The following is a 56213-nucleotide window of genomic DNA, read 5'->3' on the forward strand; positions in this document are numbered from 1 at the left end:
AATTAAATTAAAAATGGATTTTAGGTTCGATCCCCCCTGCCCCCCTTGATAAGGGGGGTGCCGATAGGCGGGGGGATCCCCCCTTAATCCCCCCTTAATAAGGGGGGCATCTGACAACTTTTAACGCCTACCTACTTAATTTCATCAATCTTTAGGTAATTAAGTAGTCGGACAACATTAAAGTTTTTTAGCCATCAGCTAGAAAAGCTAAAAGGCAAGAGTTAGGAGTGGGCGAGATGGAGAAGAAAAAAGCTTAATCCCGCAAAAAAGCGAGAGGATAACTCATATTCTCAGCAAAGCCCAAGATACCTCCATCTCGATGCTCATAGAGTAAATTTCCTTGACTATCAAACAAAAAAGTCCCTCCCCGTTGGGTGAGATAACTACTATCGGGGATATATGTTGACCAATTGCCCAAAACTTGAGTCATATTACGCAGTCTCAGGGTGGCTAATTCAAAAGGTCGCTGAAAACCCTGACCCCCGGCAAGATTGAATAGGGAACCCCGCAGAGGTGGTAAAGGCCGCGCTTGTATTGTTTCCTCCTCGGCAATTAATTGGGGGGCTTTGCGATCGCCAAGATAACCCCGCAGCACTTCGGCCAGAGTCCCCGGACTACCCACACCCGCACACATCAAAATTAGATTTAACCAGGCATTTTGTCCGGGAGAAAATCTGGGTAATTTTAATGATAAACCGCGATAAAGTCCTAATAAATTGTGTAATTCAGCTTTGGGGTCAACAAAAAGCCAATCTTGCCGAAATTTCGTATATTCAGCGAATTTTAAACCTGAATTGCGATCGCCGATACCGATGGCACGAATGGTAATCCCGGCATTTTGCCAAAGGGCCGCCTCTTTTTCTAACCACCAAGCGTATTCGAGACTATCAAAATCTCCCAATTGCGGCCAAACAAGAATTAAAAGACGTTTATAATCGGCACAATCGCTTAAAATTGGCACTATTTGCCCATCGCTGACCCTTTGGCGTTGAATTGTTGAAAATATTTCATATATGCTGCTCATAGATAAATTTCTCCTAATAAAACCGCCTCTTTTGCTCCCGTGACTTTCGGTAAATTACCGGGGAAATCGTGCCAGCGCCAATAGGCCAAAAGGGCAAAAGCGATCGCTTCTTTAAAATCGCTATTTAATCCTACCTCATCGGTGGTCAAAAGCTTGACATTTGACCCCAAATGTGTTAGGAGTCGTTGGCGCAGGTAGGCATTACGAGCGCCACCACCGCAGAGCAGCACCTCCGCGGGCATTTCTGGCAAAAAGGTTTGATAGCTATGGGCGATCGAAATGGCGGTTAAATCGGTTAAACTGGCCAACCAGTCGGCATCACTGAGGGAATAAGCTTGGGCATCCTCGCGCAATTGGGCTAGATAGGCGGGGCTAAATAACTCTCTGCCGGTGGATTTAGGGGGATATTGTTGAAAATAAGGCTCCTGTAGCCATTTATGAACTAATTCGGAGCAGGGTTGACCCTGGGCCGACCATTGACCGTTATGGTCGTAGGTTTGTTGGCCTTGGCTCAAAAATTGTACGGTTAAATCGATAAGAACATTGCCGGGGCCGGTATCCCAACCGAAAATTTTTTGCTGCCAATTTTCCCTTTGTCGAGGGGGTAGATAGGTTAAATTGGCAATACCGCCGATATTTTGGACGCAGCGGGCTTTGGTGGGGTGAGAAAGCAGATAAGCGTCAATTTTCGGCACTAGGGGCGCACCGTGACCAGCTTGGGCGATATCGGCAGCGCGAAAATTACTAATGGTGGGAATACGGGTAATTTTTGCGATCGCTGCTCCCCGTCCTAATTGTACCGTGTAACCGAGGCGATCGTTTTCGGGGGGTCGATGAAAAACGGTTTGACCGTGACTGCCGATTAATTGGGCTTTTGGGGCTTCTTTTTGGATATTTAAGGCGGCTTGGGCAAATTCTGCGGCGATGTTATCATCTAAGCTGGCTAAAGCTTCAATAGATAGCTTTTCTCCCCCACAGACTTGTAAAATTGTCTCGCGTAATCGGGGGGAATAGGGATAGGTTTCCCCTGCTAATAACTGCACCTGTGGAGATTCCACTGTACCGCTAATCTCCACTAAAGCGGTATCGATGCCATCCACCGATGTGCCACTCATTAAACCGATAACTAACAAGTTTTTTCCCTCAAGTGTCGATTGTTGATTATTTTATCCCCCCCCGACAATAGTAACAATTTCTAATTTATCCCCCTCCTTGATTTCCGTGTTTTCCCAATACTGACGATGGAGGATTTCCCCGTTATATTCCACTGCAACTAACCGAGGATTCATGCCCAAATTTTCTAGCATTTGCGGTAGTTTAGTTGCGGGTAAACAGGTTTGAGTTTTGCCGTTGATTTGCAAGGTTATTTCTGACATGGATTTGGATACGAACAAATGAATTAATCGGAGGAGTCAGGAGACAGGAGACAGGAGACAGGAGATTATTTTTATTTATTCTTTCCACACCCTACACCCCACACCCTACTTTAATTGGTCTAATAATTGTTGTGTCACCACATCGGGGTGCTGCGCTTCCATGATGGCCCGGACTACAGCTACCTGTTGCGCTCCTGCCTCTAAAACCTCTTTAATGTTATTACTATCAATACCACCGATCGCAAACCAGGGTAAAGGGCAATTTTCCCGCGCATAACGGACGTATTCCAATCCTGCCGGGGTTTTTCCCGCTTTGGTAGGGGTGGCATAAACTGGACCGACTCCCACATAATCGGCCTTTTCTTGGATTGCTTTGGCCATCTCTTGGGGATTAGTGGTGGACCGGCCGATAATTGCCGTCGGGCCGAGAAATTGCCGCGCTAGGGAAATCGGTAGATCCTGTTGGCCGAGATGAACACCATCGGCATGAATGGCCTTAGCAATATCAACACGATCGTTCATAATAAACAAAGCATCATAACGGTGGCATAACTCACACAGTTTAGCGGCCTCTTCTAAACGAATGGTATCAGCGGCGGTTTTATGGCGGTACTGCACCAATTTTAAACCTCCTTTTAGGGCTAATTCAACGATTTCTAACAGATTTTCGGCGGGAGAAGTGACTAGATAGAGGGGAGATCCTTTCAGTCTTTCCAGAGGTGGAGAGATTAATAGTTTACTCTCTAGCTGATAAACCCGATAGCGCAGCTGTTTACAGGCTATCCCTAGCTCCAGATCATAGAGTTTACCGTATTCTTCTAAAACCCTAAAAGCCTCCTGTACGCGAGCGAGATTTGCTTGCAGCAGTCCCTCGACAGTCTCCCGGATTTCTTCCCTGGGATGACTTAAATTTGTGCCGATATCGCCAGCTGTGTCCCGATGTCGTTTAAGATCGATCGAGTGCCAACTAGCTAATTGATGGCGCATTTCTTTACATTCTTGGGCTAAATCGGGATTATCTAAGCCAAAACGACACCATTCTTCGATAATTCGCAGTCCTTCTCTGGCGCGGTCAAGGTTAGCATCGAGAATCCGTTTAATCGCCGTGGTTTCTAGTTTCATCTGCCGTTAATGTAGAGTTATTATAGCCGTCAGCCGTCAGCTAAAATATTACTATTTTTGGCCGTTGTTCGGGGAACAGTAGAGGCGGCATCAGACAGCCAACAAAGAGGGAGGAGAAACCCACGCCAAGGACAATTTTAAGCCGGGGGGAGATTCTTAAGCGCCCCTAGGTGTTCTAGTAATTGCTGATGATCTGGATTATGTAGCGGGTAGAGACGATTGTAACAGATGGTGACAAGGGATTGGATATCCTCGACTAAATCCTCAGCTGCAATGGATTCCTGGGGTTGATTGAGGAGAATGACTTGGATTTTGAAGATACCGCACAAACCCAAAATAAAATCATGACAAAAGCGACTAACACTTTCCGCATAGGTTAAAACTAGAGATTTCACATCACCGTGACAAATCATTTTCACTAGACGCATAAAATTAGGGTGATTGTGGCTGACCCCGTCGCCGATATCGGTGATAATTTCAAAGGGTTGACCCTGCTGACTACAAAAGTCTTCTAACGCTTTTATCTGGGTGTCTAATTGTAGTTTTTGTTCAGGTCGATTAACACGAGCATAGCCCACAATAAATCCAGTTTCTTGTGCAGATTGTAAGATATCTCCCCGTCGAAATCGGCGATGACCGCCAACGGTACGAATTGAGGCAATTTTACCCTGTTGTTCCCAGCGCCGGAGGGTTTTAATGCTAACTCCAAGCAAATCGGAGGCTTCTCGAATAGTGATGAGGTTATTCATAGTATAGAACTCGGTTTTAATTAAAGAAATTTATCGAAGTAAGGTTGTCCAATTTTAGACAGTCGGTTGTCCACTTTTATATTGGTATCACCCTACAATGGTGAGTCTGCATGAGTTAGGAAAATTAATCATCCCCCTTTAGATAGAGATGATTAGGTAGGCGTTAAAAATTATCAGACACCCCCCTTATCAAGGCTATCGTGCGGGGTCCCTCGAAGGCTCTCCCCCTACTTAGGGTGATCAGCAAACCTGAGCGATAGTAACGGATTTTGTCCACAATGTAGGGGCGAACTGTGTTCGCCCAAAAGGTACATTATCAAAGTGCGGGTCTCTTAATTCTGATGCAACTCCAGTTTTAACGATCAAAACTGTTAAGTTTTATACATTGTCCCTCTCTTGATTAAGTTTTGTAACAATTTGAGATATTTTTTAAAACTAGAGCCTGTTTATTTGTCCAGCTTTCACCAAAAATCTTGGGTATATTTGTCAATTTTTGGGTAGTTATTTTCAAGAAAAACTCCTATAAATTGGACAAAAAATAGATAAATATTGCCAAACAAATCTCTAAAACACTTGTTTTTTTTGAAAAGTTTCGCTATAGTTCTGTCAGGTTAAATAAAAAAGTTATTAGCGAGCTTAACGCTTGCCTGACCTCTTTTGATGGCTATAGTACACACAATTAAGGCTGGATGATTCAGTTATGATGACAACCAACAAATTAACCAAAACTTTTGCTTCTGGCTCTCTAGCGATCGGGGTTCTCGCTGGCGCGGTGCTTACCGCTACCAGTGCGAGTGCCGCGGTGTTAACTTGGGCGGAGTGGACGAGCGGAATTCCTCTTGTTGAAGTGGACAAAAAAGTTACGTACGTCTCGGGTAGCATTGGGGCCCAGGCGGTGGATAAAGTTGCGCTGCTCAAGATGGGTGATGAGTATGATTTCGTATACGATGCTATGGACGGTGCCACTTCGTACAATCCGAATTCCGGGTCTTTCACATATACAATCGAGATCCTTCCCACTTATCCCAACTGGTATATTAACGGGGTTGACCTAGATTCAAACGTAACAGCCACCTACGGGACTGTAACCGAGACATTTCTTGAGGAACCTGGGCTCGAGTTAGTTTCAACTAACGGCTTACCGGTCCCTGATAGCGGTTTCATCGGTATCCCCCCTCGTAAACTGTTGACCGTCACAAATACCCTTGCCGCTAAGTCCGGTGAAAATCTATTGAGTTTCCAAAATTCTTTCCACCAAGTATATATACCTAACGTTCCCGAACCGGGTACTATCCTCGGACTTCTGGCAGTGGGTGGTTTAGGATTGGTTTCCCGCTTGAAGAGACAAAAATAACAGTTACCAATGTCTTGCACACATTGATAACTGTGACGTTGAACAAGAATAGCTAAAGGTTAGATGCCCTGGGGGGATTTCTAGCTTTTAGCTTTTCCCTTAAGTATTGATTGTAACGCAGGTCTTGACCTGATTTTTGTTTTTACTCAACTTCTGTAGGGGCGTATCGCGTACGCCCTCCCTTCGATAATTTTTGCCCTCCCTTCGATAATTTTTTCTGAACAAGCTCAAGCATTGTCCGGCGAAGGCAATTCGCCCCTAGGGTGGGAAAAATTAGAGTACCGTAAAGTGTAATTCTGTGCGGCCATTTAGGGGAATTCCTCAAGGCTATATAATTAAGCTTTGGGCAATTTGTCCCACCATATTTCTTGACCGCGAAAAACTGATGTCCTCTTTACTCTCCGCTATTCCCCTCGACGCGATCGCTTATAATCCCCAGGGTTTAGTACCGGCGATCGCTCAAGACTATCTTGATGCTACAGTGTTAATGATGGCCTGGATGAATCGGGAATCCCTCGAAAAAACCCTCACCACCGGGGAAGCGTGGTATTGGAGTCGTTCTCGTCAAGAATTGTGGCACAAAGGGGCCACCTCGGGCCATATCCAAAAGGTGCGTCAAATTCGCTACGATTGCGATAGTGATGCTATCCTACTGACTATTGAGCAAATCGGTGATATCGCCTGTCATACTGGCGAAAGAAGCTGTTTTCATCAAGTAAATTGGCAAAAATCACCGCCAGCGGCCGACACCCTCTCGGAATTGTTTAAGGTAATTTGCGATCGCAGAGACGAGCCTCATCCGGAATCCTACACCTGTAAACTTTTGGCCGGAGGAGATAACAAAATTCTCAAGAAAATCGGCGAAGAATCGGCAGAAGTGGTCATGGCCTGCAAAGATAATGATGGCGATGCTATTGCCTCAGAAGTGGCCGATCTTTTTTATCATACCCTCGTCGCCCTCGCCTATCATCAAGTCCCCCTGCGAGATGTCTATAAAAAACTGCAAGACCGGCGCCGGTAATCAGTTATCAGTTATCAGTTATCAGTTATCAGTTATCAGATTTGAGTTTTAAGTTTCCGATTCCTGAATACCGTCTCCTGACTCCTGAATACTGTCTCCTGATTCCTACTTTATATTTGTGGTTTACGACTTAGTAATTATCGGTGCCACTCCTGCGGGGATAGAAGCGGCTTTGTTGGCTGTTCACCTCAAAAAAAGGGTGGCTTTAGTGCAACAGCCTTCTAGGGACAATTTAGAGGCATCTGAGGACATTTTTAGCAAGGGGTACAGCCAAATTATCCATCTCTATAAACTGCTGAATCATTGGCAAGAAACGGCTATTTATCCCCAGTGGCAACGGTTGCGGCAATGGTTAGAGGAAGTAGATAAAACTATTAATAAAAATCATTCTTTGGCAAGATTAGCCACGGAAGGAATAGATGTGATCCCGGGTGGGGGGGAATTTGTCCGGCTGCCCCATTTAAGATTTGTGGTTAATGGTCGGCAATTGTTGGCTAAACACTATCTTATCGCCCCGGGTTTTTATCTGCAAGTCCCGAAAATTTTCGGCTTAGATGAGGTTAATTATTTTACCGCTCAAACCCTTTGGCAAGAGCCAAATTTAGACAATTTAGGACAACATTTAGCAATTATTGGTAACAGCAGCATGGCTGTGAGTTTGTCCCAAATTCTCCGACGTTTGGGGAAAGAAATTAGCTTAATTATCGAGGATAATTATCTACTACCGGATATTGATCGGGAAATTTCCCATTTAGTTACTGCCATTTTAGAAGCGGAAGGAATTAAGATTTTACCAGGCTATTGTCCTAGTCAAGTGAAAGCGATCAAGGGTAAAAAATGGTTACAATTAGGCAATCGTGTTATCGAAGTTGATGATCTCATTTTTGCCAGTAATTATCAAGTCGATGAACAGGGATTAAATTTGGCTGGGGTGGGAGTTAAACTACAGCAAGGATCAATTAGGGTTAATCAGCAATTACAAACCGATAATTCCCGCATTTATGCCCTAAATTTGCTCAGAAATAATTATCCCGATCCTACTTTAAATCATCGGGCCGCTTTTGGGTTAGTCAAGCATCTGCTCACGGGAGAAAAATTTAACTTTAATCCCGATCAAATTCCCTCATTTATTGCTTTTGATCCGGCTATTGCTTGGGTGGGTTTAACTGGAAAAGCGGCCCAGGAGAGCTATGGTAAGGAGGTAAAGATGATGAACTATCCCATCAAAAATATGGTCTCACAGCAAATCTGGGGAGAAGCCACGGGATTTTGTCAGTTAATCTACCGACAAGATGGTAAAATACTGGGAGCGCAAATAGTCGGTAATCAAGCGGCAGAAATGATCGGTATCATCAGTTTAGCTTTACAAGAAAATTTAACCATACAATCCCTCAATAAAAATATTTATATTTGGGGAAGTATGGGAGAGATTATCGGAGAAATGACGGAATTAATCCCCCCAAAAAAATCTTGGTTAACTTGGCTAAAACAATTATTTAGATAATTAGATTGAGAAGGAAGATTAAATTATGAAAGCGAAATTTATTGTCTTTGAAGGTATTGATGGATCGGGAACAAGTACCCAAGCAAAACTCTTACAAGAATATTTTTTAAAGCGAGGGGAAAAAGCAGTTTTAAGTCCGGAACCTTCCGAGGGAGTCATCGGTCGTTTGATTCGAGAAATAATGCAAACTAATCTTATTTCTATCAAAGATCAAAATCAATTTGACCGACAAATGGCTTATCTGTTTGCAGCTGATCGCCATTATCACTTATATAATGATCACGATGGTGTTTTTAAACTTATTCAGCAAGAACAAACCCACGTTATCACTACGCGTTATTATTTTTCTTCCCTGGCCTACAATGGCAATAATCCCGAAGAATTGGCTTTTATTCGGCAGTTAAATCAACATTTTCCCAATCCCAATTTAGTCATTTATATCGATGTTCTTCCCGATATTTCTCTGGCAAGAATTAAAAACCGAGCCATCACAGAAGTGTACGAAAAACAAGAAAAATTAATGAAAGTTCGTCAGATGTTTCTCCAGATATTTAAAGAATATAAAGATAATTGTTTACAACTGGATGGCAATGATACAATAGAACACCTTCACCAAAATATTATTAATTATCTTGAACGATTAATTTAAATCCATGCTCAGTATAGAAACCACCCCTAGTTCGACAACACTTCGACACGCTCAGTGTCAAAGCTCACTAACAAAATTCATCTACCAACCCCACTATAAACCTAATCAATTAATCTGTGGTCACGGCCAAACGGCAATTATCACGGGATGGACAGTAAAACAGTCCCTTGCTAAACATTTAAATCCCGAGCAATACGCAGTAATTGGTAATCTTTATAGTCCCACCAGAGGAATTAGTCCCCTGCTGAGAAACTTAATCGCAAATCCCCACGTTAGATATTTAGTTATTCTCAACGCTACCAAGGAAGATAAAAACTCTGGTAGCTGTCAGTGTTTGCTAGATTTTTTTAGTCAAGGATTTCAGTTAGGAAAAAGTGACACAGGTAGAGAATGTTGGTTAATTAATTCTCCTATCACGGGATATATTGACAAAGAAATTGACCGAGAAACCCTCGAAAAATTACGTCAATCGATTCAATATCAACTGGTTAAATCCATCCCAGAAGCGATTGAAATGGTCAAAAGTTATGCAGAACAATCTCCCTTACCAACTTGGGGAGAACCCTTAATCTTTCCCCTCTTAGAAAATCTTCCTTCTTTGCTACCTGGGACAAGATACGGTCATCGCATTGAAGGCAAAACTATTGCCGAAACTTGGGTAAAAATTCTCCAAAAGATTAAAACCACCGGCACAATTAGACCCACAGGATATGATGGTAAATGGCAAGAATTAATTGACCTAATGGCCGTTGTCACCGATGAACCCCCAGACTTTTACTTTCCCGAACCTAATTATTTGCCTATAGATAGACCTTTTCTCACCGAATATATTGGACAAATTCTCGATGATTCTCCCTGTACAGAAGGAGTTAAATACACCTATGGTCAAAGATTGCGCTCTTGGTTTGGACGGGATCAAATTGCACAGGTTATCAATAAATTAATCTCAGAAATTGACGCAGCCAGTGCAGTTATGTCCCTCTGGGATGTGAAAGACCACGAAAAGGGAGGTAGTCCCTGTTTAAATCATATTTGGGTGCGAGTGGTGGAAAATGAATTATCCCTCACCGCAATATTTAGAAGTAATGATATGTTTGCCGCTTGGCCGGCAAATGCCATGGGATTGCGTGCTTTACAGCAACATATTAGGGATGAGATTAGCAAGCACTCTGACTACAATTTATCAATGGGTCCATTGATTACTATTAGCCAATCGGCCCATATATACGATGATACTTGGGAGAATGTCGAACGATTAATCGCCACCCAGTACGATAAAATTGTCAATCAGCGCGATTTTTTTGACCCTAGCGGTAACTTTTTGATTTCCGTGGAAAAAGAACAAATTCTCGTCCAACAAACTACCCCCGGCAGTGGGGAAATTGTCGCCTGTTATCAAGGCAAAAATCCCCTGAAATTAATCCGCGAGCTTGCAGCTACTAATCCCGCAATCATTCCCGAACATATCGGTTATCTGGGAATCGAACTACAAAAAGCCTACAATTGTCTCAAGAATAATCAGCCGTATATACAAGACCAGTAGGAAGTGGGAAGTAGGAAGTGGGGGCATCTCAATAATATTATTGTAGGGGCGAATTGCATTCGCCCTCTTTTAATAACTTCTGCTGCTCACCAAAATCACAAATATAAGATGCACCCAATCAGTGAACTTAAAACTCAAATCTGATAACTGATAACTGATAACTGATAACTCACTTACTGGTCCTTGTTTGCCGAACCAGCACCGCGATATTTGAGAGATGAGGAGCGAATTGGGTTAGCCACCGTGGGATTATTGGTGATTTTAACCTCCGCACCGCGATATTTACCCCCCCGTTCCTTGACAGGAGCCTCAGCGACTGTTTGCTCCATATAGGCGGCCCCACGGTACTTTTTCTCGCCAGCGGTTTCTGGAGTGGGGACGGGGACATTCTTCTGCTCTTCTCGTCCTTGCCATAAAAAGGTGACGACAATCACAACTGTCAAGAGAATTAATAGCTGAATCTGCCAAGGAGCTAAAACCAGACTCAACACTAAACTGATTACCGTGGCGGCACTGGCGAGATAAGCGATCTCATCGCTGGACTTCTGCCAGAAATAGGCAGCCAAGGCAGCGGTGAACAGTGGTAACAAAAACAAATAGGACATTCTGGGTACACCTTGTCACGCTAGTGAACCAATCTCCCTATATATTACCTCCCTAGCTTCGATCAGCGAAAAATATTAACTTAGCTTATACATCCTATAAGTTTTATTTTGTCAATTCTTCTTTACAATTTGTAAAAATATTGTTACATTTATTTACATGAACTAAAAGTTAAAGCAAAACAGCCAAGACACCAAGCCAGTTCAGATTGTCTCGAAGAGTATAGGACAGAAGATGATTCCTTGAGTCCGAGATAACAGCAAAAAGCTTGGCCTACTAGCTTAAAAAAGTTTTCGGGGTTTGGGTTTACCCCATTGACAGATTTGCTTGAGTTCTCCTACATAACTTAGCGCTACCTCGGCTGGACACCGAGGTTTTTTATTTTTTTACAGCGTTTTCGACTAAGTAAAACGTAGGCTCTCTTATTCTTTGTGTGATAAGTTTAGATTATCTAGAAGCGATCAATCTTTCTGTCCTTTGGGTCTTTGTGGTTCGTTCCAGTTGGTCTCGCGTAGCGAGCGCGTTGCGACCGCCAGCAGGAATGTACCCTATAATACATTTTACCCACCAAACCCAAGAGAGCCAAACGTAGATAAATTAATTGAGATTACCTACTTAATTAAAAATTAACTTCATTTTGATGCACGGAATCCAAATAAAACTTGATTACATCTTCCGATGCACCCTGACATTGCAACTGGCCTTTATTCAGCCAAATTGCTTGATCACAAGACTCTTGAATTAAAGTCAAATCGTGGGAAACTACTAAAATAGTAGCGTTAGAATTCCAGAATTTTTTTAAACGTCGTTTACACTTATTTTTAAAACTTTCATCCCCTACGGAAAGGACTTCATCAAGAATAAGAATATCGGGGTGAACCTCTGTGGCGATCGCAAATCCTAAACGAGCCACCATCCCAGAAGAAAGAGATTTCACCGGCGCTCCCATATATTCTTCTAACTCAGCAAAGTCGAGAATATCTTTGGTTTTTTCCTTCATTTCCTGACGAGAAAATCCCAACATTACCCCATAGAGAATAATATTATCTTTTACTGGTAAATCTGGATCAAAACCCGCTCCTAATTCAATTAGAGAGGCAATTTGTCCCCTGACTCTCACCTGTCCCTTTGTTGGTTCTAGAATACCACAAATAACTTTTAAGAGAGTAGATTTTCCTGCGCCATTAGCTCCAATGATACCTAATTTCGCTCCAGAATTAATGACTAAATCTATATCATCTAGAACTAATTTTTTGGCTGGTTGACGATATTTACCTTCAAGAAGAGAGAAGATTGTCCTTTTTAGATCGTAGGAAAATTCTTCTTGAGTGCGTCTTTCGAGAGACACTTGATCGAGTCGAATTACTTCTGTCATTTATAATAAATCCATAAATAAATGTCGCCAGAGTCGGAAGCAAGTCCAACCAATTCCTAAGATAATGATCCCACCGAGTAGAGATTGAAAAATCAAACTAAAATCCGGTAATCCGGGGGAAAGGGACAATTGGCGAATACTTTCGATTACTGGTAATAATGGGTTTAATATCAGGAATGGTTGTACGGAGGGAGGAATAATTTCTGGAGGATAGAAAATCGGGCTGCTAATCCAAGCGACAAAACAAACAATTTCGTAAAAATAGGGTAAGTCTCTGAAGAAAACGTAGAGGGTACTAACAAAGAAACCCACTCCCGTGCAAACCAGAGAAAGACCGATCACGGGAAAAATCAGAGCAATTACATTAAGTAAACTTTGAGACTTCCAGAGAGTTACTATGGCCAAAAGGGGAAAGATACTAATAGCAAATTGAAAAATATTTGCCACTACCATCGAAACGGGAAAAATGCTAACCGGCAGACGAATTTTATTTAAAATACTGCCATTACCAACGATACTAGGTAAAGCTTGGTTAGTGGAAGCATTAAAGAAATTTATTACTACTAAACCAGTGAAAGCCGCTAGGACATAGTTAACTAGAGAATTATCAAAATAAGAGGCGAAAACCGTGCCGAAAATTGCCGTGTATAGTGCCGTCATAATCACGGGATTTAACAAGGACCAGTAAACCCCCAGAAAAGAACCCCGATAGCGTCCCTTGAGATTACGTTCCACTAAAACACTAAGCAATTCGTAATATCGCCGCGCTGTTGACCATCTAGTTTTTGCTTGGAGATCGGTCATAGGGATAATTGTCATCTCGTCAGTATTCAGTGCCTTATTCTAAACGATTACCGTCAATTTTGTCTATCGATCGAGGGAGTACTCTAGTTTTTATCCAGTCCCCGACGACTCTCCCTCTCCAGAAAAAGTTCCCTTCTTGGTCGATTTATCTGGCTCAAAAAGCTTAAAAATTGCTAAAAGCATCTTTTTTTAGGGTTGAATTCGGTTTTTAGGGACAGCCTCAGCTAATTGACCTAGACTCTAAGCTGTTAAGTATTTAAATTGCTTGTTGAGATGAGGCAAGAGGCAACAGTAAAGGGATTGGGGGAAATTCAGCTAATCTAAGGATAGGCAGTTAAAATGTGTCTTAGCTTATCAGGTTGCCCCATAAAATTGACACCAGATCAAAGCCAAGAAATGCCGATTTAAACAGAGCTAATCTCAGAAAAACTGGAGTCAAAAACCGATAACTGAACAACTTCCTAACGGCCAAACCAAGAATTTAATCTAATTGATGTCCCGTCAGTTCCACAAAGATATCTTCGAGGTTGGAAGGGCGACACATTACTCCAGTTTTATCGCTCAAAGTGTCGAGATAGGCATTAGCATCAGCCACGGTGGGGAAGAATTTATAATCGATTTTATCGCCAACTTGTTTGATAACTAAACCCTCACCATACTTAGCACGAAAATCCGTTAGAGTTCCTAATTCGATTAATTTGCCCGCATCCATAATGCCAATTCTGCCCGGTTTTCCTGCGGCGTTATCCTGACAGAGAAATTCCACTTCTTCCATGTAGTGAGTGGTTAACAAAATTGTCATTCCTTGCCGGTTTAAATCCCGAATTACTTCCCACAAACGACGACGATTTTGGGGATCTAAACCCACAGTCGGTTCATCGAGAAAGAGGATTTTTGGTTCGTGAAGAAGAGCGCGAGCAATCTGTAAACGTCGTTTCATTCCTCCGGAAAGAGTTTTGGCAAGGGCAGATTTTCGATCGCTTAAACTGACATAATCTAAATAGCGATCAATTAATTCCTGTCTCTGGGGATTGGGGATATGGTGCATCCGGCCGTGAAATTCCATATTTTCCCAGACGGTTAATTCCCCATCAACGCTAATCTGTTGCAAGACTACCCCTATATTTCTTTTCACCTGATCGCGGTATTTTTTCACATCATACCCCGCCACTGCGATTTCTCCTTGACTTGCTTCGGTTAGGGTGATAATCATGCGGATTGTCGTCGATTTTCCCGCACCGTTGGGACCGAGTAAACCAAAGATTTCCCCTTTTTCGATAGCAAAGGAAAGCTCGTTAACTACCGGGAGATTATTATAGATTTTAGAAACGCGATCGAGAGCAATAGCGGCGGTCATAGTTACAAAAGTTAATATTCTAGCTATGGATTAGTGTAACCGAATTAGCCTAACTCGACGGCGATTTTATCCTTCCCTCTCAAGGTCCTCCGATCGACTTTGGTTTGACATCTTCACAATCAGATTAGAATACGGATAAAAAATCTTGACTTTGCTGGTATCAGATGCGAGTTTTTCTGCCAATTCTCTGTTTATGTCTAGGAATAGGGGAATTTTTCCTCAATCCCCCCGTTAGTCTGGGCAATTCCCTTCCCGCAACCACGGTAACTCGAACGGAAACCCGTTTGCTGCTGAATTTAAAAAAAAGACGGGTTTTTGTTTACCAAGGACAGAAAATAATTGCTTCTTACCCAGTGGCGATCGGTCGTCGGGGTTGGGAAACCCCGACGGGACAATTTAGGGTGATTCAGATGGTGCGGGAACCAGTCTGGGAACATCCTTTCACTGGTCAACTGGTGCCATCGGGAAAAAACAACCCCTTAGGGGCCCGTTGGATTGGATTTTGGACCGATGGCGCGAATTTTATCGGTTTTCACGGTACACCGCAAGAAAATCTCATCGGCCAGGCCGTCTCCCACGGTTGCGTCAGGATGCGCGATCGAGATATAAAGGCTTTATTTGAAAAGGTACAAATCGGCACTTCGGTGATAGTAATCGCTCAATAGAAACAATGGGAAAAAATGTCACATTTACCAACACTTTACCCGATGATGTCCAGAGATCCGTCTTAACCAGCAATTTAGATAGTCAACAGTTTAAAATGAGAGAAACTGAGCCAAGAGGATAATCGGTGAATATTATTGAACTAATCGGGATCGTGGCGGGAATATTAACCACTGTCTCCTTTTTACCCCAAGTGATTAAAACTTGGCGTTATCGTTCGGCTAAGGACTTGTCCTTAACTATGTTTATTTGCTTTTGTCTGGGGGTTTTTCTTTGGCTCATCTACGGCCTTTATATGAACAGTAAACCGATTATTATTGCTAATTTTGTTACTTTTATCTTAGCGGGGACAATTCTCTATTTTAAGATTAAATATGATTAAAATAACTGACAATCCCTTGCGGCCTTATTGGCTCACGTCATGACAATTCTACAATTTATTGCGCCATCTAGGGGCGCGGATAGGATTTTTAGGTTAATTTATTGTTAAGATGATCATCTTTGACCATTGAGACCAAATTTGGGGTCAAGAAACATGAGCGATCGCATCGAGTGGATTAATGCCCTGTCAACCCGTCCCTCCCTAGAAGCGGCGGTGACGGAAGTAGTGGAAAAAGTGACAGATAAGTTAGTTGGATCGGCAGATCTAGCCATAATTTTTATTTCTTCTGCCTATGCCAGCGACTATCCCCGTTTAGTTCCCTTAATCTTGGATAAACTCCCTGTTCCTGTGCTGATCGGCTGCGGTGGGGCGGGGATTGTCGGCATGGGTGACAGGGAAAAAGCGCGAGAAATCGAAGCGAGTCCGGCTTTAAGTCTCACCGTCGCCCATTTGCCTAATGTGGAAGTGCAGCCCTTCTATATCGAAGCGGCGGAAATGCCCGATCTCGACAGTTCCCCCTCTAGTTGGACAGAATTATTAGGGGTAGAAGCGGCCAAAAATCCCCAATTTATCCTTTTAGCCGATCCTTTTTCCAGTCGCATCAATGATCTGTTAGAGGGTTTGGATTTTGCCTACCCCGGTTCGGCCAAAATCGGCGGTTTAGTCAGTGGTGGCATGATCGAACGTTCTGGGGGTCTATTCTACCACGATCAACAAAAACCGCGTAATAGCTATCTCTATCGTCAGGGAACCGTAGGAATCGCCCTTTCTGGCAATATTATCGTCGAAACTATCGTCGCCCAGGGTTGTCGTCCCATCGGACCGATTTATCAGGTGAGTGAGGGAGAACGAAATATTATCATCTCCATGACCGGTAAAGGGGCCGATGGGACTTCGCAACCACCTTTAAATCTACTGCGGGATTTAATTGCCTCCTTGAGCGAAAAAGACCGAGAATTAGCGCAACACTCCCTTTTTATCGGTATTGCTAGGGATGAGTTTAAAATGCAGTTGCGGGCCGGAGATTTCTTAATTCGCAATGTTTTGGGAGTAGATCCTCGCCAAGGTGCGATCGCAATTGGCGATCGAGTTCGTCCGGGGCAGCGGGTACAATTTCACCTGCGCGATGCCGACACTTCCGCTCTAGATTTAGAATTACTTCTGCAAGCTTTTCCCCGAGAAAAACCCGACAGTTCAGAGGTACTAGGTGCTTTAATCTTTTCCTGTCTCGGCCGCGGGGAAAATCTCTACGAAAAACCGGACTTTGATTCGGGTCTTTTTCAGCGTTATTTCGCCAATGTTCCCCTCGCCGGTTTCTTTTGCAACGGAGAAATCGGGCCGGTGGCCGGTCGTACTTTTTTACACGGTTATACCTCGGCTTTTGCCCTCTTTCGTCAGGGAATTTAATATTATACTAAATAGTTAGTACGCTAGGGAGTAGAACGATGGTAAAAGCCCAATCTTTCTCTGAGTCGGAGATTATCTATGCCGATAGTGATGGTAAACCGATGGCCGATAATACCAAACAATTTCGCTGGATTGTGACGATTAAGGAAAATCTCGAATGTTTATTCGCAGAGAATGACCATGTGTTTATCGCCGGCGATTTGTTGTGGTATCCGGTCGAGGGGGATAATAAAACCTGTCAAGCGCCGGATGCTATGGTGGTGTTTGGCAGACCCAAGGGCGATCGAGGTTCCTATAAGCAATGGTTAGAAAACCAGATTGCGCCGCAGGTGGTCTTTGAAATTCTCTCTCCGGGCAACACTAAAGCGGAAATGCGCCGAAAATGGCAATTTTATCAGCGTTTTGGCGTAGAAGAATATTATCTCTACGATCCCGATGCTAATTATCTACAGGGTTGGTGGCGCAGGGGTGATCAATTGGAGATGATTGCCGCGATCGATAATTGGCAGAGTCCGCTTCTACAGATTCGTTTTCAACTGGAGAGTCCCCAGTTAGCTATTTTTTATCCCGATGGCTCCCGGTTTTTGACCACCCTAGAAATCAAGCAAAAAGCTGAATTAGCCGAACAAAGGGCCATGACCGCCGAACAGCAAGCCCAACAGGAACGGCAACGGGCCCGGGAAGCTGAGGCAAAATTAGCCCGCTTAGAGGCGCAATTACAGGCCCTGGGGATTAATCTAGAGGAAAGCTAACGAGAGGCTGGAAGGACGGGATTTAACCACTGGAGAATCTCATCTTTGAGACGGGAATTATCCCGGGCAAGTCCCTGTTTTAACCATTGGCCGATCGCATCGAGGGGAGTAAATACTTCTCCGGTTTGCCAACTGACATCTTGACTCAAGGGAGTGAGATGATTACCCGGGAGAGTTCGCAGGGCAATTAAATCATTAAAACGTTTTTTTAGCAGGGGATTTAATACCAGCGATTGATCGATCGTGTCGTCTTGAAAACGGATTAAAAGATTGCGACGAATGGCATAATCTTGGAAAATTAACTCGTTTGTTTCTTCGGGGGAAGGGGTAAATTCGAGGTTAAAAGTGGTGTCAATTTGTAAAGGTTCGATAAAGGGAATAGCCCGACGAATGGGATAATTATTAAAGGAAATGAGGATATTTCCCGCCCGTTCCACTTCGTAGAGACTACCGATTAATAAATGCAGTTTACAACCCATACTATGACCCAATCCGTAGATGGGGAGATAACCTTGGGGCAGACTATGATTCCAGCGCAGACGTTCAATAATATTATCAAAACGGTTTAAAACTGTGCGGGCGATCGATTTGTGATCGAGGGTATTAACAAAGGGAGTAGCGACAATAGCATATCCTGAATTACCAAGACTTTCTAATAACCAACGATAGGTAATATTCGGGGCCGCCGCTACAAATGCCCCCCCTAAAAAGTGAATGATACCCCGGGGACGACGGGGGAGAAAAACCCAATTACCTGCTATTTCTTGCCAATTCATAATTAGTTATCAGTGAATTAATAACTTCTTAGTCACTCACTAAATAAATACCACTTCATATTATACTAAATCTTGTTGAAAAGGGATAGGAGATTAGCCAGAGATTAGCGACACCGGATAAGGATTACTGCTTGCCCAAGTCACCAAAGATCGGGATGAATAGTTCTAGTCCAGTTTTTTCTTAATAAAAGCCACTAATTGAGACATTTGTTTCTTGATAGTTTCCATTTCTGTTTGCATTTGGGCAATTTGGGCATGGAGATTCTGAATATCGGTGCTATAATCCCCAGTGAGTTCCTCTAGTTTCCGGCTAGAAACTTTTGGTTTGGGAGAATACTGTTTTGCCTTGGCTATCGCTTCTTTAATCGCTTGTATCAATTGTTTTTGGTCGAAAGGCTTCTCAATAAAGGCAAAATACTGGAAAGGTTCGGGTATTTTCTCTACTAGCTCCTCTTTCCGTCCCGACATCAACACTAGGGGAATACTTTTGAGATTATCTTCGCTTTGGATTTGCTGAAACACCTCCCAACCGCTCATTTTTGGGAGAAGGAAGTCCAAAATAATCAAATTCGGGTTTTCGGTACGAATGAGATTATAGCCCTCTAATCCGTCTTTAGCTTCGAGAAATTCAAAGTTACCCTCTGGTAACATATCGCGAACGCGCATCCTAATCACTTTACTGTCATCGATAACGAGAATTTTATGATTTGACACGATAGACACCTTAGACAAGAAATAGATAAGCTGGATGATTCGAGGGGATATTGGCGAAAACTTTCGGCATAGGCATTGAGGATTCCCAAAAAACCCTTAGAAACTAAGATACACCATAAAGAAAAAACCTCGGTTAATGTCCGAGGCTGCTGTTGTAGGAGAACTCAATGCAAAACAAAAGGAAGATACCAAAACCAAAGAGGTTTTTATCGGTAAATCACCTTTGTTGTCCCATTGTAACCCCTGTTTAAGCGTATCGGGAGGAAGTAGCACTTTTTAGGGCTAAATAACCTAAACCGAGACATAAAAGCGCATTTACGCCCAAAAATGCCTGAGCGATTCTACCGGAACCTAACCAGATCAGAGTAGGATCGATAACAGCACTGATACCTAAACTCACCGCCATGGCTAAACTAACCCCCACCGCCAACCATTTTGCACGGGGATGACCTAAAAGCAGGGCAATCAGGACAAAAGGCAGGATAACACTGGCAAAAAGCGGATTAAGGGCAGAACTTCCCTGAATAACGCCTCCTAGGTCGGAAAGAGAACTCCCCATGACTCGGAAAGGCCATTGGGGTAAATCGAAGATATAAAGACCTCTGAGGAAAAATAAGCCAGAACTGCCAAAAATTAGACCAGCATTCAAAAATCCGTTCCAGGAGAAGGGAAAATAACTTCTTAGCCACCAAGCAAGAAGATAAGAACCCAAAACCATGGCCATTTTGGGCAAAACCGCCACCGCGCCGCCATCAATCCAGAAACGGGGATTGAGATAACCGTTATCGCGCAACCAACGCCAAAAATCCCGGAAAGTAATCTGTCCTTTTAGGGCCAATTGTAGGGCATTGCCCGCGTCTAATTGTCCGGCCCCAAAATGATTAAAGGGATCATCATTGATCTTACGGGCTGACTGTTGCAAAACCTCTAAAACTGCACTGGGTTCTTTAATTCCCGCAGCTTTGATTAAAGCTACCACCCCAGCAACGTGAGGGGCTGCCATGCTGGTTCCCTGAAAACCGAGGAACGCCGGTTCCCCCCCCTTAGCGGGATCGATGGTTTCTTGGATAATTTTACCCGTATCGGAGCCGCCTGGGGCAGCAATATCGATTCCGGCTCCGAAATTAGAATAGGGGGCCTTATTTCCGGAGGCATCTACCGCAGAAACGCCGATAACGTGGGGAAAACGGGCAGGATAGGCGGCGGAATTATCATCGGCATTACCGGCAGCAGCGACGATTACCACACCTTTACTATAGGCATATTCGATCGCCTCTTTCATTACTTGGGTTTCACCTCCACCCCCTAAACTCATATTGATGACATCGGCTTTATTATCGACGGCAAAACGGATCGCTTCGGCAATATCTCCCACACTTCCCCCACCCGTCCCGGAAAGCACCTTGAGGGGCATAATTTTGGCTTTGTAGGCGATGCCGGCCACCCCGTAGTTATTATTGGTCGATTGGGCAATTGTTCCCGCTACATGGGTTCCGTGACCGTTATCGTCCTCGGCATTGCTGCGATCGTTGACGAAGTCGTAGCCTTCCACAAACTCGGTTTCTCGCAGATCGGGAACTTTTGATACTCCTGTATCAATAACGGCGACGGTGATCCCTTCACCATGATTTTCTTCCCAAGCGCGTTCGATGTTAATTCCTCGCAGGTTCCACTGTTTGCTATAGTCGGGGTCGTTAGGGGCGATAAAAGCATGATAAATATAATCGGGTTCGATCGATTCAGTGTATTTTTTTAGGTCGGAATTGCGGAGAGTTTTCAGAAGTTTGCTATCTCCTGCCACGGTGTAAAGATGTTCATCGATGGAAAAAATACTATTTAAACTGGTGGTTTTTCCCGCTTTTTTGTTGATAGCATTTAACTGCTCATCGAGGACGCTGACGGGTACATCGTCCTTAAAGTCGATCAAAATTGATTGATATTCGCCCCGATTTGCTAATCCAGTAAAGTTAAAGAGAGCAAATCCTAGACCGATAATGAATAGGGTTAACAATAAAAGTTTTTTCATAGATTTCCTAAGAATTGATCATTGCCAGCCAAGGTTTTTTGGGTTTTGATGAGAAAATCTGAGGGAAGTTCCCCTGACAAAAAAGTCACCTGTTGTTTATTTTAAGCTCGATCGCCGATCGCTGTTAATTGCCGACTGGCAAAAATAGCTTCGTAGTGGCGATAATGTTTAAATTCGAGGAGATTATAGAAAGGATCTTCCAGAAAAAAGGTTTTATGTTCGGTTATCTCCCCAGCAAATCGAGTTTTTGGTTCTAGATAAAATTTGAGTTGATTGACTCGTGCTTGTGCGAGAAGATTGTCCCAATCGCTGGCATCTGGCAGAATTAGACCAAAATGGCGAGGATAAATGCTATTTTGGTGAGTAAGAGGCATTTCCGTGACGTGAGCGACTACCTGATGACCATAGAAATTTAAGATAATCGCTTTCTCGGTTTCCCTTCCCGCTAAACAACCTAAACCATCACAGTAAAAGCTTTTAGCGGTGGACACATCGGTGATCGGAATAGCGAGATGAAAAATTGCAGGTTGATTCATGGCGATCGAGTTTATCCGCATTCTATTAGGTTCTATTGTAGCGATCGAGGGGCGACTGTTCCAGGAATTCTTTTTTAAATTGGCAATTACCTAAAGTTTGCAGAATAAATCTAAAAACCTTGTTGGATAATATATTTAGGCTTTTTTGACATCAAAAAGTGCCGACTCTTAGAGTAATCACAGGGAAATTTTAGGCACTTTTTCCCTGAAAATTAGGTAATTGACCCCCTCAAAATCGGTAAAACCCCACACCCCACACCCTACACCCGTTCGGCTGAGCTCACGGCCGAAGCCCACACCCCACACCCCACCTAAAGACTTTGCGCGATTCTAAAACCAGCGTGTTGATAAAAATTCCGGCGAAACCAATTGCGATAGTAGGGTAGGATTTCTGTGCCGTTAGTCACCCAAGCTCCTCCTAACATCATTTTATGTTGACTATTAAAGAAAGGAGTGGAATTGTCAGCATAGAGGTAATGGGGTTGAAAGTCAGTTAAGGGATTAAAATCATCTTCTAGCCATTCCCAGACGTTACCGCGTAAGTCATAAATTTCTGAGTTATTGCCCGTATTTTTTAACATTCCCACGGGAGTGGGAGAACAGAATTTTAAATTGAGGTTATAGTCATCAAAGTTATCGTTTTCTAGGATATAACATCGATTTTTTTGACTGCCATAGGTGACTAAATTCCACTCAGCTTCGGTCATTAAACGTATTCCTTGACCTTGAAAACGACAGTAGGCGATCGCTTCATAATAGTTCACTTCTACCGGCCAATCCAGAGGTAAATCGAGAACATCAAACATGGCTCGATATTGATAATTTCCTCCCTCATCTACCAGCCAAAATTTAGGATATTTGACTCGATAATGATTTTTCCATTGCCAAGCTTCCTCATCCCAATAACTGGGATTTTCGTAACCACCATTATCGACAAATTCTTTAAATTCTCCGTTGGTAATCATATATTTACTCACCAGAAAATTGTTAACTTGAACTTGACGATAACCATACTCATTATCCCAACCATAAATAGGAGAATCTTGGGGTTTACCAATTTCCACTATTCCCCCAGAAACCTTCACCATTTGATTAGGATAAGCTTGACCAAAAGAAGGGGCATAATGCCAACCTTGAGGACGTTGCAGACAATCTAAGGGCAGTTGTCTGAGTAACATTGAAGATGTTTCAAAGTGAACACGCTGATGCTCAATTCCCATCATTAATGCCCAGAGAGAATGCTGCGGATGAATAGGAAGATTAAGGGGGGTATTTTTAATTATTTCGACCACAATTTCATAGACTTGTTGCCGATATTCCCAAACTTTATCCACCCTAGGCCACTGAATCTGAGCGATAGCAGAGTTTAATTCTGCGGGAGTTGCCGGATCTACTCCCACTCCAAACAATAATTCATAGTCAGGATTAGGGCTTTTTTTTAATAGGTTAACCAGCTGCAATTTATTCAGATAAAAAGCGGCAGCATGACCTAAATAAAAAATTAGGGGATTTCTTAAATCGTCAGGGTTACAATAAAAAGCTTCTTCTTTGATGATGCTTTTTAACAGCATATCTTCTAATTGCCAAGCATTTTCAAAATAGTCCAGTATATTTTCTCGACTACAGTTACTTAGAGAGATAGGAGCCTGTGCTTGAATCTTTTCCATGTTTTTGTGCCTCTATTACTGATGATAATGTTTTCGTTAATTACAGGGATAACTGACAGAGAATTAACCCAAATAAATTTTCAGGATCGGTGAAAACCTTGAGCGGGTTTAATCCCTTTGATTCTAGGTCTTTTTGCATAGTTTCTAGGTTGAATTTACGGGAGATTTCTGTTAAAATACTTTCCGACGCTTCAAAATTAACTGTTAAATCGAGTTTTTTAAGGTGAACAGGGTGAGTTTTTTGACAAATTAAATACATTTCAATTTGAGATTGCTCTTGATTATAGATAGCTTGATGACTAAATAAATCAAGATTAAAATCAGCTTGAAAACGCCAATTTAAATGGGAAAGCATATTTAAATTAAAAGCGGCCGTCACCCCTTGAGAATCATTATAAGCTGCTTCTAAAATTGCCACCGGTTTTTGCAGATCAATCCCTAATAAAAAATAATCTCCAGCTTTTAGGACAGTGGCAATTTTTTCTAAGAATTTATCACATTCAGCCGCAGAAAAATTACCGATCGAACTTCCCAAGAAAAAAATCATTCTGGTATTATAGGAAGGGGTTTGACAATAGGCTAGGGCCTGTTCATAGGTTCCAATTAACCCCTGAATGGGTAAATTAGGATATTCTTTTTGTAATTCTATGGCACTAGCTTTGAGAATAGTTTCACTAACATCGATAGGTACATATTTAGAGGATTTTTGCTGTTGATAATAAGCGTCCAATAACAGACGAGTTTTAGTGGAACTACCACTACCTAATTCTATCAATTCGCAGGCTCCTGTATAAGCGACAATTTCTTGAGCATATTCTTGGAGAATAGCCGCTTCTGTCCTAGTGGGATAGTATTCTGGCAATTGACAGATTGCTTCAAAAAGTTGCGAACCTTGCCGATCATAAAAATATTTAGATGGTAAACTTTTGGGGGTTTTAGTTAATCCTTCAATCACATCTTTGCCATCATCTTTAACTATATTTTGTCCCGTAGCAGCGGTGGCTAAATACTCAATTTGTAACAGTTCTTGGTTAGATTGTTTAAGTTGCATAGATTCTCCAGATTATTCTCCAGTTTTTTGATTGTTCTCGATCGATACCGAGGATGAAATCCACTTTGACAGCTTGAATACTGGCAGAGATTATCATTCCCTGGTAATCTTACCACTAAAATGCCGCAAAATTTACCTCTTGTCTAGATAGACAAAGTTTCTGGATACTCAATAAAAGCTGTTAAATTGATCGCCAGTAAGCTGATGCTATTCAAGTAAAATTACTGGTTTAATTAATCAGTAAAGACTGCATTTCCTCTAAAGTAAGATTTTCTTGAATATAGCGAGGATTAAGAGGATGATAGGGACTAGCAAGACGATCTATCCTAATAATTGTCGCCATTTCAGGAATGAGCGGAATATCGGGATCGTAGGGGGTGCTGCGGGTAAGGGAACTAGAAAAACCCTTGAAAATAGAGATTTCTTCCTCCTCCCCATCCACAGCAATAGTCACTAATAAAACCTCTTGGGTATTTTTGAGGGTGTATTGTTCGAGTTGTTTACCAATATTCATAGAAAAATGGCTAATTATCGATAGCTAAAGACTTACTGTTGTAAAGCTGAACGTCCCTGTTTGCCAAGGCGAATAAGAAGAAAATGGGCAAAATAGAGAGTATAAAAAGAGAGACCAACCAAACCAAAAAAGCCTAAAACATTAGCGGTAGCTTCTGAATGAAAAATCTCGCGAAACTGCCAGGGTGCTTCCTGCCAAACCTGACAATAGGGAGAATTTAGCAATTCCCCTGACATAGCACAGGAGAGAAAAGGTAAGGTAGAAATCGCGCCCAGAGGAGAATAGATAGTTACTGCCCAGCGCCAAGCAGTGGTGACAAATTTAATCGGACTAGCGGGTAAATCTTTAATTTCATCGTTAATATCCACCCAAAACCAGAGAGAAATCGGGATTAAAATCTTAGCTAAAAAACTGGTGACAAAACCAATCGGCCAGGAAGCAATCATTAAATATACGGTAATTAACAAAAGACTAGCCACTCGCCAATAGATAATCAACAATTTCTGTAATGATTCGATTTTTGCAAATAAAGACCAAATTAACAAAATTGCCGGAATAATCACCGTAAATAGGACGGCTAAACGATAATCTATCCAAACGAGAGGACGAAACCAAAGTTGATTCATAAACTATTTAGACATAATTACACTGTCACCATTTTACTGTCTTCCGGTGCGGGAGCCAAAATCGGCCACAGCTTGACTAACAAACAAAAAAACGAGGGGCGATCTCTTTATAGCTGAGACCGCCCTAAAGCGAGGATTCTACTGTGAGGAGAGAAAAAACCGCTGCCCGACTCCATTAATCGTCATAAACGCGACACTCGGCGGCATCGGGATTAGCATCACAATACTGTTCGAAGTAGGTTTTTTGGGGGTGGTCTTGACGTTGGTGAGCGGCTTCTGCTTGTAATTCTTCCACCGCATCCCAAGCGGCGGCGCATTCGCCAGAGGTGGCACCTTCCGTACTACAGACGGTTCTGGCGTTTTCTAGCTCTTCTTGAATTTTATCTTGGATATTGCTCATGATTCCTCTGGAATTGATCTATTGACACTCTAACAATTATACAGTCACCTTCTCAAGCCACAGGATCGGTTATCCCACTCGATCGCCTTTCCTGTGCTATTGAGCCGATCCTAGCGCAATTTTTGGGGAATTTAAGATCAAGATTTCCTGACTAGGCCAATTTTTAGCCCAGATTTCGCACTGGAGAAACGCCACAGGGATTTCTCCCCGGGATAGACAGCGAGCAGAAGCATATACTGACTTATTTAGGCCGTCTTACCCCAAATCCGTTTTTAATAGTGTGATTAACTGCCAAGTTATCGATTGTTTTTCCCCGCTCTGGCACTCACCTACTCTCCCATCCCTTTTACACAGGATTTAGTATCATTCTAGGGACTAGGGGAAAAAGACTGTTTTGCTGGCAATAGTCAGCATTCCTGTCACCAAAATGCCGACAATGCTAAGGAATCCAATGGTGGTAATGTTGACTCGTGCGTTGAGATCGTCAACCCGTTTTTCTAGTCGCGTAACTTTGGCATCTAAGGCCTTAATATCCCCTTTAATTTCTCCTAAACTGTTTTCGATCGCCTTCTGTCCATTTTCTAGGTTTGTCAGTCGGGACTCGATCGCTGTCAGTCGGGATTCGATCGCTTTCTGTCCGCTAACGATTAAATCTTCTAACCTTTTCAGATCATTCTCGGTAACTGCTGTCATCACTGACAATCCTCTTATAGTTGAATTTTTCCTAGTCTCCTATCAATACTTTATCAATATTTTCTCGGTCGAGCATTTCTACTCTAGAATAAAAGATGTTGCAATCCCTGTTAGGGAATTTCTCAGAAACTTGAGGTATATTAAGTGTGACATAATCACAGTTTCGCATTTAACCTTCATAAGATGGAATATGAATATCATTGACGCTTTAAATCTCAAAAACCCCCAAGATTACCCCTCTAGAGAAGCTTATCAGCAAGACGTTCTCAAAGCGGTACAGGTCTTAATGCGTTTAGGTATTATGGATAGTCCCTCGGCCGATTTAACCGCTTCCCTAGACTCTATCCTTGAGAAATTACAAGAGGATGAACTGGCTATCTACGGTAGAAAACGCAGTAAACAAGAAATTATCGCCGATTTAAAGCAAGTTAATAGTGAAATTGCCGAACTCGATCGAGAAATAGCTGACTTAGAATGGCAAATTGCGCTCAAAAAAGCTGAAATATCTGTTAATGAAACATCTTAGGGTTTTTTATCTTGATTCTGTTTCGGTTTCTCCAAACTGAGCGCAATAATCATCAAGACGGTTTTCCAGAAGCATCCTTAAGAGTTTAATAATAATTAGGGCTACGATCGCTAAGGGGATATTGCTGCCAAAGGTAATTCCGATCACCCCTTCCACTATATCTGCTGTCGTTCTCGTCGCTCTTCGATGATAAAAATGACAAAATTTTGCCTTAAAAGTCGGTGATTCAGTAGCTGTCTCGGCAATTTCTGCCAGTCCTTTCAGTTTTTCTGGTGTATCGTAGGAAGTATATTCATTCTCCAGTTGTCTGCGCTGCTCTTCCAACTGACGACGACGCAGACGAGCAGACTCTAAACGGCGCTGAAAAGCTTCCAGTTCTTCTAATTCATTAAAAGTGTTCATGGGTGATAACATTTTTGGGTAAGAGCAGGGCTTTCGTTGTGTAGCAATTCATTCTTCATATTCTGATTTGACAACACCGGTTTCTAACATACCAAAGCATGGAGGGGAATATCGGGCCGGTTAGCAAGTTTCGGTTTAGCGATAAACCAAGCGCCATTAGCCCAAGCATCGATAACCTGTTTAGCATAGGGATTGGTGTCGGATAATTCCAAAACCTCGTTAAGGGTCAGCAATTCTCCCTTGAGTTCTTCGGGCGGATTTTTGAGTATTTCGCATAATTCCGCCGTTTGTTGGGCATTGAGGGGAAGGGGAGGGATACCTTCGCTCGCTCGGCAACGTGTCGGTGATAGGCTTCTAACATAGGTCTATTGTCTCCTAGTCTTCACTTGTGACGGTTTCTTCCTAGGTTACTGGATTTTTGCTAGTCTCTGAATTTCTCGGTTAACGAGACATGACTTTGCTGTGCGATTTCCATAAAAAGTGAGACATGACTTTGCTGTGCGATTTCCATAAAATGAGAAAATAGCGATCGATTGACTATATTAAGGCGTAGATAATGGCTATCACCGATTCTGATCTAGATTTAGCACAATATATCGACCATGGTTCCCAATAAGCTAACCGCACCCTGGGGGGAGATAACGATCGAACCTATAATTGGAGGGTTCTTCGTTACTTGGTATGGTTCGATAGGGTAGCATAAATCGACTAAATCCTTATCTGGCAAAAGATTTAATTGATTAGTTCGCTCTAGATCAAAAACAATTGACAAAAATCGCTAAATGCCTTTCTCTATAAGGGTTCCATCCCTTATAACCCTCGTCCATTGCATAACACAAACCGAAGAGCCTAATAAACTTCATCGTGAGTCCCAATTGACTCTAAAAGAATTGCCTGTTTCTGCTCATATTCAACGAATTTAAAGACAATTCTTAAATCATAGCCGACACTACAAGCATAAGAATCTTTAAGCTCCCCTTTTAATTTGTGTGTTCTTAATCGAGGTTGAAATGGATCTACGGATAATAAAGCTAAAGTTTCTCGGATATTTTGAGCTAAAAAAGGCTTTTTTTTGACAATTTTTCGAGCATTTCTAATAAATATATTGGAGCGTAATAAAACAAAATTCACGAAAGGATTTCCTCCATGATTTGTTCAGGTGTCAGGGGTTGACATTGACCTTGTGCAAATTCTTGTTGAGCTTCTTGAACATCTCTAACCAACTCTGTTCTTTTTTGATCTCGAAGACGATTCTGTAAAATATGAATGAGATTTTCTTGATCTTCAAGGGGAAGTTGCTCGGCTGCTTCTAAAATCTCTGCAAAGGTTGTTTGTATTGCCATTTTCTTAAGGGGCGATCGATTAAACTATCTAGAATTTACAATCAAGGCTAAAAATGATGTTGGGTTTCGTTCCGAGTACCCCACCTAAGAGATTGGTGATCGCACTAAGTTAAATTAGGTCGAGGTCTATTGGATTGATTGCTCAACTTCAACAATATCAAAATCTGGAGCCACATAATAATTTATGTATCCAGGCTTAACATCAAACCAAACAGATAAAGTTAAAATTTGTTTCCCATTGGGAGAAATAAAGGTAGCACTACATAATCTGTTTCCACAAATAATTTCAGGCCAACCTGGTACATAATCTGGAACAATACTTGGTTTTGGCTTCCAACCTAAATTGAGAATTTCTTGACGATATTCACCATAGGGAGATAAACCCTTAGTGGGGACTAGCTGTGCCTTAACCGCCTCTCCCCACAAGAAAACCCCAAAAAATAATATCCCGATATTTAACTTAATACTCATTATCCTTATTCAGCGAGAGTTACCGCATAACCATTCATTATATGGACATTTTTTGTCTAGTCAACTATTTATAACTAACTATATTATGCCCAAGCTTATATATACAATCAATATATACATAACCTATATGTATAATACATACATAACGAACGCCTGTTCCCCAGTTTTAAGAAGTGCCTAGGAGACAATTCATACTCTTTCAAGTCAGGAGATAGGAGATGGGGGAATGGGGAGATAGGGAAGTGGGGAAATTTCAACTAATACTCCAAAACCCCAAAACCTCAAAACCCCAAAACCTCAACTATCTGTTTTTTTACTTTATTACTTCCCTCAAATGTCCTTGTTCAATTTTCCAGTGACGGTCAGCAATAGGCAATAATTCCCCAGCATCGTGACTAACTACTAATAAAGTCCAGTGTTGTTTGAGACTAGCGAGAAGTTTAGCCAATTGACGACGCATAGACCAATCTAAACCGGCCGTAGGTTCATCGAGAAGTAACAGATTAGGCTGCCGGATTAACTGGACAGCGAGGGATAAACGACGCTGTTGACCCCCACTAAGATTGTGGGGAGAAGTATCCAGGGGAATGTTTTCTAATCCTACCTCCTTTAAGGCCGCCGTTAGGCGATCGCTTTTAATCTCCGGATGACCGAGACGCAACTCCTCAAGGATGGTTTTACCGCAAAAATGACGTTCAGGAAACTGAAAAACGATTCCTCCTAATTGTTGCAGGTGCAGCACCGTTAATTCTTGGTCGCGCCAGTGAATTGTCCCTCCTGTTTTATCGGCAAAGCCTGCTAAAATTTCCAAAAGAGTCGTTTTTCCGGAACCACTGGGCCCGACAATCAGACCTAATTCTTGGGGTGCTAATTCGAGATTAATCCCCTGTAAAATGGGATTGAGAGCAGCGGGAGGATGATAAACCACATCTTTGAGATAAAGCATTGACAGGAAAATAACTGGAAATTAAGTCTAGAAACCCGTTTCTATTGTGACAGATTTTTTCATTCGCTCAAGGAGACTTTTGACCATGGTGCTGAGGTTAGGTTTAACGAAAAAAATGGCGATCGGTGCTTCGCTGGCTGTTATGGTAATGGTTAACTGGATTGGTCCCGGGTTAGCCGGAGATCCTTTCCGCAAAACCAATCCCCGACCGATTGGCGATAAGACCGAGGCCGCTTTTAACGCTATTTTTAAACAAGGTAACTATCTAGAGGCAAAAAAATTAATTGTTGAGGCCACGGAAAAGGAACCCCAAGAACCTTTGTCCCATGCTATGCGTGCCTCTCTTGCTTTTACTGACCAGGATTGGAACACCCTAAAAACCTACTCCGAGAAAACTAAGGCAGCGGCCAAACAAATGCAGGCCAGCGACCCCTTAAGGGGAAATTTGTATCTCGCGGTGGGGAGTTTTTTGGAGGGAACCTACGTTTTTCAAACCGAAGGAGCAGTATCGGCTATCCCCAGATTACAACAGGTGTTTCAGTATTTGGAAACCGCAGAAAAAGCTAATCCTACGGATCCAGAATTGAACCTGTTAAAGGGTTATATGGATTTGATTTTAGCGGTTAATCTGCCCTTTTCTAGTCCCCAAGAGGCAATTCAACGGCTAGAAACTTATGGAAGTCCTGATTACTTGGTCGATCGAGGTATCGCTCTAGCTTACCGGGATTTAAAGCAGTATGATCAGGCTTTGCGGTTTATCGATAACGCTCTGAAAGCGACCCCCGATAATCCGGAATTAATGTATCTGAAAGGTCAAATCCTGAGAATTCAAGGCAATACGGATAAAAATTCCGGCTCTTTGAAACTGGCACTAGATTACTTTAATAATGCCCTGAAAAAACAGGAACAACTCCCCGAATCAGTCAAAAAACAGTTAAATCGTGAACACCGTAAGGTACAGGAGGAGATTAAATCCCTAGAAAACACAGCTAGTCGTTAAAAAACGTCTAAAAATAGTCAATATTTGTTTTTTTATCAGTTATCAGTTTTTGAAGGCAGGAGGCAAGAGGCAAAGGGCAAAAGGCAGCCGTCAAGAGTGCATCGCAGATTTGCAGGAATACCGACAATCAGCAATTATCAGTGACTCTTAGATGATAACAAATGTATCAGCAGCTGCGTGTAAGCATCCCACCGAAAAACTAATGCGCGGGGGGTTTGGGGGCGGCACTTCGACACGCTCAGTGACCGCGCCACGCCCCCAACGGGGGGTTTGGGGGGTAGAACCCCCCAAAAGCTGGGATTGAGTGGTAAAATCAGAAACAACGCCCGATTTTAGCAGGGGGGTTTCTCCGTAAAAATCCCAATTGGTAGATTTACAAAAATGAGATGTACCCGCCGTCAAATTTTGCCAAAACAGAAAATCCCCTCTTATGTTATATAAAGTAAAGGATTATTAAGCTTCGCGGAAGTTTATTAATTAAAGTTAAAAATATATTGACAAAAAAATTGGCTTGTGGTATAGAGCAGAATTTGGCTAAACCTCCTAGCTGATTTATTGTCAAGGGTTCACCTAAGTGTAATTGGAGATTTCATGACGGCAACGACGGATAAATTGCATGGGGAGTTGATCACCTCGATCGAGCCAGACTTTAAACTGAAAGATATTATTAAAAGCATTCCCAAAGAATATTTCCAGAAAGACCCAGTTAAAGCTTGGTTTGGTGTGATTACGAATATTTTGGCGGTCATTGCGGGTTATGCAATGCTAGTTTATTCTCCCTGGTATTTACTGCCTTTAGCTTGGATTTTCACTGGTACAGCTTTAACGGGATTCTTTGTGATCGCCCATGATTGCGGTCATCGGTCTTTTTCCAATCGACCCTGGGTTAATGATCTTGTCGGTCATATTTTCCTCTTACCGCTTATCTATCCCTTCCACTGTTGGCGTTTCCTCCATGATCGCCATCATGCTAAAACTAACATGGTAACGATAGATAATGCTTGGGATCCATGGGAACTAGACGCTTTTAACTCGGCCAATCCCCTAGTGCGTCTCTTTTATCGCGGCATTCGCGGACGTTTCTGGTGGCTCGGTTCGATCGCCCACTGGGCTATTCTACACTTCAACATCGAACAATTCAAGGAGAACGAACGGGAAAAAGCGCGCTTTTCGATGATTGTCGTCCTAGTTTTTGCCGCTATTTTTTTCCCAACCCTAATTTTCTACACTGGTGTCTGGGGGTTCGTTAAATTTTGGGTGGTGCCTTGGTTTGTCTATCATTTTTGGATGAGTACCTTTACCCTTGTCCATCACACAGACCCCGATATTCAATTTTCCTATCCCGAAGACTGGAATCAAGCTTTAGCGCAACTAGAGGGAACGGTTCACTGTAGCTATCCCCGTTGGGTAGAAATTCTCTGTCACGATATTAATGTCCATATCCCCCATCATATCTCGACGGCGATTCCTTCCTATAACCTCCGCAAAGTTCACGCTAGTCTCAAAGAAAATTGGGGTAGTCACCTAAAAGAAACTGAGTTTTCTTGGCCATTAATGAAACGAATTGTTGATTATTGCCATATTTTCGACTCCGAAACCGCCTACAAAACCTTTAAGGAAAGTCGCGGTTAAATCAGTGATCAGTTATCAGTGATCAGTGGGTAAGTTATCAGCTATCAGATTTGAGTTTTAAGTGACAGTATTAAATCGAAGTTTCCTACTGTCTTTTCACTGATTACTGATTGCTGTTTACTGAAAAAAGATTACCAGGAACCGCGTTTACCATTGGGCATCACTGTTAACCAATTGGTTTTTGCTAGGACGATTTGTTCTGGATTTACTTGGGCATCAGAGAGATTAGCCCCGCAAAGATTAGCGTTTTTAAGATTAGCGTGGCGAAGATTGGCTCCAGTGAGATTCGCCCCGCGCAAATCGGACTCTTCCAGGTCTGCATAACCGAGATAGGCATTATTTAAATTGGTATTTTTGAGAATCGCTTGACTGAGATTAGCCCGGCCCAAATCCGCATTGGACAGATCCGCCCCTTGTAAATTAGTTCCTGTTAATTTGCATTGAAAGAAATTTACCCGCAAAAGTTGTGCTTTAGACAGATTGAGATTCGATAATTCCTCCTGGGCGAAATTGCGCCGGCCGTTATTGTAAGCATCGAGAATCGCTTTTTCATCTAAGCGGCGTTTTCTCTTCGGTGAGGTTATATCTGGGCTGCTGTGGTCTTTATTTTTAGATTGTATATTTGTATTGGTTGTTGAAAAGGCCATCTGCGCCCCCGGCAGATTATCTGGAGAGGCCTCTGGATTTTTATTTTTGGGGCGAAATTTAGAGTTGAGAGGGCCAGAAACGAAGGAAGTGGCTATTTGACCTGAATCTTGTGGTGGTTTCGGGGAAGTAACCATTGGAGCCGCGATTAAACTTTGGGCTAGACTATCGGCATAAGCAGTCATGTCTAAAGCATCCATTACCTCTTGGGCGGATTTGTAGCGATGACGGACGGAGACTTCCAGCATTTTTTTCAGGACTTTAGCAAACTGGGGACTCACCTTGACTAATTTTTCCCAGAGTAATTCACCTGTATTGACATCAACTTCGATAGCCTTAGGAGATCTGCCCGTGAGTAGATAGATACAGGTAACTCCCACGGCATAGATATCACTGGCATAGACCGGACGCATGGCCATCTGTTCGGGAGGGGCAAAACCTTGGGTACCCACGGCAAAATTAGTGAAAGCGTTTTGAGAATTGACATTGGCAATAACAGTGTTAACCTGATTTTTGACAGCCCCAAAGTCAATCAGAACCAATTTTCGATCCGTTTGCCGAAGAATTAGGTTAGCGGGTTTGATATCCCGATGAATTACCTTTTGTTTGTGGATATATTTCAAAATCGGCAAAAGTTCACTTAAAAACTGTTTGACTCCCGCTTCGCTAAACGGTCCGCGTTTTTTTACCTCTTGGTACAGGTTATGACCTTTAACGTATTCCTGAACTAGATAAAACTGTTGATTATCTTCAAAATAGTCTAATAATCGGGGAACCTGCGGATGAACTCCCAGTTTTCCTAGGGTTTCCGCTTCTCGCTCAAAAAGTTCCTTGGACATCTGAAAAACACTAGCATCATCAGTGCAAGGTCGCAGTTGTTTGACCACACATAGGGGGGTACCTGGTAGGGACAAATCCGATGAGACAAAGGTTGCCCCAAACCCTCCTTTCCCTAAAATGCCTAGAATTCGATAGCGGTTGTGCAGAAGCAGTTTTGAACCGCAACTCTCGCAGATTAACGCTGTTGCGGCGTTTTTCGGTTGAGGACAGTCAGGATTAAGGCAGTAGGTCATATAGAGTCACCAGTTGACCGATACTTTTTTGCTAAGACAGTTCAAAAATGCACCCTCAGAGATTCCCCTCAAGAGGAGGTATCTCCGAAAGTCCAAAACCAGAGCCATGAAACATTCAAAGCGCCTGTAACGCTTTTTCTTGTCATTGCTTAGTTAACGCAGGGGCAACTTATCAAGATGGCGATTGCTTGCTAACTGGGATTTTTACCTAAACTCTTTTAGCTTACCACAGATTTTAAAATTGGCTACCTCTGCTAATTGTCAACTAATCTTAGCTTTTCTTGATGATTCATCATCCCTAATCACTTTTTCACTTTCATTAAAGCGGCCCGGGCCTGTTCGCGGTCATCGAAATGGATTTTTTCCGTCCCCAAAATTTGATAGTCTTCGTGACCTTTACCCGCAATAATTACTCCGTCTCCCGGTTGCGCTGCTTGAATAGCCGTGTCAATGGCCAAAGCGCGATCGCTAATTACCTGCACAGTAATTTCTGGGGGAATGCCAGCGATAATATCCTCAAGGATTCGTTCGGGAGCTTCTGTGCGGGGATTATCGGAGGTAACTATGGCTAAATCTGCTAATTCTGCCGCTATTTTCCCCATTAACGGCCGTTTTGTCCGATCTCGATCGCCGCCGCAACCAAAAACACAAATCATCCGACCAGAAATAAAGGGACGTGTTGCTTTTAAAACATTCTCTAAACTGTCGGGAGTATGGGCATAATCGACAATGACGCTGATATCCTGGTCAGGAGCGATGCTAACCCGTTCCATCCGCCCCGGTACTCCTGAAAACTGGGGAATTTGACCGATTACTGTCCCTAAATCTACACCACATTCTAACACTGCCGCCACCGCCGCCAAGAGGTTAGCCAGATTATATTGACCCACCAGAGGAGAAGCAAAGGCTATTTCTCCTTGGGGAGTCACCATCACCCCTTCCACTCCCGTGGGTTGATAGTGTAAATCTTTAGTATAAAAATCGGCATTAGCATCGGACACACTATAGGTTAAAACCTGTTGGGGAGACAGGGAGGCCGCTAAACGTTGACCATAGGCATCATCAAGGTTAATAATCGCCTTACCTTGCAGATAATCGGGACTAAATAATTTAGCTTTAGCGGCAAAATAATCCTCCATGTCGAGGTGATAATCGAGATGGTCCCGGGTGAGATTGGTAAACACCGTCACGGGAAAAGTACAACCCTGTACCCGTCCCTGGGCCAGTGCATGGGAACTAACTTCCATGACGGCGATTTCATTGCCGGCGCTCACCGCTTTGGCTAAACTGGCTTGTAACTCGTTAGCGAAAGGGGTGGTATGATTAGCAGTCTCTTGGAATCCTTGCCAACGGGTGTAAAGAGTCCCGAATAACGCGGTGGGAATGTTTGCTTGGCTGAGAAAATATTCAATTAAATGGGTGGTGGTGGTTTTGCCGTTGGTTCCCGTCACACCGATTAATTTTAGGGTTTGGGCCGGATAATGATAGAATTTAGCAGCGATCGCGGCAGTGGCAGTAACTAAATCTGCCACAACGATTACGCAAGCATCCTCCGGGGGGGGAAATTTAGCTGCGGCTGCTGGGGAGATAAGCGCCGCTAGGGCCCCGCTTTCCAAAGCGGAACGCCAAAATTCGCCGCCATCGACGCGAGTACCGGGTAAACCGATAAATAAATCTCCCGGTTGACAAGCATGGGAATTGGTGGAAATTCCTGTAATCTCGGTAATAGAAGCGATAGGAGAAGAAATCGGGGAAACCAGAGGAATAGTTGTTAAAAGTTCTTGTAGTTTCATAGTCAGGATTGAATCTAGGGATTGCTGCTTTTAGATTAGCCGATTATCAAAGAGGTTCCTAGGCCGAAGTGGGGGTGTGGGGTGTGGGCTTCGGCCGTGAGCTCAGCCGAACGGGTGTGGGGTGTGGGCTTCGGCCGTGAGCTCAGCGTTCGACCGAGCTCACGCCGAGGTCCGAACGGGTGTGGGGTGTGGGGAGAATAAAGCTGCCCTTTGCCCTTTGCCCTTTGCCCTTTGCCCTTTGCCTTTTGCCCTTTGCCTTTTGCCTTTTGCCTTTTGCCCTTTGCCTTTTGCCTTTTGCCTCCTGATATCTGCGATAAGCTAAAAAAAACAAGGCTATAGCTTGTCAACTATTGAAGATTTTCTGCTGACTATTTTCGGGATATTTATATGCAATTCGTCGATTTTCTGGCTCTCATTCATCCTGTCCTAGCGATAGTGGTCGTTTTCCCTATTATCGGCCTCGTAGTTAACTTTGCTTGGCAAACCCGTCAACGTCGCCTAGAAAGCAACGCAGGAAATAAAAGTAAAATTCCCCCAGTGGTCGGGCCAGAACATCTACGTTTAGGCCGCTGGTTAACGGGTACAGTGGTAGGGGTTAACCTGTTAGCACTAGCTTACTCGGTCGTTTACGGTTTTAATGGTTTTGTCGATAAACAAAAAGACGGAAAATTAGACTCCTTTCAGGCCTTTTTTGTGATTTTGATGTTTTTTGTCACCATTGCCTCTTTGGTCTGTCTCTACCGTGCTAGACAAGCACTCTGGCGCGGAATTTTTGCCACCTTGACTGGCATCGGTTTAATTATTATCGGTTCTCAGGATGGGGTCTGGCGACTCTCGGACCAATGGTACTGGTCTCACTACTATATCGGCATGGCCGCATCATTACTGATGATTTTCTCTCTGGCCATTGTCGAAGATATCTATAAAGACCGTTCCCATCGTTGGCGCATTGCCCATACAATCCTCAATTGTATCGCTCTGGCTCTCTTTCTGGGACAAGCCATGACCGGTTCGAGGGATTTGCTGGAAATTCCCCTCAGTTGGCAAAAACCAGCAATTTATCGCTGTGATTTCACCAATAAAACCTGTCCCGAACCGAAATCCTCAACCCCCCTCATCAACCCGATAAGTTAAACTTTTTTAGGGACTGGGAGAGGGAGAGGGTGAAGGAGTTGGGAAAGTGGGTACACACTTAGATGGCTCCGTGGGGGTATCACCCTCCTCCGGTACGGGTTCCTCACACCAATTGGCAATCTTACCAAGTTGGGGCAAAGTGCTTAAGGGATTGGGTTTCAGGTTTTCGATTAAGTCAGTCCATTCTACTCCTTGTATCACAGCAACTGCGCCGCTATTTGAGGCACAGGTTGAAATTTTCCCCCACTTCTTACCCCAGGCGGCACCGACGAAGTCACCGTTACCGGTTTTACCGAGGGAATAGTCAGGAGCAAAGATAAACGCTTCTAGTCTTTGGTTTTGACCCACTCTCAGACAAATTTGCGGCGCGGCGGCATCTAATCCATTATCGGCATAAATTTGTAGATTGCCCGGTTTACAAACCGTGGGTGGGCTAACACTGCTGCAGTCGTGTTCGATGACACCGTTAATATTACCTCTAACATAAAAAACCACCCGTTGCCCTGGAGTAATGGCAATCTTATCGTTACCACTCAAGTTGATATTATCAACGATATACTCGTACACCTGTACGCTTTGACCGTTAATCGTGCGATTAGTGGGTGTGTCTCCCTGTCTGGGAAAAGTTTTCTGAGCAGGCAAAAGAGGACTGGTAAGTTCTCCTAGGTTTGTAATACCGTTGGGAGGCTCCGGTAAATTGGGGAAAGGGACACCGACAAATTGCGCTTTGTAGGGGGTATTGGGTGCAGGTTCGGGGGGTTCGGGCTGTTGAATATTATTTTGGTTAATATGACATTCTAGGTTCGGTTGCAAAGTTCCTGTCTCCTCGACAAATCCCGTCGCCACCGTGGTGTCGCTCATAACCACATCCCCCTGAAATTTAGCACCGCCAGAATAATTCGGATTGCTGACCGTAATCTGGCTAGTTTGACTTAGATCTTCTGTGGCTCCCTCCCTTATCCACAAAGCGGGAACCGTGGTGCGAGTAAATGCGAGGGGAAGGGAAGGAAAAATAGGGATAGTTACCACCACGCGGTTACGCGAGGCGGCATTGTCGCCATCGATGTTATTTAGGTCTCCTGTTGGACTGAGGGAAAGTCCTTCGAGGGTGAGAACTCCCCAACCCAAACCGTCAGGGGGGGGATTGGTATCATCGAAATTGTATCCAACCACGCGATAATAACGATTATTACCGAGATCAAACCATTGACCCCCGCTCAAACCTCTTAATTCATCGATTTTTGCGCTCAGGGTAGCAGCAGCGTTGGGATCACTACAGGCGGCGGCAGTGTATAATTTTTTTAAATCTTTTTGTAAACCTGGACTGGGAGTAGGAACTACTTGGGCGGTCTGCCAACAGTCCCCAGAAGGACAATTACTATTAAACTTCGCCATAACTCGAACGCTATTCAGTAAATCCTGCACGCGAGCCAGCCCAGCTTCGGAACTTGTTAAACTATCAGCCCGGGCTTTTTGGGCAATTACTTTCGATTGGTCTCCTTGGACGCGCATCATCATAGTTATTCCTGTTCCCATTATGATAACTCCAATTAACAGGGCAAGAGCCAAGGCAAACCCTTTTTCCCTATTAGCCATCAGGTGAAGGTATAAACAATTGTTCATGGGCCAGTCCATCTAAGAATGGTTACTTTTATTATAATACTGTCAAGTTTTGGTCAAGTGACAACTGTGATAATACAAGAATAGCACTGTGAGTAAAATCACAAACAAAAGCCAGTTGACACGATAATTAGCAATTAGTTTTTCGATAAGTAGGTAGGCGTTAAAAATTATCAGATGCCCCCTTTATTAAGGGGGGACTAAGGGGAGATCGGCACCCCCCTTATTAAGGAGGGCAGGGGGGATCGAACCTAAAATCTATTTTTAATTTAATTATAACCAGCTACTTAAGTATTTTCGACTTTTGACTAAACTAAAGGGCTGTTTTTCGATTCAGAATTGCCCGCCAAATCAAGCCGATCCCCCGACAAAAGCTGATAATTAACAACCAAAGTGATTGTAATTCTCCCGCCGTATTTTTCGGTTGCCAGCGCTGGGGACGACAGAATAAAAAAGTAATTAGCTTTCTCTGCTCTGATAGGGTAAGTGGCTGGAATTTAAGGGTCGCTTGCCAGATTTTTCCTCGTTTTTCTAGATTGACTAGATGAGCCGATAGGCGCAAATCTTCGCCTAAAATATCTAGGAGTAATTTTTCTGAGTAGATGGGTTCCCCTAGGTGAATTTCTGCTCCTATTTCCGAAAGTTTTTTGAGATTGCCCTGTATAATTATATCCGATTCTGTGATCAAGTTAACAGGAGATTCCAGCACTTGATATTGAGTTTCTAGGGTGAGGGGAGCTTCCAATAAAGCCACTAAAGCAGTCATGATAATAACCACGTTATATATAGCCAAAATCAAGCCAAAATTTAGGGGACTTGCTTGATAATTGTGATGGTGTAAATTAAAGAAAATACTAATTAAGGTAATGGTAAGAAAAAACAGCAATGGGTAGGATAAATGCCAATTATATTGATAATTTTGGCGAGCAATTCCCTTCGGTGTCACCTGAAATCCTTTGTCAAAGGGTTTCCAAAGAATATGGAGAACTGTTAGGGCTGTAGGTACACAAATAATCATCGATAGTACCTCAGAAAAAATAATCGAGCGCGAGCGACAATTTAACCAGTGATAAGTGGCTAACTGCAGCATCATGTAGGGTAAAAATATATAGATTGTCTCATCGATGGTAATGTTCAAAGGTACTATATAACCAAAGGTATAAAGGAGAGGAACAAGCAGAGAAAATAAACGAGCTAAGGGAGAAAACCAAGATAAAATTCCTTCTAAGTGTCCCAATCTTTGAGGTAGAGTTAGTCCCGCAATTTTTAGGGGATTAGCTTTGATAAAAAAGGCCTGTAAAGTTCCCCTTGCCCAGCGCAATCTTTGCAGTAAATAAGCTGATAAACTTTCAGCAGATAAACCAGCACTGAGTTTTTCATTTAAGTAAATAACTTCATAACCTTGGGCAGAGATAGCAATCCCAGTGAAATAGTCTTCACTAATAGATTCTGTATTGAAGTAGTCCACTTCCTCTAAGGCTTTTCTTCTGACAATAAAAGAAGTGCCAGCACAGACAGGACTACCCACCCCATCTTTAGCTGGTTGGATATGACGATAAAATAATTCTTCGTCGGGAGTAACGATATTTTCTAAACCTAAGTTATGGGCGATAGGATCGGCATTATAAAAGCTTTGGGGCGTTTGCACTAGGGCAATTTTGGGGTTTTGAAACCAGCCAACAGTTCTTTCTAGAAAGTTCCGACAAGGGATAAAATCTGCATCAAAAACTACCACTAATTCCCCTTGTGTTTGTCTGAGAGCATGGTTTAAATTACCTGCTTTAGCGTTTTTTCTATCCTCACGAGTCAGATAATGACAATTTAATTTTTCTGCCAATTGATGAATTTCTGACCTCTGGGTATCATCGAGAATATAAATATTTTTATGAGGATAATTAAGGGCTTGACAACCGATAATAGTTCTTTTTAAAATGAAGGCTGGCTCATTATAGGTGGGAATCAGAATATCTACCGTCGGTAAATATTGTTTATCGATCACCGCTTGGCTATAAAAATCAGCTTCTTTTCGTCTATCTTTCGTGGTTAAGACTAAAAATAACTGAATCATGCTACTACTTAAAACCATCATCTCAATGCCTAAAAGTAGTAAACTAAAAAAGCCATTGAGAGGGGTGGAAAAATTTAAAGTAGCCAGAATCCTCCAGATTAGATAGCGCAGGGTGATAGCGAGGGTGATAGAAATAATGACTAATCTTGACCAAACTTGCGGATGCGGAGACAAGAAAATGATCAACCGCGTAAAAATTAGCAGGATAACCGTGGGTAATAATAATTGATAGCTATGAGCAACCGAGGGAACTTTGATCCAAGCAAAGGGGTTAAAAAAATCTTCTACTAAACCAAGGAGTAATCGATAAATATTGTGTTCTGGCCAAGATAATGATAAACTGACCATCATTAACCCGCCGATCACTGCTAACATAATTAAGATAACTGATATTATCGCTAACATCGACTTAAATGGGGAGGAATACACTGGTTTTTGAGGGAATGGAAAAATCGATTCTTGGTTAGACATGAATCCTCTTCTGATCAAATAAATCTAACTACATTTTACAATTCTTAACAAAAAACTGGGCATTTTTGGCAATGACAGGAGCGCTCTCCACCAAAATGCTAAATTTTGTATCAAACCCAAGATGAAACTAGCGAGAAAAAGTGTAGAAATAGTATACTTCGGTTAACCGTGAGGAAAAATTAATCTATGATAGCCGTCAAAATCGCCGTTGTTAGCGCTCTCGTTTTAGTTGTGGTCAAATTCGTCGCTTCTGTTCTAGGTAAAGGCAATATACCCCTGCTTAATCAGGCTGTCACCGTGATTTTAAGCCTTTTTATCGGTTTTGAGTTGATTCAACTGGGACAAGCAGTGATTGAAAAGATTAATTAAGGGCTAAACGGGCCAGATAGAAGCTAGTAATAGTTTTAGCATCGATCGATTCTCCCTTGGCAATCGCCGATTCCATTTCCTCAAAACTCATCAAAACCACTTCCAGATCTTCATCCGCATCTTGAGCGGGGGGCAAGCTTAATTTTTCCAGATCCTGGGCCAGAAAAGCATAGATATATTCATCGGAATAACCCGGTGCCAGGGCAAATTTACCCAAAGATTGCCAATTGTGCGCCCGGTAGCCCGCTTCTTCCTCTAATTCTCGTTTTACCGTTGTAGCAGGGTCTTCTCCTTCATCAATCGTCCCGGCGGGAAATTCCAGAATTCGAGCTTGCAAACTAAATCGATACTGACGTACTAAAACTAATTGACCTTCCTTGGTGATTGGAACTGCTAAAGCACCCCCCGGATGACGCACACATTCCCATTCTCCCTCGACACCGTTAGGTAAACGCAGTTTCGAGACTTCAAATTGAAAGACGCGACCTTGATAAAAAAGACGTTGTTGGAGAAATTGAGGCGGTTCAGACATAGAAAATTTGCAACTAGGACTTTAAGAATTAATATCAAGAAATGTCACCTTTGTCACCGGTGTTTCAGGTTATAATGGAAAATGCTGTCTTTACAGGTTAAATCTTTTTCGAGAAACCCCATGGCAAAAAAATCGATGGTAGAACGCGAGAAAAAACGCGCTCGTCTCAGACAAAAATACGAAGCTAAAAGAGCGGAACTAAAAGAACAATTCCGCACCGCCGAAGATTTTGAAGAAAAACTGGCAATTCACCAAAAATTACAGGAATTACCCCGCAATAGCGCTCCCAGTCGTCACCGAAACCGTTGTTTAACGACCGGCAGACCGAGAGGATACTATCGCGATTTTGGTTTATCCCGCAACGTTTTACGCGAATGGGCCCACCAAGGTCTTTTACCCGGTGTGGTCAAGTCTAGCTGGTAGTCAGAAACAATATCTAGGGAAAATACCGGGATAGAGGCGTTTTTTTTACGTCTCTATTGCTGTTTTTGAGCAATTTTAGCGATCAAACGAAAACCCTCGATCGAGCGATCGAGAGTTAACCATGAACAAAAAATTTACCTAGACTACAGTAGCAGCTTTACGGGCAGCGGCGGCCTCATCGGGATGAATACCGAGACGGGTGAGATTGAGACGACCTTTACTATCGATCTCGCGTACCTTGACTAACACCTCATCCCCCACGGCCACTTCATCTTCGACCTTACCGACGCGTCCCTCGGCCAATTGGGAAATATGGATCATTCCCTCTTTCCCCGGCAAAACTTCCACAAAAGCACCGATTTGGATAATGCGAGTCACGCGACCGAGATAAACCTCACCCTCATTGAGTTTGCGGGTCATATTGTAAATCAGTCGTTTAGCTTTTTCGGCCTGTTCCCCATCGGTGGAGGAAATGGTGACAGTACCATCGTCATCGATATCGATTTTCGTGCCGGTCTGTTCAGTAATCCCTTTAACCGTCTTACCACCTGGCCCGATGACTAACCCGATCAGGTCCGGATCGATCTTGATCGTCAATAACCGGGGTGCGTGGGGAGATAATTCCGTGCGCGGTTTTTCTAGGGTCGCTAACATCTTCTCTAGGATATGTTTGCGGGCCGGTAAAGCTTGTTCGATCGCCTTGGCCACCACTTCCATGCTTAAACCGGGGATTTTCATATCCATCTGGAGAGCGGTGATGCCAGAATCAGTGCCAGCCACCTTAAAGTCCATATCTCCCAGAAAATCCTCAATACCCTGAATATCGGTCAAAATCCGCACTTCTTCCCCTTCTTTAATTAAACCCATGGCCGCACCGCTAACGGGTTTTTTCAGGGGAACACCGGCATCCATCAGCGCTAGGGTGGAACCGCACACGGAACCCATGGAGGTGGAACCATTAGAAGAGAGGACTTCCGACACCACCCGCAGCACATAGGGAAATTCCTCCTGTGGGGGGAGGACAGGTACGATCGCCCTTTCCGCTAAAGCACCGTGACCAATTTCTCGACGGCCGGGAGAACGCATGGGACGGGTTTCACCGACGGAAAAGGGTGGGAAATTGTAGTGATGAAGATAGCGTTTTTCGTCTTCGGGATGGAGATCGTCCCCTAAATCCTGAGCATCCCCGGGGGTGCCAAGGGTGGCGATCGAAAGCACTTGGGTTAAACCGCGATTAAACAAACCGCTACCGTGAACCCGACGGGGTAAAACTCCCACCCGGCAAGAAATCGGCCGTACTTCGTCCAGTTGGCGACCATCAACCCGCACCCCATCCTCGATAATTTGGGCGCGCATCAGTTTTTTGGTCAGATCCTTAAAGAGATTACCGATTAACTTCGGCTCTTCCAGGGTTGGAGCTTTTAAGGGATCTTCATCGGGGAGAGCGGTTATAGTTTCCTTGAGCCGATTTTCGATCGCCTCTAATTTCTCATCCCGTTCGGTTTTGCTGAGGGTAAACTGACAGAGAATCTGTTTAATTTCCTCTTTAGCTTGTTCTTTTAGGAAATTCTGCACGGTTTCGTTTACTACCGGCGCTTCTCGGGTGACGAGGGGAATACCCAACTGATCGATCAATTCCCGTTGAGCGGTGATCAGGTCGCGGACCGCTTCATAACCAAAATCGATCGCCTCAATAATATCCCGTTCCGGTAACTGATTGGCTCCCGCTTCGATCATCACTACCCCTTCAGGACTACCGGCCACCACTAGATCCAATTCTCCGTTATGGATTTCCTTGTAGGTGGGATTGATGATAAATTCATCCCCCAGTAATCCGACGCGCACCGCTGCCATCGGTCCTTGGAAGGGAATCCCCGCCAACAAAACCGCCACGGAAGCCCCGGTAACGGCCAAAACATCCGGGGGGACTTCCTCATCCATCGAGAGGGTCGTAGCGACCACCTGAATATCATCCCGCATCCAATTGGGGAATAGGGGACGCAGGGGGCGATCGATCAAACGACCGGTCAGAATTGCTTTTTCCGGGGGACGACCTTCACGACGCAAAAATCCTCCCGGGATGCGCCCGGCGGCGTATAATCTTTCTTCGTAATCAACGGTTAAGGGCAGGAAATCTACTCCTTCTCTGGCTTTGGCTGTGGTTGCTGTCACTAAAACTGCCGTTTCTCCCGATTGGATCAGAACACTACCGCCAGCTTGGGGGGCTAAAAGCCCTATTTTTAGTCGAATATCCCTGCCATCAAAGGATATTGACTTGTCAAACTCTTCCATGTAAAGCTATATTCCTTTCTTTCACTTTTCTCTGTGCTGTCGCCATCCTAGCATTTTTTGTCCCCCTTTCCGACAGGTTTAGTATTCAGTGATCAGTTATCAGTGATCAGTGATCAGTTATCAGTTATCAGTGATCAGTTATCAGTTATCAGCTTTTTTCTCCCTGCTTCCATCTCCGATCTCCCCACTTCCCCAATTTCCCACACCCCACACCCGTTCGGACCTCGGCGTGAGCTCGGTCGAACGCTGAGCTCACGGCCGAAGCCCACACCCCACACCCCACTACCCCACTACCCCACTACCCCACACCCGTTCGGACCTCGGCGTGAGCTCGGTCGAACGCTGAGCTCACGGCCGAAGCCCACACCCCAATTCCCCACTTTTAAACAGAATTTAAGATTACTTGCTCAAAACGGCCAAAAAATGATAGCTTCAGATATAGGAATAATCTGGTTAAGAAAAAAAATGTCTTCCCTTGCCGCTTGCTGGCCTAAAAATATTTCTAAGTATTAGCAAAACTGACTGACTGTCAGCAGTTGAGCGGGATTTTTCCTAGCTCGCAGAACTCCAGACAAAGAAAATTAAGAAAATTAAAAGGATTGTGTCTCTATTATCTCTCAGACGCTTCTAATCCAAAGAATTTGCGGGTTATCTTCAAATTAACCCCGTTTAACCCTATTTATTATCGATCATGGCTGAAAGTTATTTACTAGACAAACTGCAATCTGTAGAACAGACCTACAAAGAATTAACCCGTCGTCTAGCGGATCCCGATGTCACCAGTAATCCGGGTGAATTGCATCGTCTGGCCAAATCCCGCGCTTCCCTAGAGGAAACGGTCAACACCTACGAAATTTGGCAAAAAAGTCAAGAGGATTTAATCGGTGCGAAACAAATCTTCAAAGAATCCGCCAGCGATCCCGAATTACGCGAAATGGCCGCCCTAGAAGTGGCAGAATTAGAGGCAAAAATCGCCACTTTGGAAGACCAATTAACCATTCTGCTGCTGCCCCGGGATCCCCTCGATGAAAAGAATATCATGCTGGAAATTCGCGCCGGGACCGGAGGTGATGAGGCCAGTATTTGGGCGGGGGATTTAGTTCGCTTGTACTCAAAATATGCCGAAACTCAAAACTGGAAAGTTAGCCTTTTGAGTGAATCTCCGGCGGATATGGGAGGATTTAAAGAGGCAATTTTAGAGATTAAAGGCGATAACGTCTATAGTAAGCTGAAATTTGAGGCGGGAGTCCATCGGGTGCAGCGGGTTCCTTTGACGGAAGCGAGTGGTCGCGTCCACACTTCCACCGCTACCGTGGCGATTATGCCGGAAGTGGACGATGTGGAAGTGCATATCGATCCCAAGGATATTGAGTTAACCACGGCTAGATCCGGGGGTGCAGGCGGTCAAAATGTCAATAAAGTGGAAACTGCCGTCGATTTAATCCATAAACCCACGGGAATCCGGGTTTTCTGCACCGAGGAGCGATCGCAATTGCAAAACCGGGAACGAGCTATGCAGATTCTCCGGGCGAAACTGTACGATATGAAGTTACAGGAACAACAGGAAGCGGTCAGTTCCATGCGACGCTCTCAGGTGGGAACCGGTTCGCGTTCGGAAAAAATTCGCACCTATAACTATAAGGATAATCGTCTCACCGATCATCGCTTAAATCAGAATTTTTCCCTCGATCGCATTTTAGACGGCGCCATCGAAGAGGTGATCCAATCTTGTATCGCCAAGGATCAACAGGGAAAACTGGCAGAATTAGCCGCTGCCCAAGAGACAGCTTAATCAGTGATCAGTGATCAGTTACCAGTGAACAGTAAAAAGCTCCCCACTCCCTGCACTTTCCCCACTGGTGGGGGTGAGTGCGGGTGGGGACTGATGCCGGTTAGTTCAACTCACGACTAATTCTATGCTTCCACTAAACGAAAAGCCGCACCCAAACCGACAGCGATCTCATCGGGAGAAATTTTCCCATCATGGTTAATATCGATCGCATCAAATACCGCATCGGTTCCCGCCCATTCTTCCCGGGTGATGAAACCATCCCCATCATGATCATAGACTCGGAAAATATCTTCGGCGGCGTGTTCTAGGGTTGACTGACCTTCCAACTGGGTTAAACGTTGAATCAGCAATTGTTCCAATAATTCTAAAGCTTTAGTAAAACCTTGAATACCTTCCGCTAGTTTTTCGGAAGCCATGGCATCTTCGGCGTGCATTTTCTCAAAAGTCGCTTGATCCATGGCAATTTTGACAATATCAAGGGTTGCGGCCTGTGCTGGATCGAGCTTACGGGGTAAATCGGCTTCTGTCTCTTGCAATTGTTCGAGAAGTTTCGGAGAAATGGTTAAAAGATCACAGCCGGCTAACTCGCAAATTTCGCCGATATTGCGGAAACTTGCCCCCATAACTTCGGTTTTATAGCCAAACTTTTTATAGTAGTTATAGATCTGGGTAACGGATTGGACTCCGGGATCTTCAGCGCCAACGTAGTCTTTACCGGTTTCTTTTTTATACCAATCGAGAATCCGACCGACAAAGGGAGAAATTAAGGTTACTCCCGCTTCCGCACAGGCGATCGCCTGATGAAAACCGAATAATAGAGTTAAATTACAGTGAATTCCCTCTTTTTCGAGGACTTCTGCGGCTTTAATCCCTTCCCACGTCGAGGCAATTTTAATTAAGACTCTTTCTCTAGAGATACCCGCTTGTTCATACTGGGAAATGAGATAACGGGCCTTGTCGATGGTAGCTTGGGTATCGTAGGAAAGACGAGCATCCACTTCGGTGGAGACGCGGCCGGGGACGATTTGCAGGATTTGCAGACCAAAACCGATCGCTAGGCGATCAAAAGCTAATGTGGCCACATCTTCTGGGGTGGCCTGCTGCCCTAATTCTTTTCTGGCCGCTTGCAGGGTTTGATCGACAATCGGCCGATATGGGGGCATTTGGGCCGCAGCCGTGATCAGGGAGGGGTTAGTGGTGGTATCTTGGGGGGTAAAAGCTTCGATCGCTTGGATATCGCCGGTATCGGCAACAACCACTGTAAATTGGCGTAATTGTTCTAGTAGGGTTTTAGCCATAACTTCTCCAGATGCGTGTTAACGCAAGACTTTATCTGGATCTTAGCGATTCGATCGAGAGGCAGGGGAAAATTCCCGATTGATTTAATTCCCAAGCACAGACCTGGCCAAAGTAAGGATGAGCCGGGGAATCTTTTGGCGACTCCTTGCCCAAAGTCCTTTATTTGTGATAGTATTAGTGATTGTGTCGATTTAATAAAACGGAGTTTATGCCCAAGCTAAAAACGCGAAAGGCGGCGGCCAAACGATTCGAGGCCACGGGAAGCGGCAAAAAAATCAAACGTCGCAAAGCCTTCAAAAATCACCTACTCGATCATAAAAGTGCCGAACGCAAGCGCCGTCGTTTGTCCCAGATTACCCTAGTGGACGAGCGCGACGAGAAGGAAGTGCGCTTAATGTTGCCCTATTTGTAAATTTTCCAGAAAAATTGTCTAAAGGATTATCATGTCTAGAGTAAAACGGGGGAATGTCGCCCGCAAGCGACGCAAAAAAGTTCTCAAATTAGCCAAAGGTTTCCGCGGTTCTCACTCGCGCTTATTCCGTACAGCTAACCAACAGGTAATGAAGGCCTTGCGGAATGCCTATAGAGACCGTCGCAAACGTAAACGCGATTTTCGTCGTCTTTGGATTACCCGCATTAACGCGGCTGCTCGTCAACAGGGCATCAGTTACAGCCAACTAACCGGACAATTAAAGAAAGCTAATATCCTCCTGAATCGGAAAATGTTGGCCCAATTAGCTGTCCTCGATCCCGTCGCTTTTGCTAAAGTGGTAGAAACAGCCAAAGGATAATTTAGCCCCGAGCATGACGGAAACTTGGCAAACGATTCAATTCCCCAGTTCAGAAAGTGCGATCGCTTTAGCGGGTCATCAAGAAGCTAACCTCAAATTGATAGCCAGGCAAACTGGGGCGAATTTAGTCCTCAGAGGCATGGAATTGCGGATTGCGGGGCAACCGACCCCCGTGGAGCGTGCCACAGCGATTGTACGCTCCTTAAGTATTTTATGGCAAGAGGCCAAGTTAATCGCCGAAGCCGATATTATGACCGCTATCCATGCCCTCGATACGGGGCGTTCTAGCGAGTATAAAGAACTACAGCAGGATATTCTCGCTCGTACCCGTCGCGGGGAGCTAATTCGGGCGAAAACCTTCCGTCAGCGTCAATATATCCAAGCGATTCAAAGTCACGATATCACCTTTTGTATTGGACCTGCTGGCACGGGGAAAACCTTTTTAGCCGCCGTTTTGGCCGTACAAGCTCTATTAGAAGATAAAGTAGAACGGATTATCCTCACCCGTCCGGCCGTGGAAGCGGGGGAAAAATTAGGCTTTCTCCCGGGGGATTTACAGCAAAAAGTCGATCCTTTTTTGCGTCCCCTTTACGATGCTTTATACGAATTTATCGAAGCGGCCAAAATTCCCGACCTGATGGAACGGGGTAAAATCGAAATCGCTCCCTTAGCTTATATGCGGGGACGAACCCTAGCTAATGCTTTTGTTATCGTTGATGAGGCCCAAAATACCACCCCAGCACAGTTAAAAATGGTCTTAACTCGCTTGGGATTCGGTTCGCGCATGGTAGTAACCGGAGATGTCACCCAAACCGATTTACCGCAACCACAGGAATCGGGGTTAATTGCCGCTCAAAAAATCCTCAAATCAGTGGAAGGGATCGCTTTTTGTTACCTATCCCGGGCCGATGTGGTGCGTCATCCCTTAGTACAAAAAATCGTCTCAGCTTACGAACAGCACGAAAAATAACCGATTGTTGAGATAGTCGCTCTTGTACTCTTGCGAGAGGGTTAGCAAGATGTCTAATTAATTTTGCTTAGGTACTTAGTAATTAATGATTCCGTTAAGCTGTACTGTATTTAAACTACCTACAGGGGGTTTTAGTACAAATGCTCAAAACCCCTCTCATAGACAGTCTTAACAAGTAATTTAGATACATCAACAGCCGCTCAGTTATTAGTATTCTCCCCCATCATTTTTTTTCTGGTCTAAAACATGATTATAGATCACACTGTTGAGAGATTGCCAAAAAGGAACTAATAAAATATTCAGAAGTAAGAAAATAGTAGTCAGACCATAGGAAAACATCGCCATTTGTCGGAAAAAAAGAGGATTTTCCGCGAGCGTTTGCCAGTCCTCTACCGATTCCAAACTACTATAAAAAGAGGAAAAATTGACCCAAAAGGGAATTGAAGCCAAAGCCCATGACAGAATATAAACTGGAATAATTAATAAACTGGCAATAAATATCACTCCCACAATTCTCCAAGCCGAGTTTTTAGTTAAATGCCAACCTCTCTTGATTGCTTGCCAACTGCCTAAATTATCTTCAATTACTAAGGGCAATTCGGCAATGCAAATGCGAGCAGATAACCAAAGGAAGAAAACAGGAAGACAGAAAGAAGCCAGTAAAATAAGCAATACACCAAGGATGGGGATAAAACTTACTAGCGCCAGAGACAGCGTTATCGCCAAGATTATTGCCGCTCCCAACAAACCAAGCAAAACCTGCATCCACCACAAGCGCCACATTTTCGGCTTAACTTTTTTTTCCGCTTGTCCGGCAGTTTCCGGCTGATAAATGATATCTTGAAAAGCTAATCGTGAGATAACCGCACTATTGAAAAGATACTTAGCGGCCGAGAAAATTTGTACTGGGAAAAGAAATAAACGTAAACCGATATCGCTGCCTTCTTCGGGGGTAATTGTTTGATAAAGTAATTGACTGAGAATTAATTGCAAAATTAAGGGAAGAAGCGACCACAAACAGGCGCGGACAGCAAAGAATACATAAGTTTGGAAGCGATCACGATAAAGACGGAAGGCAGTATTAATCGTATTGCCAATATTCAAAGGATCGAGGGAATTGTTAGTCACGGCGGGACTCCTTACAGAACGCCACCACTATATTAGGTTAAGTAACTAATAACAGCTAAAAACTTCCAATTTAATCAATATTTCCAGCTAAGACAACAATTTTGCTAAAGTGGTAGAACTTGGCCAACGATTCAATTCCCCAGTGGAGAAAGTGCGATCGCATTGATGATCTTAACTCCCTTCGGATTCAGTTCGCGCATGGTAGTAACCGGAGATGTCACCCAAACCGATTCACCGCAACAACAAGAATCGGGGTTAATTGCCGCTCAAAAAATCCTAAAATCAGTAGAAGGGATCGCTTTTTGTTACCTATCGCGGGCCGATGTGGTGCGTCATCCCTTAGTACAAAAAATCGTCTCAGCCTAGGAACAGCACGAAAAATAACAGATTATGGATATTAAACATGGTTTCGTCGATGCGGTGGGTAATACTCCCCTAATTCGTCTCAATAGTTTTAGCGAGGAAACTGGCTGCGAGATTCTCGGTAAGGCCGAATTTCTTAACCCCGGTGGTTCGGTCAAGGATCGGGCCGCTTTATATATTATTCAAGAAGCGGAAAAAGCCGGTACTCTGCAACCGGGGGGAACCGTTGTCGAAGGAACCGCCGGCAATACTGGCATCGGTTTGGCCCATATCTGCAATGCTAAAGGTTATAAATGCCTGATTATCATTCCCGATACCCAATCCCAAGAGAAAATCGACCTATTGAGAACCCTTGGCGCAGAAGTGCGTACTGTTCCCGCGGTTCCCTACCGAGATGCCAATAATTACGTTAAATTATCGGGGAGATTGGCCAGTGAGATGGAAAATGCTATCTGGGCCAATCAATTCGATAATCTAGCTAATCGTCGCGCTCACTACGAAACCACCGGCCGGGAAATCTGGGAACAAACCGACGGTAAAATTGATGCTTGGGTGGCTGCCACGGGAACCGGGGGAACCTACGCGGGGGTGGCGATGTTTTTAAAAGACCAAAATCCCCAGGTGCGTTGCGTGGTGGCGGATCCGATGGGTAGCGGTTTATATAGTTATGTGAAAACCGGGACAATTACCCTGGAAGGTAGTTCAATTACGGAAGGGATTGGTAATAGTCGTATTACGGCTAATATGGAAGGCGCACCCATAGATGATGCCATTCAAATTGATGATCCCACTGCCATTAAAGTTGTTTATCAACTATTACAAAAAGATGGTTTATTTATGGGGGGTTCTGTGGGTATTAATGTTGGTGCTGCGGTAGCTTTAGCTAAACAAATGGGACCAGGCCACACCATCGTTACTGTTCTTTGTGATGGTGGGTCCCGTTATCAATCTCGTTTATATAATCCTCAATGGTTAGCTGAGAAAGGATTGGCTTAAATTGTACTGATAACTGATAACTGATAACTGAATTAATGATCCTTCCTGAATTATTTGACCTTTGGCAAGAAACCCTAGAATGGCAACCCGATGGGGCCATACAAGCGCGATTTCAACAACTTTATGAGTTGATTTTAGAGGGTAATCAACGTTTTAATCTCACCCGAATTACCCAACCGGAGGAGTTTTGGGAAAAACATCTTTGGGATTCTTTATCGGGTTTAGCCTGGTTACAAAAATCCCAGCCGGATTTATTGACAAAATCCCTATCAGTTATTGATTTGGGGACTGGGGCCGGGTTTCCGGGGCTGCCAATTGCGATCGCATATCCCCATTGGTCGGTGACTCTCTTGGATTCCACCCAAAAAAAGATTAATTTTCTTGAAGAAGTTATTGACAAATTAGAGTTAAATAACACGAAAACTCGTTTAGGTCGGGCGGAAATCGTTGGGAAAAACCTTAAACATAACTGTGCTTACGATATCGTCTGTTTGCGAGCGGTAGCTAATGTGGATATCTGTGTTAACTATGCTTTGCCTTTCCTGAAAAAGACCGGAATCGCTATTCTCTATCGTGGTCAGTGGTCGTCGGAGGATAGTTTGAGTTTAGAGGAGAATCTAGGGAAAGCTGGCGGTAAAATCCTCGAAATTGCCAGTTTTACCACTCCCTTAAGCCAAAGCATCCGTCATTGTCTATATATCTCCAAGGGATAACTTTAAGCGGTGAGAGGATGGAAAAAGAAAGCCAAGGCCAGGATAGCATAGGTAGCTAAGAGTAACATTCCCTCTAACCAATTTGATCGCCCATCACTACTAATCGAATTAGCCAACCACACCGCTACAGCCACTGCCACCAACTCAAAGGGATTAAAATTTAGATCCATGGGCTGACCGATAATATAACCCATGATAACCAAAACCGGAGCCACAAACAGGGCGATCTGCATACTGGAACCGACGGCCACAGATACCGATAGATCCATTTTATTCTTAAGAGCGACGGTGACAGCCGTAGCGTGTTCGGCCGCATTACCGATAATAGGCAAAAGAATCACCCCGGTAAACAGCGCCGTTAAACCTAGCTGTTCCGTAGCCTCCTCTAGGGATGCCACCAATAACTCTGATTCTACGGCCACGGCGATGGTAACGATCAATAAAATCAAAGACCAAAACCAGATTTTCGGCCTTGCGGTGCTTTCTCCAGCGCTTTCCTCCTCGATACCGGCAACCCCGACATCGTAGAGATAGGTGTGGGTTTTCATGGAAAATAAGAGACTTAAACCATAGACGAAAATTAACACCGCTGCCACGGCCACCGATAGACGCTGCAGCACTGCTTCCCCGACTCCCGTGGAGGTAAATTCCACCGCAGTGGGTAAAAGAATCGCCACCACCGCTAAATTCATGGCCGAGGCATTTAAACGAGCGGTTATCGGTTGAAATTCCTGTTCTTTGAAGCGTAAACCGCCTAAAAACATCGATAATCCCATAACTAAGAGTAAATTACCGATAATTGAGCCAGTAATCGTCGCTTTTACCACATCGATGAAACCTTCCCGCAAAGCGACATAGGCGAGAATTAATTCGGTGGCATTGCCAAAGGTGGCATTCATCAAACCGCCAATATTTGGTCCAACCACCACCGCAATCGCTTCGGTGGCTTCCCCCATGTAGGCCGCTAAGGGGATAATGGCTAGACAAGCGGTGATAAAAACTACCGTTCCGCCCCAGTGTAACAGGGAACCGGCGATCGATATAGGCACAAAAATCAATAGGATGGCGAAAATGGTGTTTTTGTTTAACATAAAGTGGCTAATTTTGTCAAGATAATTTTATTTTGATCGGAGATGGGAACTAGAATCGGATTCTAGCCAAAATTCCCCGGTAGAACCGGTTATTATCCATAATATTGCCCTAAAACCGTCTCTGAGCGACTTTTCTAGGGGTTCGGGGGGTGATTGGGAGGGAACAGTCACCGGTTTAATCATAATTCCGCGACTACCAAAAACAATTTCTCCCACTAATCGCGCCCTTCTCATGTGATTATCGGAAGTGACTAGATAGACACTATCAATACCTTCGGCTTTCAGTTGATCGGCTAGGCTAGTAAAGTTAGTGACAGTATCTCGCGCATTGTAATCGAGATGGAGACGTTCTGGAGAAATTCCCGCTTTTTTAAAAATCTTTCTCACATATCGTCGCGGACTACCGGAAGACACCCAAATCGGTAGATCGGGATATTCCTTAGCTAATTTTGCCGCAAAACGTTCTCGATCGGCATGACCTCCCAAAACAAAAATCGCTTCCGGTTTTAGCCACTGCTGACGTAAATCGTGGTATAACCAGCCTAAACTCGCCAAAATTAGCGGAATAGCCAGCAATTTTAACCTAGATTTGCCTAACCTCCCTTGCGGAGAAACTCGCTTTTTTCTGCGAGAATTAGCCTTGAGAACCATATATCAGTGATCTGTGAGCGGTTGTCAGCCTTCAGCTTTGTGGATTAAAGTGATCGAGGGTGAGGATCATCGAACTCACATTGACGTAGGAGATGGGGATTTTATTCCCCAACTGACCGATAATTTTCCCAGAACTCAGGTTGATTGATGCGGTTGCTTACATCCCCCACCAACGGGCCACCGCTTCGGGAAGGGGGAGCAAAATACTTAATAATAAAGCCAGGGAAAATAGGCCTAATAAATCTCGTTTATTATCCAATTCCGTCACATCATTTAAAGCTGGTTGATCGCTGACTGGCATTAATAAGAGAATAATCGCCCAGAGTAAAAAATCTGGCTGCACTAGGGCTAAAATAAACATGAATAATCGAGTTAATTGACCAATAATTATGGCGGTTTTCTGTCCATACATGGCGTGAACAATATGACCACCATCCAATTGACCCACAGGCATTAAATTTAGGGCTGTAACGATAATTCCCACATAACCGGCCACCGCTAAAGGATGTAAATGGATCGCTTTTCCCGCGATTAAATTACTGCCGAGAGCTAGTTTAGCTACGATAGACAAGAGAAAAGAAAACTGCGGATTTAAGGCCTGAAAATTTAATAAACTGCTTTGATTAGTTAGGGGAACTATTTCCGAGAGGGACAATCCCCAAAATAGTAGAGGAATAGCGATAATTATACCCCCCAAAGGACCGGCCACCGCCACATCAAATAAAGCTTTGCGGGTGGGTACAGGGGATCGCATTTGAATGAAAGCCCCGAAGGTGCCGAGGAAGAAAGGAATGGGGATAAAATAGGGCAAAGTAGTTTTAATTTTATATTTAACTGCTGTCAAATAATGGCTGAATTCATGCAGTCCTAAAATAGCAATTAAGCCCAAACTGTAGGGTAAACCTTGCAATAATAAACTAGAATTATTTTCTAATTGTTGGGCGGTAATGCCACTTAATCCCGCACCGACCACTGTGGTGGTTAAGATAGT

57 protein-coding genes and 2 pseudogenes (1 of these 59 running past the window's edge) are annotated in these 56213 nt (G+C 43.7%); 22 read left to right on the forward strand and 37 right to left on the reverse strand.

The genetic code is table 11. The features are described from left to right. Window positions 1-253: 253 nt before the first annotated feature. From ACOCD9_RS08065 to ACOCD9_RS08085, 5 genes are all read right to left on the reverse strand, one after another. Window positions 254-1024 (reverse strand): peroxiredoxin-like family protein, encoded by a 771-nt coding sequence (locus ACOCD9_RS08065; RefSeq protein WP_419547023.1) that lies wholly within the window; start codon window positions 1022-1024, stop codon window positions 254-256. Continuing rightward, window positions 1021-2157 carry an anhydro-N-acetylmuramic acid kinase gene (locus ACOCD9_RS08070; protein ID WP_287704547.1) on the reverse strand — a complete coding sequence of 379 codons (1137 nt, stop codon included), beginning with the start codon at window positions 2155-2157 and terminating at the stop codon, window positions 1021-1023. Before ACOCD9_RS08070 ends, ACOCD9_RS08065 begins: the two co-directional genes overlap by 4 nt. A 33-nt stretch (window positions 2158-2190) precedes the next feature. After that, on the reverse strand, window positions 2191-2400 hold the full coding sequence (thiS, locus tag ACOCD9_RS08075) for a sulfur carrier protein ThiS (RefSeq protein WP_002751314.1): 210 nt from the start codon (window positions 2398-2400) through the stop codon (window positions 2191-2193). Window positions 2401-2505: 105 nt separating this feature from the next. Next, complete coding sequence (locus ACOCD9_RS08080; RefSeq protein WP_419547025.1) at window positions 2506-3522, reverse strand: thiamine phosphate synthase; 1017 nt, start codon at window positions 3520-3522, stop codon at window positions 2506-2508. Window positions 3523-3659: 137 nt separating this feature from the next. Beyond that, window positions 3660-4271: an IS607 family transposase gene (locus ACOCD9_RS08085; protein ID WP_419547026.1), complete on the reverse strand. Its 612-nt coding sequence runs from the start codon at window positions 4269-4271 to the stop codon at window positions 3660-3662. Between the two features lie 700 nt (window positions 4272-4971). Between ACOCD9_RS08085 and ACOCD9_RS08090 the strand changes: the two genes are divergently transcribed. The 5 genes from ACOCD9_RS08090 to ACOCD9_RS08110 all read left to right on the forward strand — a co-directional run bounded on the left by ACOCD9_RS08090 (window position 4972) and on the right by ACOCD9_RS08110 (window position 10342). After that, complete coding sequence (locus ACOCD9_RS08090) at window positions 4972-5625, forward strand: PEP-CTERM sorting domain-containing protein (protein WP_409805202.1); 654 nt, start codon at window positions 4972-4974, stop codon at window positions 5623-5625. A 385-nt stretch (window positions 5626-6010) separates the two neighbouring features. Then, window positions 6011-6646 carry a bifunctional phosphoribosyl-AMP cyclohydrolase/phosphoribosyl-ATP diphosphatase HisIE gene (gene hisIE, locus ACOCD9_RS08095; protein ID WP_149988172.1) on the forward strand — a complete coding sequence of 212 codons (636 nt, stop codon included), beginning with the start codon at window positions 6011-6013 and terminating at the stop codon, window positions 6644-6646. A gap of 118 nt (window positions 6647-6764) precedes the next feature. Next, window positions 6765-8150 (forward strand): dihydrolipoyl dehydrogenase family protein, encoded by a 1386-nt coding sequence (locus ACOCD9_RS08100; RefSeq protein ID WP_419547029.1) that lies wholly within the window; start codon window positions 6765-6767, stop codon window positions 8148-8150. Between the two features lie 25 nt (window positions 8151-8175). Beyond that, window positions 8176-8799: a dTMP kinase gene (gene tmk / locus ACOCD9_RS08105; RefSeq protein ID WP_419547031.1), complete on the forward strand. Its 624-nt coding sequence runs from the start codon at window positions 8176-8178 to the stop codon at window positions 8797-8799. 4 nt (window positions 8800-8803) lie between these two features. Further along, entirely contained in the window at window positions 8804-10342 is a 1539-nt protein-coding gene (locus ACOCD9_RS08110; RefSeq protein WP_419547032.1) for a thymidylate synthase, read from the forward strand. 173 nt (window positions 10343-10515) lie between these two features. Here ACOCD9_RS08110 and ACOCD9_RS08115 read toward each other — a convergent pair whose 3' ends face one another. The 4 genes from ACOCD9_RS08115 to ACOCD9_RS08130 all read right to left on the reverse strand — a co-directional run bounded on the left by ACOCD9_RS08115 (window position 10516) and on the right by ACOCD9_RS08130 (window position 14481). Continuing rightward, window positions 10516-10947 (reverse strand): DUF4278 domain-containing protein, encoded by a 432-nt coding sequence (locus tag ACOCD9_RS08115; protein ID WP_419547034.1) that lies wholly within the window; start codon window positions 10945-10947, stop codon window positions 10516-10518. 617 nt (window positions 10948-11564) lie between these two features. Next, window positions 11565-12320 carry an ABC transporter ATP-binding protein gene (locus ACOCD9_RS08120; RefSeq protein WP_002739797.1) on the reverse strand — a complete coding sequence of 252 codons (756 nt, stop codon included), beginning with the start codon at window positions 12318-12320 and terminating at the stop codon, window positions 11565-11567. Further along, a complete protein-coding gene (locus ACOCD9_RS08125) occupies window positions 12321-13124 on the reverse strand; it encodes an ABC transporter permease (protein ID WP_287702794.1) in 804 nt (267 codons plus the stop codon). A gap of 481 nt (window positions 13125-13605) precedes the next feature. Continuing rightward, on the reverse strand, window positions 13606-14481 hold the full coding sequence (locus ACOCD9_RS08130; protein WP_159252776.1) for an ABC transporter ATP-binding protein: 876 nt from the start codon (window positions 14479-14481) through the stop codon (window positions 13606-13608). Between the two features lie 164 nt (window positions 14482-14645). Here ACOCD9_RS08130 and ACOCD9_RS08135 point away from each other — a divergent pair, with 164 nt between their 5' ends. The 4 genes from ACOCD9_RS08135 (at window position 14646) to ACOCD9_RS08150 (ending at window position 17685) form a co-directional block, all read left to right on the forward strand. After that, window positions 14646-15146: a L,D-transpeptidase gene (locus ACOCD9_RS08135; RefSeq protein ID WP_419547036.1), complete on the forward strand. Its 501-nt coding sequence runs from the start codon at window positions 14646-14648 to the stop codon at window positions 15144-15146. A gap of 125 nt (window positions 15147-15271) precedes the next feature. Next, window positions 15272-15526: a SemiSWEET transporter gene (locus ACOCD9_RS08140; RefSeq protein WP_002739519.1), complete on the forward strand. Its 255-nt coding sequence runs from the start codon at window positions 15272-15274 to the stop codon at window positions 15524-15526. A gap of 153 nt (window positions 15527-15679) precedes the next feature. Beyond that, window positions 15680-16933: an FIST signal transduction protein gene (locus ACOCD9_RS08145; RefSeq protein WP_287702799.1), complete on the forward strand. Its 1254-nt coding sequence runs from the start codon at window positions 15680-15682 to the stop codon at window positions 16931-16933. A gap of 38 nt (window positions 16934-16971) precedes the next feature. Further along, on the forward strand, window positions 16972-17685 hold the full coding sequence (locus tag ACOCD9_RS08150) for a Uma2 family endonuclease (RefSeq protein ID WP_419547038.1): 714 nt from the start codon (window positions 16972-16974) through the stop codon (window positions 17683-17685). Here the strand turns inward: ACOCD9_RS08150 and ACOCD9_RS08155 are convergent. From ACOCD9_RS08155 to ACOCD9_RS08200, 10 genes are all read right to left on the reverse strand, one after another. Further along, window positions 17682-18461 (reverse strand): DUF1350 family protein, encoded by a 780-nt coding sequence (locus ACOCD9_RS08155; protein WP_002758145.1) that lies wholly within the window; start codon window positions 18459-18461, stop codon window positions 17682-17684. The genes ACOCD9_RS08150 and ACOCD9_RS08155 overlap by 4 nt on opposite strands. Window positions 18462-18626: 165 nt before the next feature. After that, window positions 18627-19175: a response regulator gene (locus tag ACOCD9_RS08160; RefSeq protein ID WP_194016700.1), complete on the reverse strand. Its 549-nt coding sequence runs from the start codon at window positions 19173-19175 to the stop codon at window positions 18627-18629. A gap of 247 nt (window positions 19176-19422) precedes the next feature. Next, on the reverse strand, window positions 19423-21201 hold the full coding sequence (locus ACOCD9_RS08165; protein ID WP_419547040.1) for a S8 family peptidase: 1779 nt from the start codon (window positions 21199-21201) through the stop codon (window positions 19423-19425). Window positions 21202-21302: 101 nt separating this feature from the next. Next, entirely contained in the window at window positions 21303-21737 is a 435-nt protein-coding gene (locus ACOCD9_RS08170) for a VOC family protein (RefSeq protein WP_419547042.1), read from the reverse strand. 311 nt (window positions 21738-22048) lie between these two features. Next, window positions 22049-23404, reverse strand: coding sequence for a 5-histidylcysteine sulfoxide synthase (gene ovoA / locus ACOCD9_RS08175; protein ID WP_419547043.1), 1356 nt, complete (start codon window positions 23402-23404; stop codon window positions 22049-22051). Window positions 23405-23444: 40 nt separating this feature from the next. Further along, window positions 23445-24455, reverse strand: coding sequence for an L-histidine N(alpha)-methyltransferase (gene egtD / locus ACOCD9_RS08180; protein ID WP_287702810.1), 1011 nt, complete (start codon window positions 24453-24455; stop codon window positions 23445-23447). Window positions 24456-24684: 229 nt separating this feature from the next. Further along, window positions 24685-24969 carry a hypothetical protein gene (locus tag ACOCD9_RS08185; RefSeq protein ID WP_409804039.1) on the reverse strand — a complete coding sequence of 95 codons (285 nt, stop codon included), beginning with the start codon at window positions 24967-24969 and terminating at the stop codon, window positions 24685-24687. 32 nt (window positions 24970-25001) lie between these two features. Beyond that, window positions 25002-25595 carry a DUF3177 family protein gene (locus tag ACOCD9_RS08190; RefSeq protein ID WP_002740183.1) on the reverse strand — a complete coding sequence of 198 codons (594 nt, stop codon included), beginning with the start codon at window positions 25593-25595 and terminating at the stop codon, window positions 25002-25004. Window positions 25596-25770: 175 nt separating this feature from the next. Beyond that, a complete protein-coding gene (locus tag ACOCD9_RS08195; protein ID WP_419547045.1) occupies window positions 25771-25995 on the reverse strand; it encodes a Calvin cycle protein CP12 in 225 nt (74 codons plus the stop codon). 375 nt (window positions 25996-26370) lie between these two features. Beyond that, complete coding sequence (locus ACOCD9_RS08200) at window positions 26371-26688, reverse strand: hypothetical protein (RefSeq protein WP_002751353.1); 318 nt, start codon at window positions 26686-26688, stop codon at window positions 26371-26373. 190 nt (window positions 26689-26878) lie between these two features. On the opposite strand from ACOCD9_RS08200, the gene ACOCD9_RS08205 reads away from it, so the two are divergent. Then, window positions 26879-27214: a hypothetical protein gene (locus ACOCD9_RS08205; protein ID WP_419547046.1), complete on the forward strand. Its 336-nt coding sequence runs from the start codon at window positions 26879-26881 to the stop codon at window positions 27212-27214. 6 nt (window positions 27215-27220) lie between these two features. On the opposite strand, the gene ACOCD9_RS08210 is transcribed toward ACOCD9_RS08205, so the two are convergent. The 7 genes and pseudogenes from ACOCD9_RS08210 to ACOCD9_RS08240 form a co-directional block, all read right to left on the reverse strand. Next, window positions 27221-27616 (reverse strand): hypothetical protein, encoded by a 396-nt coding sequence (locus ACOCD9_RS08210; RefSeq protein ID WP_288032170.1) that lies wholly within the window; start codon window positions 27614-27616, stop codon window positions 27221-27223. Window positions 27617-27705: 89 nt separating this feature from the next. Beyond that, window positions 27706-27977 (reverse strand): annotated as a pseudogene (locus tag ACOCD9_RS08215) (aconitate hydratase B); the annotation flags it as partial. Window positions 27978-28199: 222 nt separating this feature from the next. Continuing rightward, window positions 28200-28388 (reverse strand): hypothetical protein, encoded by a 189-nt coding sequence (locus ACOCD9_RS08220; protein WP_419547048.1) that lies wholly within the window; start codon window positions 28386-28388, stop codon window positions 28200-28202. Window positions 28389-28465: 77 nt separating this feature from the next. Then, a complete protein-coding gene (locus ACOCD9_RS08225; protein WP_419547049.1) occupies window positions 28466-28747 on the reverse strand; it encodes a type II toxin-antitoxin system YafQ family toxin in 282 nt (93 codons plus the stop codon). Beyond that, the gene (locus tag ACOCD9_RS08230; RefSeq protein WP_002755017.1) at window positions 28744-28959 is read right to left on the reverse strand and encodes a hypothetical protein; all 216 of its coding nucleotides are present in this window, start codon (window positions 28957-28959) and stop codon (window positions 28744-28746) included. The genes ACOCD9_RS08225 and ACOCD9_RS08230 overlap by 4 nt, the downstream gene beginning before the upstream one ends. Window positions 28960-29085: 126 nt before the next feature. Beyond that, a complete protein-coding gene (locus ACOCD9_RS08235; protein ID WP_287703782.1) occupies window positions 29086-29430 on the reverse strand; it encodes a hypothetical protein in 345 nt (114 codons plus the stop codon). Window positions 29431-29743: 313 nt separating this feature from the next. After that, the gene (locus ACOCD9_RS08240) at window positions 29744-30376 is read right to left on the reverse strand and encodes an ABC transporter ATP-binding protein (protein WP_419547051.1); all 633 of its coding nucleotides are present in this window, start codon (window positions 30374-30376) and stop codon (window positions 29744-29746) included. An 85-nt stretch (window positions 30377-30461) separates the two neighbouring features. Between ACOCD9_RS08240 and ACOCD9_RS08245 the strand changes: the two genes are divergently transcribed. Together ACOCD9_RS08245 and ACOCD9_RS08250 are read left to right on the forward strand one after the other, a co-directional pair. Then, window positions 30462-31376, forward strand: coding sequence for a Sll0314/Alr1548 family TPR repeat-containing protein (locus ACOCD9_RS08245; RefSeq protein WP_287703780.1), 915 nt, complete (start codon window positions 30462-30464; stop codon window positions 31374-31376). 591 nt (window positions 31377-31967) lie between these two features. Then, a complete protein-coding gene (locus ACOCD9_RS08250; protein ID WP_287700003.1) occupies window positions 31968-33008 on the forward strand; it encodes a fatty acid desaturase in 1041 nt (346 codons plus the stop codon). Window positions 33009-33139: 131 nt separating this feature from the next. Here the strand turns inward: ACOCD9_RS08250 and ACOCD9_RS08255 are convergent, their stop codons facing one another. Next, entirely contained in the window at window positions 33140-34726 is a 1587-nt protein-coding gene (locus ACOCD9_RS08255; protein WP_287700002.1) for a serine/threonine-protein kinase, read from the reverse strand. A 302-nt stretch (window positions 34727-35028) separates the two neighbouring features. Beyond that, the gene (locus ACOCD9_RS08260) at window positions 35029-36519 is read right to left on the reverse strand and encodes a UDP-N-acetylmuramoyl-L-alanyl-D-glutamate--2,6-diaminopimelate ligase (protein ID WP_419547053.1); all 1491 of its coding nucleotides are present in this window, start codon (window positions 36517-36519) and stop codon (window positions 35029-35031) included. 387 nt (window positions 36520-36906) lie between these two features. Between ACOCD9_RS08260 and ACOCD9_RS08265 the strand changes: the two genes are divergently transcribed. Next, window positions 36907-37653, forward strand: coding sequence for a DUF4079 domain-containing protein (locus ACOCD9_RS08265; protein WP_287700000.1), 747 nt, complete (start codon window positions 36907-36909; stop codon window positions 37651-37653). Window positions 37654-37659: 6 nt separating this feature from the next. On the opposite strand, the gene ACOCD9_RS08270 is transcribed toward ACOCD9_RS08265, so the two are convergent. Further along, on the reverse strand, window positions 37660-39276 hold the full coding sequence (locus ACOCD9_RS08270; protein WP_419547055.1) for a hypothetical protein: 1617 nt from the start codon (window positions 39274-39276) through the stop codon (window positions 37660-37662). A 310-nt stretch (window positions 39277-39586) separates the two neighbouring features. Then, entirely contained in the window at window positions 39587-41812 is a 2226-nt protein-coding gene (locus tag ACOCD9_RS08275) for a glycosyltransferase (RefSeq protein WP_419547056.1), read from the reverse strand. A gap of 186 nt (window positions 41813-41998) precedes the next feature. Between ACOCD9_RS08275 and ACOCD9_RS08280 the strand changes: the two genes are divergently transcribed. Then, window positions 41999-42181, forward strand: coding sequence for a hypothetical protein (locus tag ACOCD9_RS08280; RefSeq protein ID WP_002769951.1), 183 nt, complete (start codon window positions 41999-42001; stop codon window positions 42179-42181). Here ACOCD9_RS08280 and ACOCD9_RS08285 read toward each other — a convergent pair. After that, window positions 42174-42713: an NUDIX hydrolase gene (locus tag ACOCD9_RS08285; protein ID WP_287699997.1), complete on the reverse strand. Its 540-nt coding sequence runs from the start codon at window positions 42711-42713 to the stop codon at window positions 42174-42176. The genes ACOCD9_RS08280 and ACOCD9_RS08285 overlap by 8 nt on opposite strands. A 120-nt stretch (window positions 42714-42833) precedes the next feature. Here ACOCD9_RS08285 and rpsN point away from each other — a divergent pair, with 120 nt between their 5' ends. Continuing rightward, complete coding sequence (rpsN, locus tag ACOCD9_RS08290; RefSeq protein WP_002740009.1) at window positions 42834-43136, forward strand: 30S ribosomal protein S14; 303 nt, start codon at window positions 42834-42836, stop codon at window positions 43134-43136. A 138-nt stretch (window positions 43137-43274) separates the two neighbouring features. Here the strand turns inward: rpsN and ACOCD9_RS08295 are convergent, their stop codons facing one another. After that, complete coding sequence (locus tag ACOCD9_RS08295) at window positions 43275-45428, reverse strand: polyribonucleotide nucleotidyltransferase (protein WP_287699996.1); 2154 nt, start codon at window positions 45426-45428, stop codon at window positions 43275-43277. A 691-nt stretch (window positions 45429-46119) separates the two neighbouring features. Here ACOCD9_RS08295 and prfA point away from each other — a divergent pair. Then, a complete protein-coding gene (gene prfA / locus ACOCD9_RS08300) occupies window positions 46120-47220 on the forward strand; it encodes a peptide chain release factor 1 (protein ID WP_104396368.1) in 1101 nt (366 codons plus the stop codon). Window positions 47221-47342: 122 nt separating this feature from the next. Here prfA and ACOCD9_RS08305 read toward each other — a convergent pair whose 3' ends face one another. Continuing rightward, on the reverse strand, window positions 47343-48518 hold the full coding sequence (locus ACOCD9_RS08305) for a transaldolase (RefSeq protein ID WP_419547057.1): 1176 nt from the start codon (window positions 48516-48518) through the stop codon (window positions 47343-47345). Between the two features lie 209 nt (window positions 48519-48727). Here ACOCD9_RS08305 and rpmI point away from each other — a divergent pair, with 209 nt between their 5' ends. From rpmI to ACOCD9_RS08320, 3 genes are read left to right on the forward strand one after another with little or no spacing between them, the layout of a single operon-like run. Next, window positions 48728-48931, forward strand: a complete 204-nt coding sequence (gene rpmI, locus ACOCD9_RS08310; protein WP_002740108.1) for a 50S ribosomal protein L35 — start codon at window positions 48728-48730, stop codon at window positions 48929-48931. A 31-nt stretch (window positions 48932-48962) separates the two neighbouring features. Next, window positions 48963-49310, forward strand: coding sequence for a 50S ribosomal protein L20 (gene rplT, locus ACOCD9_RS08315; protein ID WP_002739593.1), 348 nt, complete (start codon window positions 48963-48965; stop codon window positions 49308-49310). Between the two features lie 13 nt (window positions 49311-49323). Continuing rightward, window positions 49324-50280, forward strand: a complete 957-nt coding sequence (locus ACOCD9_RS08320) for a PhoH family protein (protein WP_002786759.1) — start codon at window positions 49324-49326, stop codon at window positions 50278-50280. Between the two features lie 207 nt (window positions 50281-50487). On the opposite strand, the gene ACOCD9_RS08325 is transcribed toward ACOCD9_RS08320, so the two are convergent. Next, window positions 50488-51408 (reverse strand): hypothetical protein, encoded by a 921-nt coding sequence (locus tag ACOCD9_RS08325; protein ID WP_419547058.1) that lies wholly within the window; start codon window positions 51406-51408, stop codon window positions 50488-50490. Between the two features lie 165 nt (window positions 51409-51573). Between ACOCD9_RS08325 and ACOCD9_RS08330 the strand changes: the two are divergent. The 3 genes and pseudogenes from ACOCD9_RS08330 to rsmG all read left to right on the forward strand — a co-directional run. Further along, window positions 51574-51774, forward strand: a pseudogene (locus ACOCD9_RS08330) (PhoH family protein); the annotation flags it as partial. A 24-nt stretch (window positions 51775-51798) separates the two neighbouring features. After that, window positions 51799-52767, forward strand: a complete 969-nt coding sequence (locus ACOCD9_RS08335; protein ID WP_002743983.1) for a cysteine synthase A — start codon at window positions 51799-51801, stop codon at window positions 52765-52767. Between the two features lie 35 nt (window positions 52768-52802). After that, entirely contained in the window at window positions 52803-53480 is a 678-nt protein-coding gene (gene rsmG / locus ACOCD9_RS08340; RefSeq protein WP_419547060.1) for a 16S rRNA (guanine(527)-N(7))-methyltransferase RsmG, read from the forward strand. 2 nt (window positions 53481-53482) lie between these two features. On the opposite strand, the gene cax is transcribed toward rsmG, so the two are convergent. The 3 genes from cax to ACOCD9_RS08355 form a co-directional block, all read right to left on the reverse strand. Next, a complete protein-coding gene (gene cax, locus ACOCD9_RS08345) occupies window positions 53483-54571 on the reverse strand; it encodes a calcium/proton exchanger (RefSeq protein WP_287699992.1) in 1089 nt (362 codons plus the stop codon). Between the two features lie 27 nt (window positions 54572-54598). Further along, complete coding sequence (locus tag ACOCD9_RS08350; protein ID WP_287699991.1) at window positions 54599-55222, reverse strand: YdcF family protein; 624 nt, start codon at window positions 55220-55222, stop codon at window positions 54599-54601. 157 nt (window positions 55223-55379) lie between these two features. Continuing rightward, window positions 55380-56213: the 3' portion of a site-2 protease family protein gene (locus ACOCD9_RS08355; protein WP_419547062.1), read on the reverse strand. 651 nt of this gene lie beyond the right edge of the window; the window shows 834 of its 1485 coding nt (coding positions 652-1485); the start codon falls outside the window, past its right edge — the gene reads right to left on this strand; the stop codon is at window positions 55380-55382.

This window comes from Microcystis sp., assembly GCF_048564745.1.
Taxonomy (GTDB): domain Bacteria; phylum Cyanobacteriota; class Cyanobacteriia; order Cyanobacteriales; family Microcystaceae; genus Microcystis; species Microcystis ichthyoblabe_A.

What these genes read in the sequence shown, in the direction of transcription:
- ACOCD9_RS08270 (WP_419547055.1), bottom strand. Translation starts at nt 39,276, where the DNA reads ATGAACAATTGTTTATACCTTCACCTGATGGCTAATAGGGAAAAAGGG.
- ACOCD9_RS08085 (WP_419547026.1), bottom strand. Translation starts at nt 4,271, where the DNA reads ATGAATAACCTCATCACTATTCGAGAAGCCTCCGATTTGCTTGGAGTT.
- ACOCD9_RS08265 (WP_287700000.1), top strand. Translation starts at nt 36,907, where the DNA reads ATGCAATTCGTCGATTTTCTGGCTCTCATTCATCCTGTCCTAGCGATA.
- ACOCD9_RS08250 (WP_287700003.1), top strand. Translation starts at nt 31,968, where the DNA reads ATGACGGCAACGACGGATAAATTGCATGGGGAGTTGATCACCTCGATC.
- ACOCD9_RS08210 (WP_288032170.1), bottom strand. Translation starts at nt 27,616, where the DNA reads ATGAACACTTTTAATGAATTAGAAGAACTGGAAGCTTTTCAGCGCCGT.
- ACOCD9_RS08260 (WP_419547053.1), bottom strand. Translation starts at nt 36,519, where the DNA reads ATGAAACTACAAGAACTTTTAACAACTATTCCTCTGGTTTCCCCGATT.
- ACOCD9_RS08275 (WP_419547056.1), bottom strand. Translation starts at nt 41,812, where the DNA reads ATGTCTAACCAAGAATCGATTTTTCCATTCCCTCAAAAACCAGTGTAT.
- ACOCD9_RS08130 (WP_159252776.1), bottom strand. Translation starts at nt 14,481, where the DNA reads ATGACCGCCGCTATTGCTCTCGATCGCGTTTCTAAAATCTATAATAAT.
- ACOCD9_RS08245 (WP_287703780.1), top strand. Translation starts at nt 30,462, where the DNA reads ATGGTGCTGAGGTTAGGTTTAACGAAAAAAATGGCGATCGGTGCTTCG.
- ACOCD9_RS08320 (WP_002786759.1), top strand. Translation starts at nt 49,324, where the DNA reads ATGACGGAAACTTGGCAAACGATTCAATTCCCCAGTTCAGAAAGTGCG.
- ACOCD9_RS08205 (WP_419547046.1), top strand. Translation starts at nt 26,879, where the DNA reads ATGAATATCATTGACGCTTTAAATCTCAAAAACCCCCAAGATTACCCC.
- prfA (WP_104396368.1), top strand. Translation starts at nt 46,120, where the DNA reads ATGGCTGAAAGTTATTTACTAGACAAACTGCAATCTGTAGAACAGACC.
- ACOCD9_RS08125 (WP_287702794.1), bottom strand. Translation starts at nt 13,124, where the DNA reads ATGACCGATCTCCAAGCAAAAACTAGATGGTCAACAGCGCGGCGATAT.
- rpsN (WP_002740009.1), top strand. Translation starts at nt 42,834, where the DNA reads ATGGCAAAAAAATCGATGGTAGAACGCGAGAAAAAACGCGCTCGTCTC.
- rpmI (WP_002740108.1), top strand. Translation starts at nt 48,728, where the DNA reads ATGCCCAAGCTAAAAACGCGAAAGGCGGCGGCCAAACGATTCGAGGCC.
- ACOCD9_RS08350 (WP_287699991.1), bottom strand. Translation starts at nt 55,222, where the DNA reads ATGGTTCTCAAGGCTAATTCTCGCAGAAAAAAGCGAGTTTCTCCGCAA.
- ovoA (WP_419547043.1), bottom strand. Translation starts at nt 23,404, where the DNA reads ATGGAAAAGATTCAAGCACAGGCTCCTATCTCTCTAAGTAACTGTAGT.
- hisIE (WP_149988172.1), top strand. Translation starts at nt 6,011, where the DNA reads ATGTCCTCTTTACTCTCCGCTATTCCCCTCGACGCGATCGCTTATAAT.
- ACOCD9_RS08080 (WP_419547025.1), bottom strand. Translation starts at nt 3,522, where the DNA reads ATGAAACTAGAAACCACGGCGATTAAACGGATTCTCGATGCTAACCTT.
- ACOCD9_RS08255 (WP_287700002.1), bottom strand. Translation starts at nt 34,726, where the DNA reads ATGACCTACTGCCTTAATCCTGACTGTCCTCAACCGAAAAACGCCGCA.
- ACOCD9_RS08235 (WP_287703782.1), bottom strand. Translation starts at nt 29,430, where the DNA reads ATGAGTATTAAGTTAAATATCGGGATATTATTTTTTGGGGTTTTCTTG.
- ACOCD9_RS08110 (WP_419547032.1), top strand. Translation starts at nt 8,804, where the DNA reads ATGCTCAGTATAGAAACCACCCCTAGTTCGACAACACTTCGACACGCT.
- egtD (WP_287702810.1), bottom strand. Translation starts at nt 24,455, where the DNA reads ATGCAACTTAAACAATCTAACCAAGAACTGTTACAAATTGAGTATTTA.
- cax (WP_287699992.1), bottom strand. Translation starts at nt 54,571, where the DNA reads ATGTTAAACAAAAACACCATTTTCGCCATCCTATTGATTTTTGTGCCT.
- rplT (WP_002739593.1), top strand. Translation starts at nt 48,963, where the DNA reads ATGTCTAGAGTAAAACGGGGGAATGTCGCCCGCAAGCGACGCAAAAAA.
- rsmG (WP_419547060.1), top strand. Translation starts at nt 52,803, where the DNA reads ATGATCCTTCCTGAATTATTTGACCTTTGGCAAGAAACCCTAGAATGG.
- ACOCD9_RS08090 (WP_409805202.1), top strand. Translation starts at nt 4,972, where the DNA reads ATGATGACAACCAACAAATTAACCAAAACTTTTGCTTCTGGCTCTCTA.
- ACOCD9_RS08200 (WP_002751353.1), bottom strand. Translation starts at nt 26,688, where the DNA reads ATGACAGCAGTTACCGAGAATGATCTGAAAAGGTTAGAAGATTTAATC.
- ACOCD9_RS08185 (WP_409804039.1), bottom strand. Translation starts at nt 24,969, where the DNA reads ATGAATATTGGTAAACAACTCGAACAATACACCCTCAAAAATACCCAA.
- ACOCD9_RS08280 (WP_002769951.1), top strand. Translation starts at nt 41,999, where the DNA reads ATGATAGCCGTCAAAATCGCCGTTGTTAGCGCTCTCGTTTTAGTTGTG.
- ACOCD9_RS08190 (WP_002740183.1), bottom strand. Translation starts at nt 25,595, where the DNA reads ATGAATCAACTTTGGTTTCGTCCTCTCGTTTGGATAGATTATCGTTTA.
- ACOCD9_RS08240 (WP_419547051.1), bottom strand. Translation starts at nt 30,376, where the DNA reads ATGCTTTATCTCAAAGATGTGGTTTATCATCCTCCCGCTGCTCTCAAT.
- ACOCD9_RS08195 (WP_419547045.1), bottom strand. Translation starts at nt 25,995, where the DNA reads ATGAGCAATATCCAAGATAAAATTCAAGAAGAGCTAGAAAACGCCAGA.
- ACOCD9_RS08135 (WP_419547036.1), top strand. Translation starts at nt 14,646, where the DNA reads ATGCGAGTTTTTCTGCCAATTCTCTGTTTATGTCTAGGAATAGGGGAA.
- ACOCD9_RS08150 (WP_419547038.1), top strand. Translation starts at nt 16,972, where the DNA reads ATGGTAAAAGCCCAATCTTTCTCTGAGTCGGAGATTATCTATGCCGAT.
- ACOCD9_RS08295 (WP_287699996.1), bottom strand. Translation starts at nt 45,428, where the DNA reads ATGGAAGAGTTTGACAAGTCAATATCCTTTGATGGCAGGGATATTCGA.
- thiS (WP_002751314.1), bottom strand. Translation starts at nt 2,400, where the DNA reads ATGTCAGAAATAACCTTGCAAATCAACGGCAAAACTCAAACCTGTTTA.
- ACOCD9_RS08230 (WP_002755017.1), bottom strand. Translation starts at nt 28,959, where the DNA reads ATGGCAATACAAACAACCTTTGCAGAGATTTTAGAAGCAGCCGAGCAA.
- tmk (WP_419547031.1), top strand. Translation starts at nt 8,176, where the DNA reads ATGAAAGCGAAATTTATTGTCTTTGAAGGTATTGATGGATCGGGAACA.
- ACOCD9_RS08120 (WP_002739797.1), bottom strand. Translation starts at nt 12,320, where the DNA reads ATGACAGAAGTAATTCGACTCGATCAAGTGTCTCTCGAAAGACGCACT.
- ACOCD9_RS08335 (WP_002743983.1), top strand. Translation starts at nt 51,799, where the DNA reads ATGGATATTAAACATGGTTTCGTCGATGCGGTGGGTAATACTCCCCTA.
- ACOCD9_RS08305 (WP_419547057.1), bottom strand. Translation starts at nt 48,518, where the DNA reads ATGGCTAAAACCCTACTAGAACAATTACGCCAATTTACAGTGGTTGTT.
- ACOCD9_RS08145 (WP_287702799.1), top strand. Translation starts at nt 15,680, where the DNA reads ATGAGCGATCGCATCGAGTGGATTAATGCCCTGTCAACCCGTCCCTCC.
- ACOCD9_RS08170 (WP_419547042.1), bottom strand. Translation starts at nt 21,737, where the DNA reads ATGAATCAACCTGCAATTTTTCATCTCGCTATTCCGATCACCGATGTG.
- ACOCD9_RS08115 (WP_419547034.1), bottom strand. Translation starts at nt 10,947, where the DNA reads ATGTCCTATTTGTTTTTGTTACCACTGTTCACCGCTGCCTTGGCTGCC.
- ACOCD9_RS08065 (WP_419547023.1), bottom strand. Translation starts at nt 1,024, where the DNA reads ATGAGCAGCATATATGAAATATTTTCAACAATTCAACGCCAAAGGGTC.
- ACOCD9_RS08155 (WP_002758145.1), bottom strand. Translation starts at nt 18,461, where the DNA reads ATGAATTGGCAAGAAATAGCAGGTAATTGGGTTTTTCTCCCCCGTCGT.
- ACOCD9_RS08285 (WP_287699997.1), bottom strand. Translation starts at nt 42,713, where the DNA reads ATGTCTGAACCGCCTCAATTTCTCCAACAACGTCTTTTTTATCAAGGT.
- ACOCD9_RS08165 (WP_419547040.1), bottom strand. Translation starts at nt 21,201, where the DNA reads ATGAAAAAACTTTTATTGTTAACCCTATTCATTATCGGTCTAGGATTT.